Source organism: Mycobacterium sp. IDUB_39 (assembly GCF_055419205.1).
On sequence record NZ_JBVAXF010000001.1, the window covers coordinates 341,887 to 399,312 of the forward strand.

Here is a 57,426-nt window from a genome sequence, read left to right on the forward strand (position 1 = left end):
AGTTGTTAACAATGAAACAGCGAGCCCCGCCAAGACGCCGATTAGTGCCGTAACGGCCACAGTAATCCACCGCGTACGAATTAATCTTGCAAAATCTTGGAGATTCAATGCCGCCCCTTCACCGGTGAATGGCCCGGTCTTGCGCTTTGTTGTCCGACGCCGCAGACCTGCGGAGGTAAAATGGCCGTTAAATCGCCAGCACAAGCGTGAGCGTTAGTCATATTCTCAACATGCTGATCTCGTACCGGGAGCCTGCGGCTCATCCTGAACATTCAGGCACCGCTACCTCAGGAACAACCGCGTCCACTAGAGGTTGAATCGGGACACGGGCTGCACCCGCGGACGTTGGTTCGGAGAGACGGAATACTAACGTGCCTGATTGACCCGGCGGTATTGCAACCTGCACTTCGAAGCTGGGGTGGCCACGTTCCGTCGCAGTAAACACCGGCACCTTTTGATCATTGGCTAATGCACTCACCAATGTCGCATTCCTGGTCACAAGAAGACGAACTGAGGTCAGCATAGTGCCCCTCGGTAGGTCCAGTGGAATCCCCTCGAGAAAGCCCATCTTGCCTGACACGTAATCCGGCGATGATACGTCCTGCACCGTATTGTTCAACCGCACAGTCACGGTCGACATTCGGGTATCGCTGTCGCAGCCATCGGCTACGTACTCGATATCCCTTGTGAGATAATAATCGAGTTTGTTTCCTCCGAGGTTGTTGACTACCACTTCCGCATAGGGCGCAGGATCATCGGGAATCACATGTGCGAGCGGAGTCTCTTCAAGGAGTTCTTGGTCAGCCGGCGACGAACTCCACACCGCAATTCGCCGTTCGCCGACCGCCTTACCTAGCGCCTCCAGCAGCTTCTGGGGCGATTCCAGATGTCCGGTGATCTTTTTGACGACTTCGGTCGCGATCTCTTGGAGATACTTCTTCCTCGCAACCTTGTCATCAGGAAAACGAATGTAGGCGGTCGACTCGGTTAATTCGACGACATTATCCTTCGTTATCGTCTCACCGTCCGGCATTGTTATGGACCCGACTGCACCGAGCATGTAACTCAAAGCGACTGGATCCAACGCGATAACACCATCGACATTCGTGCCCGACTGCTGCGCCCAGAGAGATTTCCAGATCTGAGCCGCGTAGGGAAAATGCGAACTCTGGTTACTGTTACGGAAGTCAGTGGTCGGATTTGTAAATCCGTAATTTTCCGCGTATTCCGGTCCCAGGTCAATGGACGTAAATGGCTTATCGAGTTCGGTATTCGCACCCAATGTGTCGACCGTAGGAACGCCATTGTCGAATCGGAGAATTCCAAATCCGCCCAGCAGTCCCCCGGTCCCGCGGGCTTCGGCGTTGGTTTGGAAGCCCATGAAGTAAGTACGCGGACCATCGGCGCCCATCAACGACGGTGCGAGACGTGCAGCAAGAGCCGTATTTTCCAACAGGTGCGCAACGTCAGAAGTCTGCTGCTGTAATTGCGCGCGTGCGCGATCGAGTACCGAAACGTAACGGGGATCAGCGATGGCCCTCGCGTCGGCGTCGAGTCGCGTCGCATCCGCAGAAATTCTGCTCAGCTCAGGTTCCTGATCGCGAAGTCTTTGAACGTCCAGCCGACCGCCTGCTAACAACTGGTCGGGCGCGAGCGCTGCGCCCGAATCTGCCGCAGGTTGCAGAACTTCGACCGCCAGTCCCAACACAACATTTGAGATTTGTTGGCCGGTTTCGAACGGGCTGCCGAGCCACGGGACAGCCGCCGCGATACTCCATGGCAACGAATGAGTCGCGTTGCGGGCGGCCTGCGCATGGGATTGGGCCTCTCCCACGAATCGCGAGGCGCCCTCGGTATCACCTTGCAACAGTGCATCTTTGGCCTGCTGCGCGCTGTCGCGCGCCTGTTCTAGATTTGTCTTCGCGTCAAACGCGCGAGCGCCCAACCAACATCCGAACGCCACGACCACGACCAGCAATACGAGCCCCACCCATACGCCGCGACGGCCGGCGGAGACCTGCGGCCTCCACCGCGATCGGCGCGCTTCATCGTCCGCTGGCAGATCTGTGTGATCGCCGCTGTTCGACACATCATTAGAACGCCGTCGAGAGAAGATGCTCAAATCAAGGATTCCCGTGTTCGGGTGTGAACTGCCTTAGGAGACGGCTATCCACAGCAGCGCCAGCTCAAAACGACGCGACCCGTCGGCTGACGAGTCGCGTCGCTAGAGACAGCGGGATATCAAGGTCTAGTCGGGAACTACCGTTAGCCGACCTGAGAGTAAGGGCCGACCCGGAAGACGCGGGCGAACTCATTGGCCACCCACTGGAGTCCCTTAATAACAAACTGTGAACCGTTGTAGACCAAAGTAGCGATGGCGTGGACAACGGCTTTAATGGTGCCACCGATGATAACGATCGGATTGAACGCGTTGACACCGACACCGGCTGCGGCGCCGGCTGCGGCACCGGCTACGGCCGACGAGCCGTTGTCCCGCGATGAGAGACCGCCGGGCAGGAGGGTCAGGTCACTGACGCTGTAAGTGTCAGCGTTGCTGACGGGCGCGATGGCCGGCTTTGCTTCGGCAACCGCCGGAGTGATGACTGCAGCGGCAACGAGTGCCACGGCAGCGGTGCCCACCTGAAACTTCGTGCCGACGTTTGAGAACTTGGCCAGTGCTGACACTGTCTTCCCCTTTGTATCGTTCGCCCCTGGGATTTCCCTGAGAATTGACGTAAGCATTGCAGAGTTTGTTGACCGCGTCAATAAGAACGGGCATGTCGGGCAATCTGCCGAACGATCATGATGTCGACGCGGACAAGGCAATTCGACGAGGTACGCAAATCGACAGGGCGACGAGCCTCGGGACGTATTGCAGATGCCGCACCCTTTCGATCGGGCGCACCATTGCGGGCAGGATAGTTGCAAGAGAATCATCAGCCGACTAAAACCGCTGTAAAACAGCGGGTTCAACCCCTCAGACCTTAGTAGCGGAATTTGCTTCGTGCCGTTGATTAGTGGCGCCACACACCGGCCACGAAGGGGCCAGGCGCTGGGGTGCGAGACCACGCGCACGATCCCTCGTCGCCCTTCATCGACCAATACGGCTTCACGCGATACGCCAACGCTCTTGAAATGCATCTGGTAATCGCACGGTGAAAACCCGTAACCAACTGTCCCGGCATCGCGCGCTACATCCCCGTCGTCAACCACCCTGTGCTCATCGCCGCCCTCGCCCGCCGATGGGCGCTGACGGCAGTCGCGGTGGTCGTCACTGTGACGATAGCCGCGGTGGTCGCGTCGTCGTTCGTCGCGGTCGAGACATCGGCCGCCATCCGCGTCATGTCGATGAACATGCAGTTCGGAAAGGCGGACACCTCGGAGATCCTGCGGTTGGCGAAGCGCGACGACGACGTCCTCGCGGTTCAGGAGATGACACCGAAGGCCGCGGCACTCCTGTCGGCGGCCGTTTCGGACGCGGTCCTCCCCCACCGGTTGATCGACCCTCAACCGGCCCGTCGGGAGTCGGGCTATGGAGCAGCTTCCCGCTGACGGAGACCGCCCGCGTCGAGACACACAAGATACCCGCGGTGGTCGCGCCAAATCGCCGGTGTGGCAGTGAGTCCCGTCGTAGCGTCGACACATTTGATGCCGCCGGTCGCCTTTAGTGCCTTACGCACGCGTGAACAATCACATATCGGTGCGGCCCGAAGGCTCAATCGGGGAACTCGTTGCGGTGAGCCCTTGGCGACCTTCGGGGGTTACCGGTCCTTCACTTTCACCACTCGCAGACCCGCCAAGTTTCGGCGCGTCCACGGTCCACATGTGGCACGATCGCCATCTGCGCGAGGAGCGCGGATTTGCATCGGGGGTATGGGTGTATCCAATTAGAAACGACGCGCAGCTCATTGCGGCGCTCAATCAGATGACGCTCGCAGAATTGATGTCTCTGCAGGACGGGCTGAACAGTGCACTTGGATCCGGCCATGTGACCACCACGGCGTGGGCGCAGGCGATCAACGGCCACAGCACTGAAGCGGCGATATGGCTGTATTCCCACCCGTACCGCGACGAAGAAAGCAAACTCGTCATCCTTCTCGCGACTCTCGCTGTCGCCATCGCATGGATGACCTACCGAGAATCCCCGGCGTCGGAGAGCGACCTTCAACAAGCCATGGGCACGGTGCGCGATGGGCACGCCTACATGCTGCCGATACCGCGTGGCGATCCTTGTTTCTGCGGGAGCCGAGCGAAATTCAGGCTCTGCCACGGGATGCCACCGGTAGCTGCGCCGGCTATGTGATTCCCCCGTCAACAATCACATAGAGAAAGCGGTCAACGGGCGAAGTTCCGGGCAACTCACCGCAAAACTCGTACGAGCCCGGTGTCGGATTCGGCAGGTCCCATTCGTCGAATCGGTAGAGAGTGAAACGCAGGGTTCCGCTCACTACCAGGAGGTGTACCGATGCACTACTTCGCGCTTCTGCTCGGCCCTGAGTCGACCGAACAACCCGACGCCGCGACACAGACCGACATCATGGCGGCCTATCAGAACTTCCACGCCGCGGCAGGGGCGTCCATCCGGGCCGGTGACGCACTGACCCCGTCGGCGACGGCGGTACGCATCAGCGGCGGCCCGGCTGCGCCAACCGTCACCGACGGCCCATTCGCCGAGAGCGCCGAGGTGGCCGGTGGCTACTACGTGTTCGAGGCCGAGAACCTCGACGAGGCGCTGGATCTGGCGCGTCAGATTCCCGCCTGCGCGTCGGGCGGCGTTGAGGTGTGGCCCATCGTGGAGTGGAACCAGCCGGAGAAGTCGCTGGAAGGCGACCACTGGTTGGCGCTGCTCCTCGAGCCGGCCGACGAGGCCGTGGCGCCCGGAACGCCGGAATGGGACGCCTGCACAGTCGCCCACACCGAGTTCGGCACCGCGGCGGGCGATCGGGTCAAGGGTGGTGCGGCGCTGCATCCGCCGTCGACGGCGACGACGGTGCGGGTGCGTGACGGCAAGGCGACGTACACCGACGGACCCTACGTCGAGGGCGCCGAGGTCGCCAGCGGCTTCTACCTGTTGAGCGCCGCCGATCGGGACGAGGCCGTCAAGGTCGCGTCCATGATCCCCGCCTCAACGGTGGAGCTGCGGCAGTTGGCCGGAGTATCGAGTCTGTAGCACTCACGAATGACCAACCTGGATGGCGTTTTTCGGCGCGAATGGGGACCCGCCGTGGCGGCACTCTCCCGCTGGTCCGGTGACCTCACCGTCGCCGAGGACGCCGTCCAGGAGGCGTTCACAGAAGCTCTGCGCTCCTGGCCCCGCGACGGCGTGCCCGACAACGTGGGCGGCTGGGTGCTGACCGTCGCACGGAACCGCGCGCTGGACCGCTTGCGTCGCGAATCCAGTCGTCCAGGAAGGGAACTCGCTGCGGTGGTCGATAACAGCTGGCCCCACATCGAGGGCGTTCCGGTGCACCCGGTGCGTGACGACGAGCTGCGGATGATGTTCATGTGCGCGCACCCGGCTTTGGACAGCGCATCGCAGTTGGCGCTCACACTGCGGTTGATCTCCGGACTCACCGTCGCCGAGATCGCCAGGTCGCTGCTGCAGTCCGAGGCCGCGGTCGGGCAGCGAATCACACGGGCCAAGAACAAGATCCGTGGCGCGAACATTCCACTGCGGGTGCCACCGGCAGAGCTGTTGGTGGAACGGACGCCGCACGTCCTGGCATGTATCTACTCCGTGTTCACCGAGGGCTACTGGTCGACGTCGGGGCCGTCGGCCATCCGCGACGAACTGTGCGATGAGGGCGTGCGGTTGGCCGGTGAACTGTGCGCGCTGATTCCCGACGAGACAAACGCCCGCGGGCTGTCGGCCCTCATCCTGCTGCACGATTCGCGACGCGCCACGCGGGTGGACGGCGCGGGCGCTCTGGTACCGCTCGACGAGCAGGACCGGCAGCGGTGGGACCGCGGCCGCATCGCGCGTGGCCTCGACGACCTGCGACGGGCGCGGGGCGCGACAGACAGCTACCTACCCCAGGCGGTGATCGCCGCGGCCCACGCCACCGCACCGTCGTGGGCCGCGACTGACTGGGCGCTCATCTGCCAGGCCTACGACCGGCTGATCGCGATCACAGGATCACCCGTGGCACGGGCCAATCGGGCGTTGGCAATCGGATTTCGGGACGGGTTCGACGCGGGTCTGGCGGCGCTCGACGAGGTGGCCTCCGATCCCCTGCTCGCGCGGTCGAACACCGTGGCCACCATCCGCGCGGATCTCCTGCGCAGAGCGGGCCGCCGCGATGAGGCTGCCGACTGGTACCGCATCGCGCTGGAGCGCGACGGCTCGACGCCGGCGCGGGAATTCCTGCGGCGCCGCCTGTCCGAGGTGACCGGGTGAGTCAGCTCAGCGGGACGTCCAGAATCGGGCGTGGCTCACCCGAACCCGGACCGTCGAAGTGCCACCACTCCCCCGAGTACACCGTCAACCCGCCAGCGCTCATCGCGTCGCGCAGCACCGCGCGGTTGTCTTGTTGTTCGGAGCTGACGCCCTCGGTGGCGCGCGCGAGGCTACGCGGGCTGAAGTCGTCGAAGTCGGTGCCCATGTCCAGCGGCCGGCCGTAGTGGAGGTCTGCCACCGTCACGTCGACGGAGCGCCCGGACTCGTGGCTACGTGCGAACTCCGTCGGCCGGGCCACCCAGTTCGGGTTGGGCACCGCCTCGAACATCCGGACCTGAACCTCGTGTGGCCGATAGCAGTCCCAGAAGACCAGCCGCAGACCCTGCTCCCGCAGTCGCTCGGCCGCCACGGCCAGGCCGGGCGCGAGCGACTCGTGCACCATGCAGCGGGCATCGGCCGGATACAGCGGGATGCCGACGAAGTTGTTGGCTGTGGCGTAGCGCAGATCGATCCGAGCGTCCGGGACCACCGTGCGCACGTCGATCAGCCCCGCAGCCTTCGCCTGGGGTGAGACCGGGGGGACGTCAGCCGACGCCGGTGCAGGTGTCACGAGCGCCATGATCGCAGCGAAACAAACGACCGCAGTGCGGTTTCGTACGCGCCGCGCCGAGGCGAGCGTACGAAACCGCACTGCGGTCGCAGTCAGAGGTCTTAGGCCTCGGTGAAGTTGCGGGTGATCGACGGATCCACCGGGATGCCGGGGCCCGTGGTGGTCGAGACGACGACCTTCTTCAGGTAGCGGCCCTTGGAGGAGGACGGCTTCGCGCGCAGAACCTCGTCGAGCGCGGCGCCGTAGTTCTCGGCCAGCTTCGTCTCGTCGAAGGACGCCTTGCCGATGACGAAGTGCAGGTTGGCCTGCTTGTCGACGCGGAAGTTGATCTTGCCGCCCTTGATGTCGTTCACGGCCTTCGTCACGTCGGGGGTGACGGTGCCGGTCTTCGGGTTCGGCATCAGGCCACGCGGGCCCAGCACGCGGGCGATCTTGCCGACCTTGGCCATCTGATCCGGCGTCGCGATCGCGGCGTCGAAGTCGAGGAACCCGCCCTGGATCTTCTCGATCAGGTCGTCGCTACCCACCTCATCGGCACCTGCGGCGAGGGCTTCCTCGGCCTTCTCGCCGACGGCGAACACGATGACGCGGGCGGTCTTGCCGGTGCCGTGGGGCAGGTTGACGGTGCCGCGCACCATCTGGTCGGCCTTGCGGGGGTCAACGCCCAAGCGGATGGCGACCTCGACGGTGGCGTCCTGCTTCTTCGACGACGTCTCCTTGGCCAGCTTCGCGGCCTCGAGCGGCGTGTAGAGGTTGTCGCGGTCGACCTTCTCGGCGGCTTCGCGGTATGCCTTGCTGTTCCTGCTCATGTGATTTCCAATCAGTTTCGTTGGTTGTGGTTGGTGCGGGCCGAAGCTGGCCCTCCCACGGATCGGCCGGGATGTCCCGACCGATCAGTCCTACTTGGTGCTACTTGGTGCTACTTGACCGTGATGCCCATGGAGCGGGCGGTTCCGGCGATGATCTTGGAAGCGGCCTCGACGTCGTTGGCGTTGAGGTCTTCCTTCTTGGTCTCGGCGATCTCGCGCACCTGGTCCCAGGTCACCGAGGCAACCTTGGTCTTGTGCGGCTCGCCGGAGCCCTTCTGCACGCCTGCGGCCTTGAGCAGCAGCTTGGCGGCGGGCGGCGTCTTCAGCGCGAACGTGAAGCTGCGATCCTCGTAGACAGTGATCTCCACGGGGATGACGTTGCCGCGCTGCGACTCCGTCGCGGCGTTGTACGCCTTGCAGAATTCCATGATGTTGACGCCATGCTGGCCGAGCGCAGGACCGACCGGCGGGGCGGGGTTGGCCTGCCCGGCCTGGATCTGCAGCTTGATCAGCCCGGCGACCTTCTTCTTCTTCGGGGCCATGAGGTGGTTCCTTTACTTTTTTCTAGTACTTAGATCTTGGAGACCTGGGTGAAGGTCAGTTCGACGGGTGTCTCACGACCGAAGATCGACACCAGCACCTTGAGCTTCTGCTGCTCGGCGTTGACCTCGCTGATCGAGGCGGGCAGCGTCGCGAACGGGCCGTCCATGACGGTGACCGACTCGCCGACCTCGAAGTCCACCAGGATCTCGGGACGCTCCAGGCTCGCCTCGGACGACGCGGCGGCCGTCGAGGAGGCCTTGCCGGGCTTCTTCGCCGCAGCGGGCGGCAGCAGGAACTTCACGACGTCATCGAGGGACAACGGCGACGGCTTCGACGTGGCGCCCACGAACCCGGTGACACCCGGGGTGTTGCGCACCGCGCTCCACGACTCGTCGGTGAGCTCCATGCGAACCAGGATGTAGCCGGGCAGCACCTTGCGGTTGACCTGCTTGCGCTGGCCGTTCTTGATCTCGGTGACCTCTTCGGTCGGCACCTCGACCTGGAAGATGTAGTCGCCCACATCCAGGTTCTGCACGCGGGTCTCGAGGTTGGCCTTCACCTTGTTCTCGTAGCCGGCGTAGGAGTGGATCACATACCAGTTGCCGGGGCGCCTGCGCAGATCCTTCTTGAGGGTCTCGGCGGGATCGGCGTCCTCGTCCTCTTCCTCGGGGGCCACCTCGTCGGTCACAGACTCGTCGGACTCGTCGGTCACAGACTCGTCGGACTCGTCGGACTCGGTGGTCTCGTCGATGATCGCCTCGGACGCCTCAGGTGCCTCGTCGGACGTCAGGGTCGACGACTCCGCGGCTCCATCGAGCACGTCGGACTCATCCGAGGGCGTATCGCCTTCGAAGGTCGTCACTGTTGTCAGTCCTCTCTAAGTTTCTTCAGCTCGTCACGCGGCCGGTTCGGTCAGCCGAACACCATCGTGATGAGCTTGGCGAAGCCGAAGTCGACTCCACCGATAAGCGCCACCATGAACGCCAGGAATATCAGCACCACGGTGGTGTAGCTGACCATCTGCTTACGGTTCGGCCAGATCACCTTGCGCAGCTCGGCGACTACCTGCTGCAGGTAGTTGATGACGAAGGTGATCGGGTTACGGGACGGACCCGTCTTTGCCGCCTTGGGCTTCTTGGGTTTCTTTCCGTCACCGTTCTTGGCGGTGTCGGCGACAACAGCGGCGGCCGTACCAGCACCCTCGCGCCGTGATCGCTTTCCCGACGGCCGCTGGGGCCGGGTCACCACGGCGGTCGGGCTGCCGGTGTCACCCTCGTCCGGAGTGTCGGTGCCGTCGCCTGCGGAGACGGCACCGTCGCGCTCGTCGCTCACCGCGTGCTCCCTTGTCCGATCGTGCTTGTCTTCGGTGGTCACCTTCCAGTGTCCACGCCTGTCGAGTATTCAGTTGAGCAGGGGCGACAGGACTTGAACCTGCAACCTGCGGTTTTGGAGACCGCTGCTCTGCCAGTTGAGCTACGCCCCTTCGGGGTTGGCAGGCCAACCCGCGAGGTCGAGGTTCACACAATTCACGCGCTCCCCGATCGGCCGATCATAAACCGACGGACAGCGCGTGACTTGGGGAAACCCCGAGGACCGAGTGTACATCGGCCCAAGTCTGACTTACTAATCCGCAACGGTGGCGGTTCGAACCACCTGACCTGTCTCCGGATCCCACTTGGCCGAGATCGAGTTGTCACCCTCGTGACCCATCAGCGTGGTGAACGCCTCCATCACGATCGTGCCGTCCTCATCGGCGCAGACGTTCCGGGTGGTGACGATATCGGCACCGAACCGTTCGGTGACCGACTCGACGTGCATGGTGCCGGTCAGCGCGTCACCGACCTTGATCGGCCGGTGGAAGAGGAACTTCTGGTCGACCTGGACGATCTGCAGGGTCTCCATGCCGATGTCCACGTTCGCGAAGAAGTGGTTCTGGATCATCACGGCGAAGATCGAGATGAAGGTGAGTGGCGCGACCAGCGAGTCGTGGCCCATCTCCTTGGCGGCCGCCTCGTCGACAGTGGCCGGATCCATCGACTTCACGGCCCTGGCGTATTGACGAACCTGCTCGCGACCCACGACGAACGTGTCGGGGTACTTCCAGATCATCCCGCGGATGTCAGTCTTGAGAGCCATGGGTCAGGCCAGCTTCGCCGTAGCGACGGCGCGGCCGAAGATCTTCTTTCCCCCGGTAGTGGCGGAAAGCGCAATGACCACCGACTTAGTCTCTGGCTCAACAGATTTCACACGTCCGCTGAACACGATTTCAGCGCCGATGCCGTCGTTGGGGACGGGCACGACCGCGGTGAAGCGGACGTTGTACTCGGTGACCGCGGCCGGGTCGCCCACCCATGACGTGACGTAGCCGCCGCCCAGGCCCATCGTCAGCATGCCGTGCGCGATGGCGGTGTCGAGACCGACCTGCTTGGCGATCTCGTCATCCCAGTGGATGGGGTTCAGGTCGCCGGACACCCCGGCGTAGTTCACCAGGTCGCCGCGAGTCAGCGGAATGATCTTCTCCGGAAGCTGGTCGCCCACCTTCACCGAATCGAACTCACGCAGTGGCATCGCTAAAACCCTCTTCTCCCGATTCGCCCGACCGACCCGCGAGGGTCGTGTACGTCTCCTGCACAACATCACCCTTGTCATTGGTGATGATGGTCTTCGTCACGATGATGTCGGTGCCGTGCGCCTGCCGGAGCCCGTGCCCGTACACGTCGCAGTACAGCTTGTCGCCAGCCCTGATCGGCTGTAAGAACTTCAACTCCTGGTCGACCTGGACGATCTGAGCGTCCTTGATGCCGATGTTGGCGTCGGCGAAGAACGCGATCTGCGCCTGGTACCCGAAGACCGAGATGAAGGTCAGCGGTGCCGGCAGCGAGCTGTGCCCGAGTTCTGCGGCTACGGCCTCGTCGAAGTAGACGGCGTCGTCGTTCTTGACGGCGGTTGCGTACTCCCGAAGCTTCTCCCGACCCACGACGTAGTGGTCCGGGTATCGGTAGTGCATACCGATGATGTCCGAGGAGATAGCCACAAAGCTTGAACCTATCCGGTCAACCGTGGGCGACGCCCAGGGATCGACCGTCTAGCGCGATTCCTTGTGCGGCTGGTGGTGTCCGCAGTTCGGGCAGAACTTCTTGATCTCCAACCGATCGGGATCGTTGCGGCGGTTCTTCTTGGTGATGTAGTTGCGGTGCTTGCACACCTCGCAGGCCAAGGTGATCTTGGGCCGTACGTCTGTACTTGAGGCCACGTTCGTCGTCCTTCTTCGGGTGATTCGTTGTCTTGTAGCGGTGGGGGGACTCGATCCCCCGACCTCACGATTATGAGTCGTGCGCTCTAACCAGCTGAGCTACACCGCCATGATGGCGCCGCCGGTCGGGCTTAGCTTCTCCCGTCGCCTCGCTCGCCCGGTGTCCACCGAGCCCCCTAACGGAATCGAACCGTTGACCTTTTCCTTACCATGGAAACGCTCTACCGACTGAGCTAAGGGGGCCTGCCCCACAGCGTTGGACGGTGTCCATGCGGTGGGCCTTAAAGAGGGTACATTCTCGCCGATTGCCTAGCCAAACCGCTGGTGACGGTCGACCCGCCGCGGGGGTCCAGAACTGCCCCTCACGCAGCGAAATCAGGCTCTGTCAGCGCCTCGTGGGAGCCCGGGTGTCGGCGCCAGAGCGCGGCAATAGTCTGGAGGTATGGCGAACCCAGGGGTCGATAACCGTCTGTACTTCCGACAGCTGCTCTCAGGCCGCGACTTCGCTGCCGGCGACGCGATCGCGCAGCAGATGCGGAACTTCTCGTACCTGATCGGCGACCGGGAGACCGGGGACTGCCTCATCGTCGATCCGGCCTACGCCGCGGGTGACCTCGCCGACATCGCGGAGTCCGACGGCATGCGGCTCTCCGGTGTCCTGGTCACCCACCACCACCCCGACCACGTCGGCGGTTCGATGATGGGCTTCGAACTCAAGGGCCTCGCCGAACTGCTGGAGCGGGTCGCGATTCCGGTCCATGTGAACACCTATGAGGCAGAGTGGGTTTCGCGCACGACCGGCATCCCGCTGACCGACCTGACATCGCACGAACACGGCGACAAGGTCAACGTCGGCGATGTCGAGATCGAGTTGCTGCACACCCCCGGACACACCCCGGGCAGCCAGTGCTTCCTGCTTGACGGCCGGCTCGTCGCGGGCGACACGCTGTTCCTGGAGGGATGTGGGCGCACCGACTTCCCCGGCGGCAACTCCGATGACATGTTCCGCAGCCTGCAGGCCCTGGCCAAGCTGCCGGGCGACCCGACGGTGTTCCCCGGGCACTGGTACTCGGCCGAGCCGAGCGAACCGCTGTCCGATGTGCGTCGGCTCAACTACGTCTACCGGGCCAGCTCTCTCGACCAGTGGCGGACGGTTATGGGCGGCTGACGCTGCCCACCTGCGATAGTGTCCGATCTCGCAGCGCCCCTCAAAGGCGCGTGACGGGGAGGACCCTGCGATGACCACACCATCCGTGCCTGCCGGTTGGTACTCAGATCCCGATGACCCGCAAGCCGTGCGCTACTGGGATGGCACCGCCTGGACCGACGGGCCAGTTGCCGAGCAGGCCGCGACGGAGGTCGCCCCTCCCGAACGCCAACCGTCATTGGAGCCCGTCGAACTCGAGCAACCCGTCTTCGAGTCGTTCGAGACACCCTCGTTCGAGTCCATCTCGTCGGGACCGACCGAGACACCCGCCCCGCCGCCCGCCTCCGCCCCGGCACCCGCCTCCGCCCCGGCACCCGAGGCACCCCCGGCGCCCTTCGATGAACCTGGCTTCCCGACCCCGACAGATGCGCCCACCACCGCCGCAGGGCCGCAACCCGGGTTCCAGACGCCGCCGTGGGAGTCGCCGACCACCGCGGTCCCGCTGTTCACACCCCGCTATGACGCGCCACCACCGAATCCACCGGGCGGCACCGACAACCGCAGGTTGATCATCGGCTACCTCAGCGCCGTCGGCGTACTGCTGTTGGCTTTGATTCTGGTTCTGGTTTACGCCTTGGTGATCCGCGATGACGCCGTGCCCGATGTCACGTCGTCTCCCTCATCGGCTTCTGCGGCGCCTTCGGCGGAATCAACGACGTCGGCCGCATCCGAGCCCCCCACCGAGGCCGTGGCCGCGCCGGCGGCCGGTGAGATCGTCGACGGTCCGTTCACCATCTCGGTCACCTCCACCGAGCGAGGTGACACCATCTCCTCGACTGTCAACGAGTCCCTCGAGAAGACCGCCGCCGGCGAGTTCCTCGTTGTGTACCTGAATGTCGGCAACACCAGTGGCGACGTGCAGGAGTTCGTGTCGAGCCTGCAGATACTCAATACCGACGCGGGCACCATCGCACCAGACGACGAGGCGTCCCTCTATCTCGGCGGTGGCGTCGTCATCGTCAGTCCGGGTGAGACGCTCGAGACGGCGGTCGCATTCGACGTGCCCGTCGGCACGGTGGCCAGCGGAATCATCGTGCATGGCGTCCCCGGTATGGCCGGTGGCGAACTGCCGGTCGAATAGAACCCCTCCGATTGCGCATTTCGCAGCAAACGGAACAGCGGTAGCGGTAATCCGTCGCCCGTTGCCGATCCAGATGCGCAAATCAGCTGACACCGGCGCGGGTGGTTGGCACACTGAACAGTAGGCGTCGACAATTCCGCCATCGGGGGTTCAGTCGTGAAGAACGTCGTGCTGTGCTTTGACCAGGTTCGCCATCTGGGGGTCGGGGGCGACACCAATGCCACGGCTCTGTTCGGCCTGCTCGATCAGTCGGGCGGACAAGTCTGCTGGTACCACTCGGGTTCGACGCGCTGGGCCCGGGCTCGCGACCAGCACGCCGAGGCCCGCGCGGCGATCGGCGGCGGTTATGCGTTTCTGCGGCGCTGCTGGGAGCCGGGCGATTCGATCTTCGTCTTCGGGGCGGGTCACGGCGCGTTCTGCGCCCAGGCGCTGATCCGACTGGTGAACACCGTGGGCATCCTGCCGTGGTCGTTGGACGACATGGTCGGCCACGTGGTGGCGGCGTATGCAATGCCGCGCACCCGTCGTACGCCGCGGGAGTGGCAGGCGGTGCGCGCGACATTCGCCGCGTTGGCGGACGGCAACGAGCAGCCGGTCGTCGCCTACCTCGGGTTGTGGGATGCGCTGCGGGACGCCACGCTGCCGATGCCGCCGCCGGAGTTGCTCGCCGTTCGCGGGGGCAGACACGCGATGGCCGCCGATGGCGCATCGGTGCTGGATCGCCCGGTGACGATGATGGGCGACGCGGTGGAGCAGGCCTGGTTCCGCGGCGGACACTGTGATGTCGCGGGCGGCCCGGGCGCCTGCCGCCCCCTCGCGGGTATCGCCCTGAACTGGGTGCTCGACGCCGCCGCCACCGCCGGACTTCGGGTCCGGGACCGCGCGACGACAACACCTCCAGAACACGCGGACGCACTGGCGGGCAGCGCGCGCAGCCTGCCGTTGCGGAAGGTGCCCGACGACGCCGTGGTCCACGCCAGCGTCGAGGCCTACGTTGCGGCGCATCCGCAGTACTGGCGCCGGTTGCCTGCCCAGTTCACCTGGACCGACCGCGACTGGCTGGCGCGCGGCGAACGCCTGGTCCCCGCGCCCGCGCCGACACCCGCCCCCGCCGAGCTGACCGCCATCGCGTCCTGAGCGGCGCAGCGTCCTGAGTGGCGCAGCGTCCTGAGCGGCGCGCTGTCGCTGCGCGCGGACCGATCCCGCGGTAGGTTCCGAGTCGGAACTTCAGCAAACTTCGCTCGGCGCGGTTCCCGATTGCGTCAGCGAAGCGTTAGTGTCCTGAGCAAACCTGATGACCGCGTGAAGGCAGTGGGGATTCGATGACCATCAGTTGGGACGACGTGACAGGCCTCGGCTCAGCGGGATGGTTGGCCATCGCCGTGTGGGGGGCCCTGATACTCGGCGTGATCGTGCTCGTCTACGCAAACCGCCAGATCAAGAAGAATCGGCTGCTCAAGACCGAGCAGATCCGCCCGCAGGTCGCCATGTACATGGAGCCGCACGCCGCGGACTGGCACGTCATCGAACTCGTGGTGCGCAACTACGGCCAGACCGCCGCACACGACATCCGCTTCGACTTCGCCAACCCGCCGACGGTGGCCGCCTACGAGGACCACGGTTACGACGGGCCGCCCGAGGTCGCCGAACTGGATCTCCCCAGCGAACTGCCCCTCCTCGCCCCCGGGCAGGAGTGGCGAACGGTCTGGGACTCGGCGATCAGCCGGGAGGAACTCGGCGGCTCGATCCGGTCCCGCTTCGACGGCACGCTGACCTACTCCGACGAGCCCCGCCCGGTGGGCGGCAAGAAGTCGCGGGCGTGGAGCAGGCGCCAGACATTCGAGTCGAAGGTGTGCCTGGACTGGGCGACACTGCAGCCGGCCCAGCGCCTCGAGCTGTTGACGACACACGACCTGGCCAAGCGGGAGAAACAGAAGCTCGAGTTGCTGCGCAACGTGCTGACCTATTTCCACTACGCATCCAAGGAGACGCGGCCGGACGTGTTCCGGGCCGAGATCGAGCGAATGAAGCGTGCCGTGGCGGAGACTCAAGATCGTTGGCGGACAGCGCAGTTCGACCAGACCACCGAACTCGACTTCCCCTGGATCAAGGACGACGCCGCCGGAAGGCACCACGTCAACAATCGGTGACGGTGCGCTGCGTAACATCGGCCACAACAACCGCACTCGAGGGAGCATCAACGATGAGCAGCCCGGTCAGCTATGCCCAGAACGAACTCGTTGCCACGATCACGCTGGACGACGGCAAGGTCAACGTGCTGTCGCCGGCGATGCAGGAGCACATCAACGCCGCACTCGATCAGGCCGAGGCGGCCGCGGCCAGTGGTGACGTCAAGGCGATCGTGCTCGCCGGCAACTCGAAGGTGCTCAGCGCCGGGTTCGATCTGGGGGTTTTCAACTCCGGTGACGCCGCCGCCGCGCTCGGGATGCTGTCCGGCGGTTTCGAGCTGTCGATCCGCCTGTTGACCTTCCCGGTGCCTGTCGTCATCGCCGCGACGGGGCCTGCCATCGCGATGGGGGCCTTCCTGCTCCTGAGCGGCGACCACCGGGTCGGTTCTCCGAGTTCGCGGTGCCAGGCCAATGAGACCGCCATCGGCATGGTGCTGCCGATCTCCGCGATCGAGATCATGCGGATGCGGTTGACGCGCGCGGCGTTTCAGCGCGCCGTCGCCCTCGCGGCGACGTTCGCCGGTGATGCCGCGGTGTCGGCGGGGTGGGTCGATGAGATCGTCGAGACGGAGAACGTGCTCGCCCGCGCCCACGACGTGGCTGCGGAGTTCGCGACAACCCTGCACGCCAAGGCACACCTCGCCTCCAAGCTGAAGGCCCGCGAGGACGCTCTGGCGGCCATTCGCGCCGGAATCGACGGACTGCCCACCGAGTTCAGCGGCGGTAAGTAACGGCGCCACCGGACGGCCAGTCCCAGGCTTCCACTCCAACCTCTCCAGCCTCTGCGCCGCCCAGCCGCTCCCGAGGCGGGGATGCGTGTGCCCGCAATCATCGTGGTCCTCCCGGCCGGTCCCATGCCGTCAGGGGATGTCGCTGACCTTGCACTCCGCTCGTCGGCGCAAACCCGACGACTTGCGCAACGGTGTCGGACGCGGGCCCTAGGGTAGATCTCAAATGGGCCTTCATCTCCACCGTGCGGAACGCACCGACGTCCTCGCCGACGGGCTCGCAGATCTACTCGCCCAACCGCTCGCCGACCCGTTCGCCCTGGAGTTGGTGCTCGTTCCCGCGCGTGGTGTCGAGCGTTGGCTCTCCCAGCGCCTGTCACACGTGTTGGGTCGCGGCTCGGGTGCCGACGGGGTGTGTGCGGGCATCGAGTTCCGCAACCCGCACTCACTGATCGCCGAGATCACCGGCAGCGGCCGCAACCCCGGCGACGACCCGTGGGCCCCCGACACCATGGTGTGGCCGCTGCTCGAGGTGATCGATGCCAGCCTCGACGAGGGCTGGTGCCGCACGCTGGCCGCCCACCTGGGTCACTTCGAGACGGGCGAGGCCGAGCGCGAGCTGCGGCTGGGGCGGCGCTACGTCGTCGCCCGGCGCATCGCAGGCCTGTTCGCGTCCTACGCCAGACAACGCCCGCAATTGCTCATCGACTGGCTGGCGGCCGTCACCGGTGACCTCCCCAGTGACGTCGCCTGGCAGCCTCCGCTGTGGCGGGCACTCGTGGCGCGGGTGCCCGCCGACCCACCCCACATTCGCCATGCGAACACCCTTGCCCGCCTACAGGATTCGGCGATGGACCTGCCGCAGCGGCTCTCGCTGTTCGGACACACCCGGCTGCCGGTGACCGAGGTGGAGTTGATCACCGCGCTGGCAAGCCATCACGACCTGCACCTGTGGCTGCCCCACCCCAGCGACGCGCTGTGGCAGGCACTGCGCGGCGTGCGAGGCTCGGTGCCCCGTCGCGAGGACAGCAGTCACCGCGTGGTCGGCCATCCGCTGCTGGCCACCCTTGGCCGGGATCTGCGCGAGCTGCAGCGCGGCCTGCCCGACGACATCGGCACCGACGAGCACCTCGAGGCCGGCGACCATCCCGCCACGCTGCTCGGCTGGCTGCAATCCGATATCGCCGCGAATGCCGTTCGCCCACAGGGTCGGACATTCACACCGTCCGACCGCTCGGTGCAGGTGCACGCGTGCCACGGCCCTGCCCGACAGGTCGACGTGCTGCGGGAGGTGCTGCTCGGTCTGCTGGTCGATGACCCGACCCTGGAACCGCGCGACATCCTGGTGATGTGCCCGGACATCGAGACCTACGCGCCGCTGATCAACGCCGACTTCGGGCTCGGTGACATCCTTCCCGGCGTGCACCCGGCTCACCGGCTGCGCATGCGGTTGGCCGATCGCGCGCTCGTCCAGACCAACCCGCTGCTCGGCGTGGCGACCGAGGTGCTCGCCCTGGCTGGCAGCAGGGTCACCGCCAGCGAGGTGCTCAACCTCGCGCAGGCCGCCCCGGTGCGGGCACGCTTCGGATTCACCGACGATAACCTCGAGGACATCACCCGCTGGGTCCGGCAGGCCAACGTGCGCTGGGGTTTCGACCAGGAGCATCGCAAGCCGTACGGCGTCGACTTCGTGCACAACACATGGCGTTTCGGAATCGACCGCGTACTGGCTGGTGTCGCGATGTCCGATGACGCCCACGCCTGGATCGACTCCACGTTGCCCCTGGACGACGTGAGCAGCAACCGCATCGAACTGGCGGGCAAGCTCGCCGAGTTCATCGACCGCCTGCAGCGAACGGTCACCTCACTGACCGGTGCGCGGCCGCTGCGGGACTGGCTGAGCGCTGTGACCGACGGCATCACGATGCTGACCCGCATCAGCGATGCCGATGCGTGGCAGCTCAGTCAGATGCAGCGCGAGTTCGGTGACGTCCTGCGCGACGCGGGCACCCACGCCGACACCGAGATGCGGCTGCCCGATATCAACGCGCTGCTACAACGCCACCTCGCCGGCCGGCCGACGCGGGCCAACTTCCGGACCGGCACGCTGACGGTGTGCACGATGGTGCCGATGCGGTCGGTGCCGCACCGGGTGGTGTGCCTGGTGGGCCTCGACGACGGTGTGTACCCGCGTCGCGGCGCCATCGACGGCGACGACGTGCTGGCGCGGGACCCCATGACCGGTGAGCGCGACATCCGTTCAGAGGACCGGCAACTGCTGCTCGACGCCATTGGCGCGACCACGGAGAAACTGGTCATCACCTACACCGGGGCCAACGCCTACTCGGGCCAGCCGCGTCCGCCCGCCGTACCACTGGCCGAACTCCTGGACGCACTGGAGGCCACCACGCCCGCTCCGGTACGCGACGCGATCGTCGTCCATCATCCGCTGCAGCCCTTCGACATTCGCAATGTCGTGCCCGGCGGCTTGGTGCCGGATGTGCCGTTCACGTTCGACTCGACGGTTCTGCGGGCGGCTCGCACCAGCACCGGCGAGCGGTCTGAGCAGCCGAAGTTCGTCTCCGGACCGCTCCCGCCGCGGCCGACTGACGATGTCGCGCTCGCCGATCTCGTCGGGTTCTTCAAGGATCCGGTCAAGGGTTTCTTCCGCGCGCTGGACTACACGCTGCCGTGGGATGTCGACGGCGTCGCGGACGAGATGCCCGTCGACATCGACGCTCTCGAGGAGTGGTCGGTGGGCGACCGAATGCTCACCGACATGCTGCGCGGCATGGAGGCCAAGGACGCCCGGCAGGCGGAGTGGCGCCGCGGCACCGTGCCTCCTGGCCAGCTCGGCTGGCGCAAGACAACCCAGCTGCTCACCCAGGCCGACCTACTGGCCGAGGCGGCACGCCGCCATCGCACCGCCGAGCCCAGCGCGTACGACGTGGACGTCGAACTCGACGGTGGGCGTCGGCTCACGGGGACGGTGTCGCCGGTCTTCGGCGACCGAATGGTCTCGGTGACCTACTCCAAACTGGGCGGCAAGCACCTACTGGCATCGTGGATTCCGTTGCTGGCGTTGTTCGCCCACCGCCCGAATCGGGATTGGTCGGCCATCTGCATCGGCCGACCACCGCGCGGCACGGATCCACGCGAGCAGACGCTCGGCCGTCCCGAGGAGTCGGCGGTCGACCTGTTGCGGGACCTGGTGGCGATCTACGACGCGGGGCGGCGTGAACCGCTTCCACTGCCGATCAAGACGTCCTACGCCTGGGCCGCTGCCCGGCACAGCGGTGATGACCCGGAGCGGGCCGCGGGGTTCCGGTGGAAGTCGGGCAACTTCCCCGGCGAGGAGGCCGACCCGGCCCAGGTGCGCGCATGGGGGCAGGGTGCATGGCTCAGGGATCTGATGCAACCACTGCGGCCGGGCGAGGAGTACGACGGCGAGACCAATCGCCTCGGCGCCTACGCCGCGCGGCTCTGGTTGCCGATGCTGCGTGCCGAGGGGAGGCGTGGGTGATGGAGCGTTTCGACCTGCAGGGTCCGCTGCCCGCCGCGCCGTCGACCACCGTGCTGGAGGCCAGTGCGGGCACCGGCAAGACGTTCGCCCTGGCCGGGTTGGTGACGCGCTACGTCGCCGAGGGCGAGGCGACGCTGGACCAGATGCTGCTCATCACGTTCGGCCGCGCGGCCAGCCAGGAGCTTCGCGAGCGGGTCCGCTGCCAGATCGCGCAAGCCGCAGCGGCTTTCGATGATGCCTCGCTGGCCGGTGACAACAAGCTGGTCGCCCACCTGTTGGACGCCACCGATGCCGAACGCGTCGCCCGTCAGCAGCGGTTGCGCGACGCACTGGCCAACTTCGACGCCGCGACGATCGCCACCACCCATCAGTTCTGCCAGCTGGTGTTGAAGTCCCTCGGTGTGGCCGGTGACTCCGATTCCGGTGTCACCCTGGTGGAGAGCCTGACCGACCTGGTCACCGAGATCGTCGACGACCTCTACCTCGCACACTTCGGGCATCAGCGTGAGGACCCGGAACTGACCTACCCCGATGCGCTGAGACTCGCGCGGGAAGTGGTGGCCAACCCTGCGACCGAGTTGCGGCCCCGTGACCCCGCACCCGAGTCCCGTGCCGCGGTCTGCATCACGTTCGCCAAACGCGTTCTCGCCGAACTGGAGCTGCGCAAGCGCAGGCTCGGCATCCTGAGCTACGACGATCTTCTGACACGCCTGGCCGACGCGCTGGAGCCGCTGGACTCCCCCGCCAGGGTCCGCATGCACCAACGCTGGCCCATCGTGATGGTCGACGAGTTCCAGGACACCGACCCCGTGCAGTGGGAAGTGATCGACCGCGCATTCAGCGGACGCTCGACGGTGATCCTGATCGGCGACCCGAAGCAGGCGATCTACGCGTTTCGCGGCGGCGATATCGTCACCTACCTGCGTGCCGCCGAGACCGCGGGCGCCAAGAAGACGCTGGGCACCAACTGGCGCAGCGACGCCGCACTGGTCGACCGGCTGCAGGTCGTGCTGCGCGACGCCGAGCTCGGCAACCCGGCGATCGTCGTGCACGACGTGGACGCCGCGCATCAAGGCCACCGGCTGGTCGGGGCGCCACACGGCGATCCGTTCCGGTTGCGCGTGGTGGAGCGACCGACGTTCGGCCGCAGCGGAACCCAGAACGTGGCGATCGCCGATCTGCGTCGGCACATCGGCCAGGATCTGGCCAACGACATCGGCGCGCTGCTCACCAGCGGCGCCACGTTCGACGGTGAGCCCGTCCAGGCAGGCGACGTCGCGATCATCGTCGAGACGCACCGGGATGCGCGGGCATGTCAGCGTTCGTTGACTGCGGCGGGTATCCCCTGCGTCTACACCGGCGACTCGGACATCTTCACCTCCGCCGCGGCCGATGACTGGCTGTCGCTGTTGGAGGCCTTCGACCAGCCGCACCGCACCGGGGTGGTGCGCGCCGCCGCGGCCACGATGTTCTTCGGCCACACCGCGCAGACGCTGGTGGCAGGTGGTGACGCGTTGACCGACCGGATCGCAGAGACGCTGCGGGAGTGGGCAGGCCATGCCCGCGAGCGTGGTGTGGCGGCGATATTCGAGGCCGCGCAGCTAGGCGGTATGAGTGACCGGGTGCTGTCGTGGCGTGACGGCGAGCGGCACATGACCGACCTCGCGCACATGACGCAGCTGCTGCAGGACGTCGCGCACCGCGAGCACTACACGCTGCCCGCGCTGCGCGACTGGTTGCGCGCCGAGCGTGACGACCGGGGCGGAGCCACCGAGCGCAACCGCCGCCTCGACAGTGACGCGGCCGCGGTACAGATCATGACGGTGTGGGTGAGCAAGGGGCTGCAGTACCCGATTGTGTACCTGCCCTTTGCCTTCAACCGCTATGTGCCGGAGCCCGAACTGATCCTCTTCCACGACGGCGACACCCGGTGTCTGCACGTCGGCGGCAAGGACAGCCCCGACTATCACGCCGTTGCGAAGCTGGGGCGCGAGGAGTCCGCGGGTGACGACAGCCGCCTGACGTATGTCGCGCTAACCCGCGCGCAGGCCCAGGTGGTGGCGTGGTGGTCGTCGGGCCGCGATGAACCCAACGGCGGGCTGTCCCGGCTACTGCGTGGTCGGCGACCGGGCGAACGCGTCGTGCCGGAACGCTGTGTGCCCGCCAAGATCAGCGATGACGACGCGCTGGCGCGGCTGCGCGAGTGGGAGGCGCTCGGCGGGCCCGTGCTCGAGCAGTCGGTGCTGGGGCCGGCACCGGCGCTGCCGTCGGTGACGGCACCGACCGATCTCGACGCCCGGCACTTTCACCGCAGCATCGACCTGCGCTGGCGCCGCACCTCCTACTCGGGCCTGATCCGGGTGGCCGAGACACCAGGTGTTGGCAGCGAACCCGAGATCGTCGAACTCGACGACGAGGTGGCCGATATCCCGCTGGTGGCACCGTCGGGGGGACCGTCGGTGCCGTCGCCGATGGCCGATCTGCCGACGGGCGCGCAGTTCGGCACCCTGGTGCACTCGGTGCTGGAGACCGCCGATCCCCTGGCGGCGGATCTGGCCGCGCAGTTGGAGACCCACGTCGGTGAGCATCTGGCGTGGTGGCCCGTCGACGTGTCACCACGTGCGCTGGCGGAGGCGTTGGTGCCGCTGCACGACACCCCACTGGGCCCGCTCGCGGGCGATCTGACGCTGCGTGAGATCGGGCTGCCCGACCGACTGCGCGAGATGAACTTCGAGATCCCCTTGGCCGGCGGCGATCTGGTGACCGAAGCACCCGACATCGCGCTGCGTGACGTCGGCGCGCTGATGGCCCGGCACGTGCGCGCGCCCGATCCGCTCGCGGCCTACGCCGACCGGCTCTCGGGTGACGCGCTGGGGCATCAGTCGTTGCGCGGATACCTCAACGGGTCGATCGATGCGGTGCTGCGGATCCCCGACGCCGAGGGCCCCGCCGACGGCCACCGATATGTGGTGGTGGACTACAAGACCAACTGGCTGGGTGACGGTAACGAGCCGTTGACCGCGGCCGACTACGACCGGCCCCGACTGGTCGAGGCGATGTTGCACTCGGACTACCCGCTGCAGGCGTTGCTCTACAGCGTGGTGCTGCACCGGTTCCTGCGGTGGCGCCAACCGGGGTACGACCCCGACCGTCATCTGGGCGGAATCCTGTATCTGTTCGTGCGCGGCATGTGTGGCCCGCAGACACCGCTGATCGACGGGCACTACGCCGGGGTGTTCGACTGGCGGCCGCCGTCGGCGTTGATCGTCGAGATGTCCGATCTCCTCGATGCGGGCAGGGCTGTCGCGTGAGCACGCTCGAGGTGCCCGACGCCGCGGACTGGCGGCGCGCCGTCGGTGCGTCGGGGCTGTTGGCGGCCTTCAATGAGGCGGGCGTCATCGATTCGTCGGATGTCCTTGTCGCGCAGCGCCTGACCGCACTCGGGGAGGATAACGACGAGCTGGTGGCGTTGGCCGTCGCGTTCGTGGTCCGCGGGTTGCGCAGCGGCTCGGTGTGCGTCGACGTGCGCGCCTTGGAGGCTCAGGTCGACGTGAGCGATCTGCCGTGGCCCGTGCCCGACGAGTGGCTCGCCGCGGTTGCGGCCAGCCCGCTGCTCGGAGCGCCGCACGTCCTGCGCATGCGTGATGAGCTGCTCTACCTCGATCGGTACTGGCGCGAGGAACAGCAGGTCGCCGACGATCTTCTGACGATGGTGTCCGACGGTGTGGGTGTGGCGACCGCCACCGACGCCGGTCGACTGTTCCCGGCGGGTTATGACGAGCAGCGGGTGGCCGCCGAGCTGGCGCTCAACCAGCGCCTGACGGTGCTGACCGGCGGGCCCGGCACCGGGAAGACCACGACGGTCGCGCGTCTGCTCGCGTTGCTCGCCGGGGAGGCGCAGGCCGCCGGGGCGCCGCGGCTGCGGATCGCGTTGGCGGCGCCGACAGGGAAGGCCGCCAACCGGCTGCAGGAGGCCGTGCAGGCGGAGATCGACCTACTCGAGCCCGTTGATCGCCAGCGAATCTCGGGGTTGGCTGCCACCACGCTGCACCGGCTTCTCGGCAGCCTGCCGGACAGCTCGTCGCGGTTCCGGCACCATCGCGGCAATCGACTCCCCCACGATGTCATCGTCGTCGACGAGACCTCGATGGTGTCGCTGACGATGATGGCGCGGCTGCTCGAGGCGGTGCGTCCCGAGGCCCGGCTGCTGCTTGTCGGCGATCCCGACCAGTTGGCCTCGGTGGACGCCGGCGCCGTGCTCGCGGATCTGGTCGACGGGCTCGGGCGCCGGAGCGATGTGCGGGTCGCCGAGCTGAGGACCTCACACCGGTTCGGCGAGACGATCGGGGCGCTGGCCGCCGCGATCCGCGACGGTGCCGCCGACCTCGCCGTGGAGGTGCTGCGCGCCGGCGGGGATCACGTCGAGTGGCTCGAGGTCGATGACCCGGCGCCCGAACTGCGCAAAGTGCTAGTGCCCCAGGCACTTGCCGTGCGAAAGGCGGCGATGCTCGGCGACGGGCCGTCGGCGCTGGCCACGCTCGAGGAGCACCGGCTGCTGTGTGCGCACCGGCGCGGCCCCTACGGTGTGCAGCACTGGAATTACCAGGTGGAGCGGTGGCTGACCGAGGCGACCGGTGAACCGATCTGGTCGGCCTGGTACGTGGGGCGGCCGATCCTGGTCACGGCCAACGACTACGGGCTGGGACTGTTCAACGGCGACACCGGTGTGACGCTGGCCGGCGAGGCCGGACTGCGGGCGGTCGTCGCGGGCACCGATGCGCCGCTGAGCTTCGGAACCGGTCGGCTGTCCGACGTCGAGACCATGCACGCGATGACCATCCACAAGAGCCAGGGCTCGCAGGCGGCCGAGGTCACGGTGTTGATGCCGCCGGTGGACTCCCGGTTGTTGACGCGCGAACTGTTCTACACCGCGGTGACCCGCGCGAAGACGAAGGTGCGCGTCGTCGGGTCGGCCGACGAGGTTCGCGCCGCGATCGACCGCCGCGCGGTGCGCGCGACCGGGTTGGCGTCGCGGTTGAGCGCCTCGTCCTGACCCGGCTTGCGTTCGGTCGTCACAGATATGTCACCGCTTCCACGTGTGTGCGGCGGCAGACTGGCAATCACCGGCATCAACGAGGAGGGGGTGCGTCCATGCTGAGTCGACTGGCATCACTGGCCGTGCAGGTCGTCGAATCGGCACTGATGATCGTCGGGATACGCATCGGCACCGAGGAGCCGTCCCATACCAGCGAACCACTCGCCGATAACGTCGAGTTACGCCGCTACGGCCCGAGGATAGCGGCCGAGACCGTCGTCGCGGCCGACGAGGACGCCGCACGCAGTGAAGGCTTTCGCCGTCTCGCGGGCTACATCTTCGGCAAGAACCACGGCTCGGACGCCATCGCCATGACGGCCCCCGTTGGCCAATCGAAGGCGGGGCAGTCGATCGCGATGACCGCGCCGGTCGCCCAGTCCGCGCAGCCCGGCGGCGCCGACACTGGCTGGGTGATCCGGTTCTTCATGCCGTCCAAGTGGACCATGCAGACGCTCCCCGCACCCGATGACGACCGCGTCCGGCTGATCGAGGTGCCCGCCGAAACGTTCGCCGTCCTGACGTTCACCGGCGACCGCGGTCCCGATGCCGTCGAGGCGCGAACAGCCGAGCTGCGGGAATCGTTGCGCGCCTATGGCATCGAGGCGACGGGCGATCCCACGGTGTGGTTCTACGACCCGCCATGGACGCTGCCGTTTCGTCGCCGCAACGAGATCGCGATACCCGTCTCGGCGTGATCGCCGCCCGCTGGGGCCAGCGCTACGCGTGCAGGTGCCGCTGCCGCTCCGGATGTTCGGCGAGCCAGCGCTGCTCGACACGCTTGACCCGGCGGTGTTCCAGCGTGATCAGGATCGCGCCCGCGGTCACCAGTGCGCCGGCGATGAACCCGAGAGCCAGCTGCACGCCACTGTTGCCATACGCGGTGGCAAAAATGAACCCGGCGATGGTGACGGTGCCGAACATGATGAGGATCAGGCCGGGCAGCCACAGCGTGTCGATGAACGATTCGCCGGCATGCGGCTGAGTGGTGCGGGCGTGGTCCACAGGATCGTGATACGCACCCTTCATCTGCATCTCCCTTCCTCGCGAGATGCCCCCAGCGTACGCCTGCTTGTGAGGTAGGTCACATATTGCCAAAACGCCCTCAGCATGCGTCCGTCATGCTTGCGTAGGAGTCGTGGGACGCGGTTGACCTGCATGTACCTGGTTGGTCGCGGGCAGTACCGGCGGGTTGTCACGCCTGTCGGGGGGTAAACGGGTAACGAAGGGGTACTTAGTCCCGAGAAATCCAGTAGCAGAGGCCTCCGCCCCACCCGCTGCGTGCGGCCGATTACGACCTGTGCGGGTCTTCGACAACAGATGGGCAGTGGGATGACGTTCAGTTTCCGAGGCGCGTGGCGCCGGATTGCGGTGGTCGCCGTGTCAGCGGCGGTGTTGCCTGGCCTGGTCGGTATCGCCGGGGGTTCGGCGACCGCAGGCGCCTACTCCCGGCCGGGCCTTCCGGTCGAGACCCTGATGGTGCCGTCGGCGTCCATGGGCCGCGATATTCCGATCAGGTTCCAGGGCGGTGGCTCACACGCGGTGTACCTGCTCGACGGGCTGCGCGCGCGGGATGACAACAGCGGGTGGGACATCGAGACCAACGCATTCGAGGACTTCTACGAGTCGGGTGTCGCAGTGGTCATGCCGGTCGGCGGAATGTCGAGCTTCTACACCAACTGGAATGCCCCCGCTGTGGGCAATGGACAGACCCAGACCTACAACTGGGAGACCTTCCTGAGCTCGGAACTGCCGGCGTACCTGTCGGCGAACAAGGGGATCTCTCCGTCGGGGAATGCCGTGGTCGGGTTGTCGATGGCCGGCAGCGCCGCGCTGATCCTGGCCGCGTACCACCCCGGCACCTTCTCCTACGCCGGGTCGCTGTCGGGATTCCTCAACCTCTCGCAGGGGATGTGGCCGACGCTGGTCGGTTTCTCGATGCGGGATTCGGGCGGCTTCGACGCGAACGCGATGTGGGGTCCGGGCGGCGGGCCGGAGTGGCAGCGCAACGACCCGACACTGCAGGCGGGCAGGCTGGCGGCCAACGGCACCCGGCTCTGGGTGTACACCGGCAACGGCACGCCCACCGAGCTGGGCGGCGGCGATCTGCCTGCCACCGTGCTTGAGGGGATGACGAAGGACAGCAACATCGCCTTCCAGAACGCGTACACCGCCGCGGGCGGCAACAACGCCACCTTCAACTTCCCGCCCAACGGCACGCACAACTGGGCCTACTGGGGCGCGCAGCTCGAGGCCATGAAGCCCGACATCGTGCGTTCGCTGGGGTAGTTCACTCTCAGCCCGAACGTGAAGAAGATGGCCATGTTTCGCGAGAACCTCGCCATCTTCTTCACGTTCGGCGAACCGTGGCAGGGTGGAGGGAAACTCACGGGTGTTTCCGCACACCGAGGTCGACGACGCCTTCGAGGGTCGCGGCCTGGCCACCGTCCTTATCAGCGAGGCACTGGCACAGACCAGGTCCGAGGGGCTGCGGATCGTGCCGGAGTGCCCGGCGGTGATCGCCTACCTCGAGAAGCATCCTGAGTACGCGGACATCGTCGACCGCCCCTAGCCCACTCTCAGCCCGCTCAGAGTGAGGCTCATTCGTTGTCGCCTCCGGTCGACGCGGTCTTGTCGAGATCTGTCACCTCGACCGCTGCACGCGCCGCCGGCCACACCCAGTCCCGCACCTCGGGGATATCGTCGCCGTGCTCACGGGTGTACTCGCGTGCGGCGAGCCGCTTGTCGCTCAACCGTTGCCGCAGCGGCGCCGCCTTGGACTGCAGGAATGGCACGCGGTCGATGACGTCCATCGCCAGGTGGTAGCGATCCAGGTCGTTGAGCATCACCATGTCGAACGGCGTGGTGGTGGTGCCCTCCTCCTTGTAGCCGCGCACGTGCAGGTTGGGATGCCCGACCCGTCGGTAGGTCAACCGATGGATCAGCCAGGGGTAGCCGTGATAGGCGAAGATGATCGGCTTGTCGACGGTGAATATCGCGTCGAAGTGCTTGTCGGACAACCCGTGCGGGTGCTCGCTGTCGGACTGCAGTCTCATCAGGTCCACCACGTTGACGAACCGGATCAACAGGTCGGGCAGGTCCCGCTTGAGCAGGTCGACCGCCGCGAGCGCCTCCAGTGTGGGGACGTCGCCGGCGCAGGCGATGACGACATCGGGATCCTCGCCCAGCATCTCGGTGCCCGCCCACTCCCAGATGCCCAACCCGCGCGTGCAGTGCGCGATGGCCTGCTCCATGTTCAGGAAGTTCGGGCTGGGCTGCTTGCCCGCCACCACGACGTTGACGTACTGTCGCGACCGCAGGCAGTGGTCGTAGGTCGACAGCAGCGTGTTGGCGTCCGGCGGCAGATACACCCGGACGACTTCCGCCTTCTTGTTGACGACGTGGTCGATGAACCCGGGGTCCTGGTGGGAGAACCCGTTGTGATCCTGGCGCCAGACATGGCTTGACAGAAGGTAGTTCAGGCTCGCGATCGGCCGACGCCAGGCAATGTGGTTGGTCACCTTGAGCCATTTGGCGTGCTGATTGAACATCGAGTCGATGATGTGGATGAACGCCTCGTAGCAGTTGAACAGCCCGTGCCGGCCGGTCAGCAGATACCCCTCCAGCCAGCCCTGACACTGATGCTCCGACAGCATCTCCATGACGCGCCCGGCGCGGGCCAGGTGGTCGTCGACCTCGGGTCCGAAGAACTCGGCGTTCCACTGTTTGTCGGTGGCCTCGTACACCGACTGCAGGCGGTTGGACGCGGTCTCGTCGGGTCCGAAGATGCGGAAGTTGTCCGGATTGAGCCGGACGACGTCGGTCAGCCACTGGCCCAGCACCTTGGTGGACTCGGCGATGGGCGCGCCGGGGGTGACGACGTCGACACCGTAGTCACGGAAGTCGGGCAGCCGAAGGTCCTTGAGCAGTAGACCGCCGTTGGCGTGCGGGTTGGCGCTCATGCGCAGGTCGCCCGCGGGGGCCAGGGCGGCGATGTCGGGGTCCAGGGCGCCGTTCTCGTCGAACAGTTCCTCCGCGCGATAGGACGTCAACCAGTCGTTGAGCACCTGGAGGTGTTCGGGGGTGTCGCGGGCGTTGGCGAGTGGAACCTGGTGCGCCCGCCAGGATCCCGTGGTCTTCTTGCCGTCGATGGTGGCCGGGCCGGTCCATCCCTTCGGGGTGCGGAACACGATCATCGGCCACTTCGGCCGCTGCTCATCGCCGTCGGCGGCCTTGGCCTTGAGGTCGGCGATCTCGTCGAGGACCTCGTCGAGCAGCTGCGCGAATCGGCGGTGGGCGTCGGCGTGGTCGGCCGCGGTGGCGTCGTCGGGCACCTCGAAGAAGTACGGTCGATGCCCGTAGCCCTCCATCAGGCTGCGCAGTTCGTCGGTCGGGATTCTCGCCAGCACAGTCGGATTGGCGATCTTGTAGCCGTTCAGATGCAGGATCGGCAGCACGACGCCGTCCTTGACCGGGTTGACGAACTTGTTGGAGTGCCAGCTGGTGGCCAGCGCGCCGGTCTCGGCCTCGCCGTCACCGATCACCGTGGCGACGAGCAGGTCGGGGTTGTCGAACGCGGCCCCGTATGCGTGCGACAGGGCGTAGCCGAGTTCACCGCCCTCGTGGATCGACCCCGGCGTCTCGGGCGCCACGTGCGATGGGATTCCGCCGGGGAAGGAGAACTGCCGGAACAGACGACGGATGCCCTCGGTGTCGGGCGTGATGTCGGAGTAGACCTCCGAGTACGTGCCGTCGAGATAGGCGTTGGCCACCAGCCCGGGGCCGCCGTGGCCCGGGCCGGTGACGTAGATGGTCGACTGCGCGCGCTCGGCGATCGCGCGATTGAGATGTGCGTAAAGGAAGTTCAATCCGGGCGTGGTGCCCCAGTGCCCGAGCAGCCGGGGCTTGACGTCCTCGCGTGTCAGCGGCGTGCGCAGCAGTGGATTGTCCAGCAGATAGATCTGTCCGACCGACAGGTAGTTGGCGGCTCGCCACCAGCGGTCGATTCTGGCGAGGGTGTCATCACCGACGTCGGCGCCGCGACCGGTGGGCCAGGCTGCGGGTATCGGCGTTGTCGCGGACTCGGAAATCACGGATTCGACCACCTTGATCATCGTAGGCTTCGTGCTCGCGCAGCACCGGACCGTTGGGGAGACGTTCATGTTCGAGACGCTCGGCCTGCAACTGGGCTGATGGATGCCCATCCCGCGCGCTTCGAAACCGTGTGTGCGAGTGCCCGCCTCTGAGCGACTTATGCCGGTCGATGCCGCGGCTTGCCGGTGATCGACCAGACTGAACCCATGACTGACACCGCTGCCACCCGCGTCGCGGTCTACCTCGACTTCGACAACATCGTGATCTCGCGGTATGACCAGGTCAACGGGCGTAGCTCGTTCCAGAGAGACAAGACGAAGGGGCTGGAGCAGGATCGGTTGGACCGGGCGACCGTCGACGTCGGCGCCATCATCGACTTCGCCTCGTCGTTCGGCACGCTGGTCTTGACACGCGCCTATGCGGACTGGTCGGCCGACGTCAACGCCGGATATCGCGGTCAGCTGGTCGGCCGCGCCGTCGACCTGGTCCAGCTGTTCCCGGCGGCCGCCTACGGCAAGAACGGCGCCGACATCAGGCTGGCGGTCGACGCCGTCGAGGACATGTTCCGGCTGCCCGACCTCACCCACGTGGTGATCGTGGCGGGCGACTCCGACTACATCGCGTTGGCGCAGCGCTGCAAACGGCTCGGCCGCTACGTGGTCGGGATCGGTGTCGCCGGTTCATCGAGCCGCTCACTGGCCGCGGCGTGCGACGACTTCGTCATCTATGACGCGCTCCCGGGCGTCCCGGTGTTCGAACCGGATCCGGAACCCGATGTCGTCGAGGAGGCCCCGAAGAAGCGGACGGCGCGCCGCAGCACCAAGGCCGCCGGACCGCCGGCGGAGCCGGAGCCACCGGACCCGCAGACCGCGGCCACCGCACTGCTGACGCGCGCGCTGCAGATCGGGCTGGAGAAGGACGATGTCGAGTGGCTGCACAACTCGGCGGTCAAGGCACAGATGAAGCGGATGGATCCGTCGTTCAGCGAGAAGTCGTTGGGCTTCAAGTCGTTCAGCGACTTCCTGCGCTCGCGCACCGATGTCGTGGAGTTGGACGAGAGTTCGACGACGCGGATGGTGAAGTTGAAGTAGCGGGCAGGCGGGCCCAGAAGACACGTTGCGAGTGCCCGCCTCTGAGCGACAATGCGGGTCTCGCCCGGCTCCCACTGCGTTGAGATAGCGCTCATGGCGAAGAAGTGTGGGTAGTCACCACCACCAGCGCTATCTCAACGACGGTGGCAAGACCGCTGAAGGGACGCGTCGCCCAACGCGAAGTCGCTCAGAGGTGGGCACTTCGACTTCACTTTCGGGCGGTCACGCGACCGGGTCGCCCCGGCGCGACCGCACGATCTCACGCACCCGTGCCGCGGCCTCGACCGGATCCTCGTGCTCCCAGACCCGCACGCTCACCCAGCCGGCCTGCGCCAACCGCTCGTCGGTGTCCCGGTCGCGTGTCCGGTTGCCCTCGACCTTGTCGGCCCAGAACTTCGCATTGGCCGACGCGACGGTGTGATGCTGCGGGCAGCCGTGCCAGAAGCAGCCGTCGAGGAACACCGCCACCTTCGCGGTGGGGAACACCATGTCAGCGGTGCGCCGCAGCCCGGCCAGCGGTTTGGCCGACACCCGATAGCGCAGGCCCAGCGCGTGGACCGCCGACCGCAGCGCCTTCTCGGGCTTGGTGTCGCGGCTCTTGTTGGACTGCATCACCCGCCGCACCGCTGGCGAGGAGGCCCATGACTCCGCCATGTCTCCAGAGTATTGGCGGCGCGCCGCCCCACCTGCCCGAATAGCGGGCTTGGCTGCCTACCATTACGGGGATGCTTGAGCCTTCCCTTGTAGCCGGTGGGCATCGGCCCAGCGCCGAGGCCGGCTTCGAGCGGTTCCGCACCCGCAACGGCTCCTACGAACGCGTCCTGCACCTGCGGGACGGCAGGCGGGTCGCCAGTGCGCTGGCCCGCTATCCCGGTAGCGACGCCCGACCCACCTGCGCCGACGAGGCCGAGCGCGCCTGGCTACAGAACCCGATCGCTCCGCCGTGCGCCGCCACCCGCTCCTCGGTCCGGGTGGTCGACCTGTTCTCGGGCTGCGGCGGGCTCTCGATCGGGCTGGCCGAGGCGGCCCGCGCGCTCAACCGTCCCTTCGAACCGGTCCTGGCCGTCGACCTCGACGACGTCGCCGCGCAGACCTACGCCGACAACTTCCCCACCGCCACCACGATCTGCGATGACGTCGCCACGCTGCTGCCCGGCCAGGTGGGCGCGCGGTGCACCCCGGCCGAGCGCCAACTGGCCAAGCGGTACGGCAGCGTCGACATCATGGTCGGTGGCCCACCGTGCCAGGGCCACAGCGACTTCAACAACCGGACGCGGCACCGCGACGAGAAGAACGAGCTGTACCAGACGATGGTGCGCGCCGCCGAAGTGCTTGAGCCGCAGCACATCCTGATCGAGAACGTGCCTGGCGCACTGAATGATCGGCGGTCGGTGGTGCAGCGGACCGCCGACGCGCTGCACGACCTCGGCTACCACGTGTCGATCGGCGTCGTCGCGCTGCACGAGATCGGCGTTCCGCAGACCCGTCGACGCCTGGTGCTGATGGCCAGCCTGTCGCACACCGTCACCCCCGCCGAGGTCGTCGACCGCCACCGCCGCAACCCCAGGACCGCGGGCTGGGCGTTCCAGGACCTCGAGACGATGCCCGACGCGCACCGCATCGACGCGGTGGACGTGGTCGCACGCTCGGCGCCGACGACCCGCCAACGCATCGACTACCTCTTCGAGAACGCGGCGTTCGACCTGCCCGACAGCCAGCGGCCCGACTGCCACGCCGACGGCGGCCACAGCTACAAGTCGATCTACGGCAGGCTCGCCTGGGACCGACCGTCACAGACCGTCACCACCGGCTTCTACAGCATGTGCATGGGCCGCTACGTGCACCCGAGTCGACGACGCACCATCACCGCCCACGAGGCCGCCCGGCTGCAGTACATCCCGGACTGGTTCAGCTTCTCACGCGTCGCCCACCGCACGGCGCTGGCGCGAATGATCGGGAACGCCGTGCCATCGCGACTGAGCTATGCCGTTGCCCTGGAATGGCTTCGGTGACCTTCACGGTCGCAGGACTGTTCGCCGGAATCGGCGGCCTCGAACTCGGGATAGCCGAGGGCGGTCACCACACCGGATTGCTCGTCGAGAACGCGCCGGCCGCCATGCACGTGCTGCGGCGCCGCTTTCCCGACACCAAGCTCGAGGCCGACGTCCGCGACGTCAAGCGCCTGCCGACCGGCACCGACGTCGTCGTCGCGGGCTTTCCGTGCCAGGATCTGTCCAGCGTCGGGCGCAAGGTTGGAATCGACGGTGCCCGAAGCGGTCTCGTCGGCGAGGTGATGCGTCTGCTCGAGACCTCCGACGTGCCGTGGGTGGTGCTGGAGAACGTGCCGTTCCTGATGTCCCTGGGCCAGGGGGCGGCGCTGCGAATGGTCACGCGGTCGTTGACCGACCTCGGCTACCGGTGGGCGTATCGCGTCGTCGACACCAACGCGTTCGGTCTGCCGCAGCGACGCAACCGGTGGTATCTGGTGGGCAGCCGCGTCGGCGATCCCCGCGACGTCCTGCTGGCCGACGACCACGAGAGACCTGCCGTCGGTGACGGTTATCCCGATGTCGCCTGCGGGTTCTACTGGACCGAGGGCATGCGGTCGTTCGGCTGGGCCGTCGATGGTGTGCCGCCGATCAAGTGCGGATCATCGGTGGGGGTCGCCTCTCCCCCGGCGATCCGGCTGCCGTCCGGCGAGTACGTCACGCCCGACGTGCGAGACACGGAGCGATTGCAGGGTTTTCCCGACGACTGGACCTCCCCCGCCGACGAGGTGGCCAAGCGGGGTGAGCGGTGGCGGATGGTGGGCAACTCCGTCAGCGTGCCCGTCGCGGCGTGGATCGGGACGCGCCTCGCCAAACCCGGTCGCTACCACGGCGCCGACGACCTGCCGTGGGAGGGCGCGAAGTGGCCGCGCCGGGCCGCGTGGGCGGACCTCGACGGCCAGGTGCACGCGTCGAGCGTCGGGCCGTGGCCGGTGTGGCATCCGCGACCGTCGTTGGCGGACTTCCTGCGGTATCCGGGAAAGCCGCTATCGGCGCGGGCGGCGTCGGGCTTCCTGGGACGAACGCAGAAGGGCACGTTGCGCTTTCCGCCGGGGTTCATCGACGAACTGACGGCGTATGCGCAACGTGTCGGGTGATACCGGGGCTCAGCGCCAGAAACGGCGCTTCTGGTGCTTGCGCTCGTCGCCATGCACCTCGGTCCAGCCATTGGCTGGATAGCTGAACGGCGTCTTGGCGCCAGTGCGAATCACGTCGAGCGATCCGTCGCCATGTTCGAAGTAGGTGTCCCCGAACCGCATGTATTGATCGGTTTCGCCGTCAGGCAGCGTCACTGTGACCGTCATGGCCGAGACTCCTCACGTCGAGAACATTGCCCGAAACCGAGCTACTCGACACCTCCCACGGTACGCCTCTTCCGTTGAGAGTTACCGCTATTCGGCGTGCGGTACCTCGGCGGCGCGGCCCTGGAACGCGGTGATGTCGGGATTCATGATCTTGCCGTCCAGAATCTCGATGGCCGCCTGCACCGTCGGGTCGTCCTGCCACGCATCGCGTCCGGTGAGCACCGTCCGCAGATACGGCATGAGCGCCTCGCCGATCTCCCAGCTCGCCGCGTTCCACAGGTAGGACGGGCTGTGGTCGACGGCGTAGTAGGTGATGTTGGGGCCGACCGTGAACGACGGCTCATCGAACGTCGTCGGACGCGCCCAGCTGAAACCCATTGCCTCATCACAGGATACGTCGATGATCAGACCACCTTCGCGGAACGATGCCAGGTCGTCCTCGTCCAGGAAGGTCAGGGGCGCATTGGTGTCCTGCAGAACGCAGTTGACGATGATGTCGTGCTCGGCCAGGTATCCGGCCAACGGCACTTTGCCGTCTGGCGTCATCGCGTAGTTCGTCGGCTCGCCGGGGCCGGCGTCCGGGTCGTTTCCGAAGTTCAGGATCTGTGCCGAGTGGATGGGTGAGGCCACCTCGGTGACGCTGCGGTTGGTCAGGATGTTGACGTCGTGAATCCCGAGCGCCGCCAGCGCCGTCACAGCGCCACGGGCGGTGGCACCGAATCCGATGACGGCGGCGTTGAGCCGGGGACCGTAGGTGCCGGTCAGGCCGACGATCTGCAGGCCGTGCAGCACCGAGCAGTACCCGGCCATCTCGTTGTTCTTGTGGAAGACGTGCAGTTTGAAGGACCCGTCGGAACCCCACACGTTCATCGCCTCGAACGCGATGACCGTCTGTCGGCGTTCGACGGCCTGATCGGTCAGTGCCCGGTCCTGGACGCAGTGCGGCCAGCCCCACAGCACCTGACCCTCGCGAAGGGCGGCCAGATCGGCGGCGCACGGCTTGAGCAGCAGGATGACGTCGCACTCGGCGATCAACTGCTCGCGAGTGCGCACGCCTGCGACGAGACCCGACAGATGCTCGTCGGAGACACCGAAGTCGGCGCCGTAGTTCGTCTCGAGGTAGATGTTCGCGCGCAGATCGGCGTCGATCCGCTCCACGTGGTGTGGGTGGATCGGCAGCCGGCGTTCGTTCTCCTTGCTGGTCCGACCGATGACGCCGAGGCTCAGGGCCGGCGTCGGCGCGGTCACGCCATCGACCGTCGCTCGAGGACGAGGCGTTGCGCGAGAATCAGATACGACTTGCTGACGGCGGGCCACAGCATGGTCGGGGCCAGACGCCTGCCCTCGGCGGCCATGGCACCCGATGAGCGTGGGTCGGACAACACCTGGCGCAGAGCGGCGGTCAGCGCGTCGAGATCGTCGTGCCCGACCACTATGCCCGCGCCGCTGCCGAGGACGTCGACGGCGTGCGGGAAGGCCGTCGCGATGACGGGACGCCCGTTCGCGACGGACTCGACGAGCACCCCGGAGGTGACCTGGTCGGTCACGTCGTACGGCAGCACGACGGCCGCGCAGGACTGGATCAGCGCCGCGATCGAGGCGCGCCCACGGTAGTCCGGCGCGAAGAGCACCGTTCCGGTCAGCCCGCTGTCGATGACCTGTTGCTTGAGCGCTTCGCGGTAGGCCTCGCCCTCGGCCGCGAGCGTTTTGGGGTGCGTCGGGCCCGCGATGACGTAGCGCGGCTGTCCGCGCAGGTCCTTCAGCGCCACCATGGCCTCGATGACCCGCTCGACACCCTTGCCGGGGCGAAGCAGGCCCCACGTCAGCAGGGTCGGCCTGCCGCCACGCTTCACCTGGGCGGCGGCGGGGATGGTCGTGCCGTGCGCGATGGTGGTGACCTTGCGGCGGTGCACGACGTACTCCGCCTGCAGACGCTCGCCTGCCGTGTCGGATATGACGACCACCTGGTCGGCCAGGTCCAGAACGGTCTCGAAGACGGCGCGCTGCTCGGGTGTCGGATTGCGCGGGACGGCGTGCGCCACGACGATGGCGGGCACGCGCAGAGCGCGCATCACCTCCACGAGGTCGGCGCCGTCGGTGCCGCCGTAGATGCCGACGTCGTGCTGGATGATGGCGACGTCGCAGCGGTTGAGAGTGTCCGCGCACGCCGCGATGGACGAACTTGACCCGGCGGTGAGTTCACCGACGACGCGGGGATCCTCCGAGGGCTCTCCGTCGGCGATCCGCACGACCTGGACCTGGGCGCCACTGGCCTCCAGCCCATCGCACAGCGACGCGCTGAAGCTCGACAATCCGCAGATCGTGGGCGCGTAGGTCGTCAGTACGCCCACACTTGAAGACGAGGAATCGCCCTGGTACGCAATGCTATTGATCGATGTTCGACCAAGTGATAATGCTGTCAAAGTGATCCCGACGCGCGGTTGTCGCGAGGTGCCCGGCTTGAGCGGTTGCTCGTGGATGTCAGCGGTGAACTGCTGATTCATTCCGGGCTGGTCGGTTTCCCAACACCCCTGACATTACACCCTCCGGCCAAGCCGTCAGGCCCTGCCAAACGTCCAGCAACCGCTGCTCAGCAGGCTCGCGTGGGCCGCGACGTGGGCCCGACCAGGCATTTCTGCGCGGCCTGCTGTCGACTGCGGGCACAGAAGGCACGGCCGTGAGCGTAGGGTCCAGGTATCGGGACCAGCCAGGCCCCCTTATCAAAGGGCCGACATTGTCTGACAAGTCCCCGCGCCAGGGCATGACCAAGAAGACCGGCAAGTCGTTGAAGGAAAAACGCGCCGACAAGCGCTCCAAGTCCGACACCTCCTCGCAGACCGACAACCTGCTGCACGGCAAGAAGCGCTAGCCGCTCCAGTGGCGGACCGCGGTCCGCACACCCAGTAAGCCGCCCTCGGAGTCCCACCTCGAGTGCGCCGTGGCCATCTCCTCCATATCGCGCACCGAGAGTTCCCGGGCAGCCGGGACAACTTCGAGCACGATGCTGGTGCCCCCGATGCTGTACGCGTAGAGCTTGTCGAACAGCTCGAACTGATAGGCCTCCAGCGTGACCGTCGTGTCACCTACGACCGTCTGACGGGGCACTGACGGCGCCCACCCGGCCGGGTTGTAGACAACCCGCTCGACGCGACCCAGTCGCTCCGCGAGCGCGGCGAGAAGGTCGGGAAGCTCGGCCAGCAGATCTCGCGATCGCGGCCACCAGGTTCCGCCGGTTTCCCCGACACAGTCGGTGAGCGGCTTCAGACTCAGTTGCAGCGGTTGCGTGGCCCGCCCGGAAGGGGCTTGTGCCTCAACTGACGTCATGAGAGACGCTGCGTGCCCTCGGCCTGCACCGTGCCGCTCGGATGGCGGATGGTCTTGTCCCGAAGCCGGCGGTTGTGCATGGGCTCGCGCATCGACTTCTGGTGTTCGAGCTGACGGATCAGCTCGCGCTTCGCGTCGTTGAGCGCGCGGGTGAGGTCCATATCGTCTGCGACCGCCACGACCGGATTGAGCCCCGGCAGCGTCGTGCGCAGGGTGACGCGCTGCTCCTTCTCGCCGCGGTTCTGCACGGAGACCTCCACGCGGACACCGCTGGGGTCCCAGCGTCCCAAATGCGGGCCGAGAGTCGACAACTCCGCCATCACATGTGGGCGCTCCTTCGCCAAGAATCCCGCGCCGATGTGTACGGCCCTCTCGCTGAGTGTGTTTCGTTGCGAATCATCGGTCTTGCTCATGGTGTCTCCTCTACAGGGCCTCTCAGGTTTCGCGGATGAGTGCGGCCAGCAACTCGGGAAGCGGCACGGTGGCGATGCCGATGGCGCTGTCACAGATCCCGTACGGGATCACCAGCGTGTCGGCATGAACGAGCGCGCCGCAGGAGTAGACGACGTTGGGCACGTAGCCGTTCTGCTCATCCGGCACGGGGCTCAGCAGTGGTCGCCGCAGCCGGCCGAGCACCCGGGTCGGGTCGTGCAGATCGAGCAGAATCGCGCCGATGCTGTACGTCCGCATCGGTCCGACACCGTGGGTCAGCACCAGCCAGCCCGCATCGGTTTCGATTGGCGGACCGCAGTTTCCGAGTTGCAACGTCTCCCACGACTCCGTCGGCGTCTGGCATGGGGACGCACTCGTCCAGACCGACAGGTGATCGGTGAAGGCCAGAGAGTTGGTCTCCCGATCCGATCGCGACATCGCGGCATAGCGACCGCCGACACGACGGGGGAACAGCGCCAGGCCTTTGTTGGCGGCGGCACGCCCGACGAGCGGAACGGAGGTGAAGGACCTGAAGTCCGTGGTCTGCAACAGCTGCTGGCTGATGAGGGATCCACTGTAGGCCGTGTAGGTGGCGTAGTAGGTGACCGAGCCGTCGTCGTCGACGAAGCGCACGAAGCGCGCGTCCTCCATGCCGGCCTGCTCGGCCTCCATCGACGGCCACAGCACACGCTCGGACAGCGAGACGTCATCGGGGAACTCGATGGCATAGAAGCGCTCGGCGATACCGCGGATCGCGGCGATGGTGCCCTCGGCGTGTCCGCGGGTGCGCAGGTGGCTCCGCAGGTCATCGAGTCGCTCGTTCAGGTCGGCTCGGGTGAACAGTACGTCGAGCCCGTTGAAGACGTAGTCCGCGGCCTCACCGGCGTGTTCCTGGCGGCTGAGTTCGACGCGGAAGGCGGCCGCGTCGAGGAGTGTGCGCCCGACACGTCCTGTGGCGGCGAACGGGGCGGGCTCGTCCACCGTGGCGTTACCCGCCGAGTCGATGACACCGGTGCGGAATCCGATCGAGGAGCGGTGCCCCTCCCCGATCCCCCGGACACTCATCACAAACCGCAGGCTGCCCGCGGCGGTGTCGGTCTGATCGGGATGCGCCACCATGCTCGGGTTGCATAGCGCGGCGCCTTCGATGGCGTACTCGCTGGTGAATGCCGCTCCCAGCAACATCTTTCGTGAATCGGAGAGGGCGCGATCGGGATCGAGACGGTCGGCGAGTTCACTGGCGTGACGGCGAAAGGTTCCATCGAGGTCCCGGTGACGCCAGCCGAAGCGGGTGACAACGTCCTCGAGCGACGCCGCGACGTCATCGTCGGACAGGGCAAGGATGCGCGACAGAACGGCGCCGGTGCGTGACTCCTGGCGTTCGAAACCCTCCTGGCCCGGCACGAAGAGTCGCGTGATCACGCGGCCGGGGTCCGCCGCGATTCGGAGTGGGCTGCGGGTGGCCAGTGTGGTCCGCATGGCCGTCATTGCGGTGCCGCCGCGAACTGCCGGGCGTGCTGCATCGTCGAGATCACCGCGAGCGTCGACTCCGCGCCCTGGTTCTGGTTCACCCGGTCGGCGTGCATCCCGTCGAAGCCGCCGCCGGTCTCCGGGTCCCACATAAGCAGTCCGACGTCATTGGCCCCCTGGAACCAGGCGGCGGCGGATCGGACGCCCTCGGCCCACAGCGACCGCGGATCTGCGGCGGCCGCACGTGCGCACGCGTCGGCCAGCGTGGCCACCTCGATGGGCTGCTGGTCGAACGCGGGCCGGTCGTCCTGCGGTCCCCGCCCACCCACCGGGGTGGGCGAGAGGTGACCGTCCGTCGTCTCGTAGTCGAGTAGCCACTCCAGACAATCCAGGCCGCGCTGCAGCAGCGTCGAGTCATCCAGGGCCACGCCCGCCGCGATCATGGCCTCGGCCAATACGGCGTTGGCGTAGGTGAGTCGCGTTTCGGGCCAAGGCCATTCGGTGCCATCGTCGGTTTCGGTGACGGTGGCGACGTAATCGCCGAGCAGCTTCGACGCTGCCGGATGCCCGGGCACGAAGGTCAGCAGTTCAGCGGCGCCAAGAGCGGCGAAGGCCATCGCCCGCGGCGCCCGCGACCTGGCCTTGGCCGCACGCTCGAACTGGATAACCGCCAACCGGCGAACCAGGCTCACATCACTGTGAGCGGCGGCGGTGCCGAGACCCCAGATCATCCGCCCCCAGTGATCGTCGGTGGTCGGCTGGTCGGTCCAGTGACCCCCGACGTCCATCCGGTTGCGGCAGGCACCGTTGAAGGACTGCGCGTCATTGAGGAACGTCAGGGCCTTACCGGCCAGCCCCTTCACCTCGCCCGGCGCGTCGGGCTCGCGGGTGGCGACCACCAGAACCCTGGCCATGTCGTCGGTGCAGTAGCCGTGCTCGCGACGGGGCTCGGTCAGGCAGGCGTGTTCGAAGGTGGCGCGGTGATCCGTCAGGCGCAGCAGGTGCCCGAAATGCGAGGCGGACGTCGGGTCGGCCTCTGTACCGGCCACCTCAGCGCCGGTCACGTCAGCGCCAGCCGTGCTGCGACGAGCCGCCGCGCATGTTCGAGATAGGCGTCGGCGACCACCGGCCAGGCCATTGCCGGCGCAAGCCCGCGTGCCTGCGAGGCCATGGAGCCCGCGACGCGCTGGTCGGTCAGCAGCCGGCGTAGTGCGTCAACCAGGGCCTCGGGGTCGTCGTGTCCGACGACGGTGCCCGCGCCGCTGCCGAGCAGCTCGACGGCGTGGGGGAAGGCCGTGGCGATGACCGGTCGGCCGCTAGCGATGGAGTCCACCAGCACGCCGGAGGTGACCTGCTCCCTGGAGTCATACGGCAGGACTACGACGTCAGCGGTCTGGATGAACGCGGTCAGCTCTGCAGGGTCGCGGTAGACAGCGTCGAAGTCGACCGAGTCGGCGACGCCGACGCGCTGTGCCTTCTCGATGAGCGCCGCGCGATACGCCTCCCCCTGGGCGGCGAGCACCTTCGGGTGGGTCCGGCCTGCGATCAGGTACCGCGGCGGGTTGGGGAGATGCCGCAGGGCCCCCATCGCCTCGATCATCCGCTCGATGCCCTTGCCCGGGCCCAACAGACCCCACGTCAGGATGGTCGGTCTGCCCGAGCGCTGCACGTGTTCGGCAGTACTGGGCAGCGCCGCGCCGTGCGGGATGGTGGCAATTTTGTCGTGGTCGACGGCATAGCCGGCGCACAGCCGAACACGTGCGGCCTCCGACATCACGACCACCTGATCGGCGAGCGCCACAACCTCTTCGAGGACCGAACGTTGGTGCGGTGTCGGATCTTTGAGCACCGTATGGGCGATGACGATCGACGGGATCCGCAGGCCCTTCATGACCTGAACCACTTCGTCTCCGTCAGGACCGCCGTACACGCCGTACTCGTGCTGAATGAGCGCGACGTCGCTTCTGTTCAGCAGCTCCGCGCTGTCCGCGACCGATGACGATGAGCCGTTGACGAGTTCACCGACGATGTTGGGGCGCGCGGAGTCCGAGCCGTCGGCGATGCGGACAACGCTGACAGCGGCGCCCTTGGCGGACAATCCGTCGGCCAGCGCCGCACTGAAGGTCGCTAGCCCGCAGGGCGTCGGCGGATGGGTGCTGAGAACCCCGAACCGCGGCATGTACGCAAAGCTCTGCATCCCGAAGGGAGCAATCAAATGATGAACTGTCGATGGAGCGTTCAAGGTTATCCCGACTGGCGGTTGCCACCGGAGATTCCGGCGTGTGCGGCTGTCGGGGGGAATCAGCGTCGAAAGCTGACCCATTCACCGACTAGCTGGGTTTACCACCAACACCGACGGTACACCTCATTGGACCCGAACGGGCCCTGATGCGACGAACATGACGCTGCCGGCCCCTACCGCCACCGACCCGATACCGTCAGCTCGGCAATGAATACCGCTGCAGGACAGCCGGTTCGGCGGTCGTCAGCTGCCGGTTCGCACGGGGCGGCGGTCGAGGCGACGCAGTCGATGGACTACGCGTTGCGGCACGGTCTGCGCCTCGCCGTTCGTCGCGGTCCAGAATCCGTCCGGGAAGGCCAGCTCGTGGATGACTCGCAGCGTCGAGAGGTACTGACGCGGTAGTGACCCGCTGGTGTAGGGGATGTCGTACTTCTCGCACAGCTGCCGGACCCGCGCGGCGATCTCCGCAAGGCGGTTGCTGGGCAGTTCGGGGAACAGATGGTGCTCGATCTGGTAGCAGAGGCTTCCGGTCGAGAACGCCAGGAGCGGTCCTGCGTTGAAATTCGCGGCACCCAGCATCTGGCGGAGGTACCACTCGCCGCGGGTCTCGTTTTCGAGCACCGCCGGATCGAACTTCTCGGCGCCCTCGGGAAAGTGCCCGCACAGGATCACCACGTTGGTCCACACGTTGCGCAGGAGGTTGGCGGTCACGTTGGCGCCCAGGGTGCGACGCCAACGCCGTCCGCTCAACGCCGGGAACAACACGTAGTCCTTGGCTGTCTGACGGCCGATCTTCCGGAGCAGCAGCTTGCGCTCAGCGGCCTTCTTGTCGGGTGTCTCGACGCGGTCGCGCTCCGAGTAGAAGTCGTGCAGTGCGATGCCCCACTCGAAGGTGGCCGCCAGCAACAGGTTTCGTAGCGGCTGGAACAGATTCTCGCGCTTCCACGGTTGGTCGCGGGTCACGCGGATGACGCCGAAACCGAGGTCGTCGTCAACACCGACGATGTTGCTGTGCACGTGATGGCGATAGTTGTGCGAGTACCGCCACTGAGACGACGGGCCGACCATGTCCCACTCCCAGGTGGTGGAGTGGATCTCCGGGTCGTTCATCCAGTCCCACTGGCCGTGGCCGATGTTGTGACCGAGTTCCATGTTCTCGATGCACTTGGCGTAGGCCAGCGACAGCGTGCCGGTCCACCACCCGGACCTCGACCGACTACCGGCGATGAGCAGCCGCGACGCCAGGTCGAGTGTCCGCTGGAAGGCGATGGTGCGCCGGATGTAGGTGGCGTCGCGCTCGCCGAGTGATTCCTCGATGTCGCGGCGGATGCCGTCCAGGTCTCGCCCGAGACCCTCGATGTCAGCCGCGCTCAGATGCGCGTACTCGGCGATGTCGGCGATGGCCATGTGCTGTCCTCGGTAGATCCAGGCGGGCGGATCTGGACCCTGGAACCGACGTGTTGTTGCCAACCGGTCATGCGAGGTGGCGGCAGCTCGTCGGAGCGTGGTTCCCAGGCTAGTGATGCAACTGGCGTGCGGCAACACGACCGATTGCGACCTGGGGGTGTCGGCCGCCAGGTGTTTCGCAAGGCTTACGAAATGATCGGATTGCGTGATGTCATGGCGCGACGAGTGAGTTAAGTTCCGTCCCGTCGTCAGATAACTGGACGAGCGTTGTGTTGATCCGCCAAATGCGAGCAAGCGAACCGGGCGTGGAAGGGATCGACCACACCTTTTCGCAGGAGATTCGATCCCTGGCCGTGGCGAGCAGACCTGCATCGTGGTTGGTGACCTCGAAGACGAAGATCGACCCGTCCGTTCCGATGTAGTTCTGCATCGGGAAATCGCAAGCCGAACCCTCGTCGCCGGTCTTGAGGTCGTACTGCCGCCACATCGGAAATGACTGGCTTCCAGTGTCGTTGACCAGCAATGTGTTTCCAACAAGTTCACTTGCACCCCAGGGCGCGTCGAAGATCCGGCGGCCTTGAGGCGAGTACACCGCTTGCGACTTATCCTCGCCTTGCGAAATGATCGGCAGGTCGACCAGGTCGTCAGTCAGCGCACCGTCCACGTTCTGTTCACCGACTCGTCTACCCGTTTCATCGAAGAAGCTGATACCCGATGGCCTGCCGTCGGGTGTATAGATCTCGGAGGCGAATCCACCTGGGTAGACGGCGGTTGTAGCAAGTTCAGTGCCGGCCTCTACGCCCGGCTTGATAACCACGCCGTCACTCACCGAGAAGACTGTTGTATCGAGCTTCCTAGGGTTCGTCCCGTATTGCGCGGCGAGCGACTGAGATACCGGGCTGTACGCACCCGGTGGCGGTGTCTGCGCGCGGCCATCCCCCGGGACGAACCACGTCGTTTCGGCACGGGGACCGATTCCGTACACGCCTTGGTCTTGGGTCTCTGCCACCGCATGGATCCCGATCTGCTTGACCGCCAGAGTATCGAAGCCCAATCGAAGCTTGGTGGGCCCGGCGTACTGAACAGAGCCGGACCGTCCGTCGACCACCCACGCGGAACTCGACGGAAGCTGATCAAGACATAGGACGTCGGTGGGTCCGTTGAGAAAGCACTGGGGCGGCCGCAAGGTCACGCCGAGTGGAACCGCGTCGAAGAGCCGCCTGCCATCTCTGGCGTCCATTCCGGCCAGCCACCACTGTCGCCCGTTGGATGCAGCACTGCTGGCCAGCATGTAGACGTTGTCACCGAGACTCTTGATCCATGCGCGAGGCCCAGTGGGCACGTTGCTCACGACGATGCGGCTGTCATTGGCCTCTGGGAGTCCGAGGTCGAAAACGCTTGTGCGCCAACCGACGATGGGCTGCTCGCGCATCGATGACGACAGCACCGGTTCCGTTGGCGGCTGCCACGCCGCGCGCGCGGAGTTCAGCGTGTACCGCGGCCACCACACGAGGACGAGCGCAAGGACCACGGCCGTAACGAGGACCAGCGCGCCGCCCGCGAGTAGCCACCGACGACGCCGATGGGGAATGGTCGACATTCGCGCCTACTCGGCCCGCAGCGGGTATCTAGCCGCAAACAACTCCGCCATACGCGCACTCGAGACGTCGGGTGCAGGCAGTCCGATCGCATGTTGGAGGTAGCCACTGGTGCCGGCCCGGTCGTGACCTAGCCCACGCATGAGTTCGACCGTCACCGCGTGCTGGGCGGCCAGTGCCTTTTCCTTGGCCAAGTCCGCCAGTACGACGATCTCGTCGGCCAGCTGAGACTCGGTGAAGCTCGATGCGTCGAGGATGTCGACGTCACGGATGCGTCCGCCGATCATCGCCGTCGCTGACACCGTTCCCGGCGGATTGGATACCGTGAAGAACGCCACGGGCGCCATTTCAGTTTCGTCGCTGATTACTAGTGAATCGGCCGTCCACTCAGCGCCCTCGTCTGACACGGTGGGCGCGTAGTCGTCGAAGGAGGCAAGGCCAGAAGCAGCATGCGGGTCATCAAGGAGGTCCATCTCGACTTCGTCGTCGTCCCACGAATCGCTACCGGCCATCGACTGCCTCAATCCGCCGGCTGATCATCGTCACAGTCCGCAAGAGTCAATGTCCTTTCTCGCGATCCAGTCGGCGTTGTTGTAGTTCGCCGACGCGACGCCCAGCCGTTCTGAAAGATCGTGGGACATCCGCCACAGCTTTGCGTCTGCGGCATCGCGTGCGGATTCGATGGCGTTGACCGCCATGTTGCTCAGGGCACACACCACCCCGTGCGTAGACGAGACGCTGGACGCAAGGTCGTTGACCGTCTCCCCCGCGATCTTGAGGCAGCCTGCGGCAGTGGTCTGCTTAGCCGCGAGGTCGTCGATGTGCTCGGTCAGTACTCGAAGATTGTCGGTTTGACTAGACATGAGTCTGCTCCTTCCAAGAGGGGGACGGCCGTCAGCGTGGTGCAGGTGTCTCGTACGGCGTCGCGGGTGGGTAGAGCACCGGCGGCCCGTCGATCTTGGGCGGGACGTACGGAGTAGTCGAATCGGTGCGAGTCGGAAGCTGCCCATTGGTGCGCTCATCTCCGAAGGGTTCGCCGCACGGAAATTCTGCCCTGGGGTCGATTTCCTTCTGTCCTGCCGCTGACTCGTACCTTCCCTGCGGCGTGCGCATCTCGTTCGCTACGAGCGCCGACTCGGCGACGAGCCTTGCAATTGAGAACTCAGCGAATCCGAGTTGCGTGGCTGCGACACCCAAGTCGGCCGCAGCCTTGACGGCGGCGCCGCCGGGTATCGCGTTCATCCACGATGTCGTGGTGTCGTAGTCCGAGAGGAAGTCGATGGCATCTTGCAGATCCTTCCGGGTCGCGTTGACCTGGGCGGCCAGACGACCGAGTGATTTCCACACTTCCCAATCGGCTGCCGCGACGTCCATCGTCTTGCGACGGTGCTCGGCGTTGATCTCTCCATAGGCGTTCGCTGCGGTGCCGTCCCACTGATCTTCCTTGACCGCCGCATCGATGAGGAGGTTGCCGGCTTCTTCATATAGATCCGCGGACTTCTCGAACGCTTCACCCGCCTGGGGCTCACCAGAACCCGTCGTCGCCTTCATCCCCTGGATCGTGACCTGCGCAGCAGCAAGAATTGGCGAACTCGCAAGGTTGACAATGCCCAAGTTCGGGAGACGATCGAGCGGCCCGGGCGCCTTGTCCCATTTGACGCCTATGACGTCGCCGTAGCGGCGAAGAATGTCTAGCGCTTCTCCCAATAGGCTCAACGAACGCACCCCCTCGTGCGTCCAGCATAAAACGACCAACCCGCTGTCAACTGCACTAATCGCCGGACAGTCGTTGCCGGCAGTTGAGCGCGGTCAGGCGCCTACTTCTGCAGCGCGGTGCTGGCCGACCCCAGATCGAGGAACACGGTCTCACCGTTGGCGTCGTCGAGCCCGTCGTTGTCGGTGACGACGTACAGCTTCCCGTTGCCTGCGACGGCGAAGCCCTCCACCTTCTCCTGCACGAAGCCGTTGGTGGCCCGCAGATCCGGCAGGAGGTCACGGGCGAGCTTCTTGGGCAACACCTTCGGGTCCTGACCGGCCTCGGTCAACACGCCGTCCTCGGGGATCTCGACGCGGTAGATGGCCTTGACGCGGGCATCGGGTCCGTTGAGCTTGTCGCGTTCGAGCACCAGCAGCGCGCCGTCGTGAACGGCGATCTCGGACAACCCGATCCAGTCGCCCTCGACGCCGGTGCTGTCCAGCTGGTAGCCGAACCACACCCACTTCCCGTCGGCCGGGGTGTAGCGACCGATGCGGGCCACACCCTTGGGGTCGGTCTTGAGTTCGCGCTGCAGCGCCACCCAGACGGTGTTGTCATCTGCGGCCACCCCCTCCAGGCCCTGGCCACCCAGTCCGTCGGCGATGGCGGCGGGCAGCGAGACCCGATTCTCGATGGCTCCGTCGGCGGCGACGAACACCAGTTGGTTGTCGGGGCCCTTCTCGCCCTCGACGGCCAGCACGAACCCACCATCCGGGCGGGCCGTGACGCCCTCGACGTCGAGCGTGACGGGCTGGCCGTTCTCGGTGATCGGCAGCGCCGTGTCGATCAACGCCGGCGTCTGGGACACGTCGACGCCGAGAATGCGCGACGGTCCGTACGCGTTGTCGGTTGACGTGTAGAGCCGGTTCTCGTTCGTTGGGTCGGCCGACAGCGCACCGAGTGCGCCCCAGCCGATCGGCGCACCGTCGACGTCGCCGGACACTATGGACGGGAACGCGGGCTTGCCGCCGGCCGCGGCGTACTGGTCGCCGTAGCCGTAGACGCTGACCGAGGCCCGTACCCCGTTGTCGGCCTCGTCAGCCTCCGAGGAGATCACCAGCAGGTTGCGCGACGGGATCGGCAGGACACCCTCGGGGCCCGGTGTGGTCGGCAGGATCTGGCGGAACTGCGGTGCGGCGGGGTCGCTGACGTCGTAGACCGCGACGAAATTGCTGCGCTCGGAGGCGATCAATGCGGTTGGGCGGCCGCCGATCTCGGTGATCGCGAGGCCTTCGGGCTCGGGCCCCTTCGACTCGGCGCGGCCCTCGATGTGCAGGCCGGTGCGCACGGCGAGCTGCTCGACGGTGTTGCCTGCGTCCCAGGCCACCTCTCCGGTGGTGGCGTCGAAGACGGTCCAGCCGCGGGTGCCGCCCTTCCAGTCGCCCTCGTTGGCGGTGGCCAGGTGGTCGTCGCCGATCCAGCCGATCGCGTCGGGTTCGCGGGGCGTCTCGGGGATGGAGCCGGTCTGGTCGATCTTGCCGTCCTCGGCGGTGTCGATACCGGTGACGGATGCGGTCCCGGCGCTGAAGATCTTCTGCACCGCGCCGGACTTGCCGTCGATGATCGCGATGCCGTTGTTCTCCTGCAGGGTCACCGCGACCTGGCCGCGGGAGTTGATGCTGACGTACTCGGGCTCCAGATCCTCGGGGGTGTCCAGGCCCGCCTGGCGCGCGGCGTCGACGTCGAAGTCGACCTTGCGGTTGCGCCACGTGGTCGGCGCGCCCGCGAGGTCGACGAGTTGCACGAATCCCGTTGGGGGCTGGGGCAGGTCGCCCTCCTCCTTACCGGCCGGGGTGAACTCCTCGTCGCGCTGGTTCTCCATCGCGATCGCGGCGAACGTGCCGTCGGGGCTGATGGCGATCGAGTCGGGCTGGCCGCCGAGGTCGATGCTGTGCACGCGGGTGCGGTCACTGACGCGCACGACGTCGACGCGTCCCGACGGGTGCGCGAAGTCGCCACCCGTGGTGTCGACGACCACCAGGACGAACTCGCCGACGGCGGCCACCGAGGTGGGCTGGTCATCGGCGTGACCGAGTTCTTTGAGCGAGAGCGTGCCCAGGCCAACGGGTTTCGCGGGATCGCGGACGTCGATAAAGCCGATCCGCTTGGCGGCAGCGTCGGTGTAGATGACGGTGTTGCCGTCGGGGGTCACGGTGGAGATCTCGGCGACGGTCTCCGCATTGACGGGGTCCTCGGCCGGCTTGTTGAGGTACACCGGGTAGGTGGCCTGCCGGTGGTAGCGCTGCGCAGCGGGCAGGTTCCAGTCGATGGGCGAGGTGGCCTTCGGCGTCTCCGGCGGGGTCTCGGTGGTCTCCTCGGTGGTGGAGCAGGCCGCCAGCAGCAGTGCGGCGATGGTGGCCGCCGCCGCTCGACTCAGGTGCGAGGTGGTCACGAGTCCCCTGTTCAGTTCGGCTGTGAAGTCGCAGTGAGCCTGTCGTGGGCAGGTGACGCATTGGGGATGTGCGGGTGAACACTCGGCGATGGGGAGGTGTCCGGAGGTTGTCAGTCGTCCTCGTCGTCGTCCCAGTACTTCGGGTTGTCGAGCACCTCTTGCTTGAATCCTGGGCCCAGCTCGTCGATCACGGCGAGCGCCTCCGCGGTGAGTTCCTCCCGAATACCGCTCTGCGCGTGGGCGAACGGCACGTAGGCCCGCAGGAGTTCGGGAACAGCGAGCACGAGATGCGCCGAATCGTGTCCGCTGTACGCCCCCGAGTCGAGCGCCTGTTCGACCCGCGCCGCACTCCACCGCAGCGGGTCGCCCGTGCCGGCGTCCAGGATCTCCAGTAGCAGCCCCCGGTAGTCGGGATCGCCGAACGGCGCACCCGCCGGGGAGGCGAGAAACTGGTCGCGCCACTCCTCGTCGGTCGGCTCCGAATCCCAGGTCGGCGATCGGTGCCTGTGGCCGCCTTCGGGCAGGTGTCCGGTCAACCACTGCACCAGTGGCCGACAGCCCGGCCACGTGTCGGAGCCCACGGTGAATATCGGGGGCAGGCCGAGCCCATGCTGGATCCACGCTCGGGCATCGGCCCCGCTCATGTCGACGAAGTTGGTGTCCGGGTCTGTGTTCTGCTCTGCCGCAACGGCGATCACATGCTCGATCGGAGCCGGCACGAGGAAGGCGTCCTTGACCACCGACAGCATGAGGTGATTGATGTGCACAGCGCAGGTCAGTTCGTGACCGCCCGCAAGCCTGGCACCGATCAGCAGTTCGTCGCCGTCGCCCAGCACGTGCGTCATCCGCACCACCCGGTACACGTCGACCCGCGGCAGGTCGGAGATCCACGTCGGTGGGGCGTCGTGCCGCGCGGCGACCTCCGCTCGGCATCGCAGTGCCAGGTCCGTGTCGTCGATCAGCAGTTCGGCGAGCACCGCCAGCAGCGCCGTCGTCTCTGGAATCGGTACGCCGACGAAGCCGGTGATGAGGTCGTCGAGATTGACTCGCTCCGGCTGCGGGCCAGTCTTCAGAGATGCCAGCGGGTCGGGTTTCGTGGCCTCGATCAGCAGGCTGACCATCCCGAGAAGATCCAGCGGATGCCCCGTGGCCAGCGCCTGACGCACCTCCTCGACCAGCGGCGTTTCGTCAGGGGATTCCTGGTCAGGAGGGGTTTCCTGGTCGCGGGTCTGCATCCGCCGCACGTCGCGTCGCGCCTGCTTGGCTTTACGCCGCCTGCGTCCGTCGTTCATGGCACCGACGCTACTTGCGGGCATGGACACCGCCTTGCACTCGGTGCCAGAAAAACCCGGGACGTGGCCATTGTTCAGCCCGGCCTCGTAACGTACCGTCAACTTAGTTGATATGATTCCGTCCGCCGAAGTTGTACCTCACCACCGGTAAATCATGTCACCGCTCGTCGAAAGGCCACGAATGCAGCGGTTTTCGCCCAGTCGCTTTCTGATGCGACGGTGGATGATTGTGGTGGCAGTGCTGGTGGTCGGGGTGGCGGGGTTCGCGGTGTATCGCCTCAACGGCATCTTCGGCTCCGAGGACGTGGTGTCCACCCCTGACAACAGCGCCAACGACACCAAGCCGTTCAACCCCAAACGCGTGCTCATCGAGGTGTTCGGTGCCCCCGGCTCCACCGCGACCATCACCTACCTGGACATATACGCCCAGCCCCAGCGCGCCGACGCCGTCGCACTGCCGTGGGCATATGACACCACCACGACCCAGCCGACCGTGTTCGTCAACGTTCAGGCCCAGGGCGACGGCGAATCGATCGGCTGCCGCATCACCATCGACGACGCCGTCAAGGACGAGAGATCGGTCAACGCCTTGAACCCCTTCACCTACTGCCTGGACAAGTCCGGATGAGCGGGCGTCACGGCTCGACCGACGAGGCGCCCACCGCCCCGATCGACATGCCGCACGACGAGACGCGCAGCCGCATCGCCCACACGATCCGGGTGCTCTGCGTCCCCATCGTGCTGTTCTGGGTGCTCGTCGCCGGGCTCAGCAACGCACTCGTCCCGCAGCTCGAGGTGGTCGGCGCGCAGCACAACGTCGCGCTGAGTTCGCCGGACTCGCCGTCGCTGCAGGCGTTCAAGCAGATCGGCGAGAAGTTCGAGGAGTTCAACACCGACAGCGCGGCGATGATCGTGCTGGAGGGCGACGAGCCGCTGGGCGCCGAGGCGCACCAGTACTACGACGAGATCGTCAAACGGGTCGGCGCCGACACCAAGCACGTTCAGCACATCCAGGACTTCTGGGGCGACCCGCTCACCGCGGCCGGTTCGCAGAGTCCCGACGGCAAGGCCGCCTACGTCCAGGTGTTCCTGTCCGGCAATCAGGGCGAGGCCCTGTCGCTGGAGTCCGTTGACGCCGTCCGCGAGATCGTCGACGGCACGCCCGCCCCGCCCGGGGTCAAGGCCTACGTCACCGGGGCCGCCGCCCAGATCGCCGACCAGTTCGAGGTGGGCAACGAGAGCACCGAGCTCGTCACGGCGCTGACGGTCGGCGTCATCGCGGTGATGCTCCTGATCGTCTACCGCTCCTTCGTCACGATGCTGCTGGGCCTGGCCACGGTGCTCATCCAGATGGCCGCCGCCCGAGGCATCGTCTCGTTCCTGGCGAACGAGAACCTCATCGGCCTGTCGACGTACTCGACCAACATCCTGACGCTGCTCGTCATCGCGGCGGGCACCGACTACATCATCTTCCTGCTCGGCCGTTACCACGAAGCGCGCGGCCTGGGCGAGGATCGCGAATCCGCCTGGTACAACATGTATCACGGCACGACGCACGTCATTCTCGGCTCGGGACTGACGATCGCCGGCGCGGTGGCCTGTCTGCACTTCACCCGGCTGCCGTACTTCCAGAGTCTCGGCATCCCGGCCGCGATCGGCGTGCTGGTTGCGCTGGCCGCCTCGCTGACACTGGCGCCCGCGGTGATCGTCATCGGCGGCCGGTTCGGGCTGCTGGATCCCAAGCGCCCCACCCAGAAGTACCGCTGGCGGCGGATCGGGACGGCGATCGTGCGCTGGCCCGGACCCATCCTCATCGCCACCATGGCCGTCGCGCTCATCGGCCTGCTCGCGCTGCCGGGGTACAAGACCAACTACGACGACAGCGTCTACATGCCGGACAGCGCACCGTCGAACGTCGGCTACGCGGCCGCCGAACGCCACTTCTCCAAGGCCCGGCTGAATCCCGAACTGCTGATGATCGAGACCGATCACGATCTGCGCAATCCCACCGACATGATCCTGTTGGAGCGGGTGGCCAAGGCCGTGTTCCACACCGACGGTGTCGCGCAGGTGCAGTCGATCACCCGGCCGCTGGGCACGCCGCTGGACCACACGTCGATCCCGTTCCAGATCAGCGCGGGAAGCGCGTCGCAGATCAACAACCTGCCGTTCCAGCAGGCCCGCGCCGACGATCTGCTGAAGCAGGTCGGGGTGATCGACGACAGCATCACCACGCTGCGCCAGCAGATGCAGCTGCAGCTTCAGTCGAGCGACATCACCCACGAGCAGAGCGAGGCGTTCAAGCAGACCGTCGCCACGGCGGCCGACCTACGCGACAAGATCGCCACGTTCGACGACTTCTTCCGGCCGATGCGCAACTACTTCTACTGGGAGCCACACTGTTACGACATTCCCGCGTGCTCGGCGTTCCGGTCGCTGTTCGACGCGCTGGACGGGATCAACGAGCTGACCGATCAGTTGGCCAACGTGTCGGGGAGCATCGCCAAGCTCGATGAGCTTCAGCCGAAGCTGGTGGCGCTCATCCCGCCACAGATCGCGAATCAGGAGACCAATCGCGATCTGACGATGACCAATCACTCGACCACGTCGGGCATCTACGACCTGAGCGCGGCGGCGCTGGAGAACTCCACCGCCCTGGGCCAGGCGTACGACGCGTCGAAGACCGACGACTCGTTCTACCTACCGCCGGAGGCGTTCGACAACCCCGAGTTCAAGCGCGGGCTGAAGCTGTTCCTGTCGCCCGACGGCAAGGCCGCCCGCATGATCATCACCCACGACGTGGATCCCGCGACCGCCGAGGGCATCTCGCACATCGAGGAGATCCGGCACGCGGCCGCCGAGGCGGTGAAGGGCACGCCGCTGGCGGGCTCGAAGATCTACATCGGCGGTGTGGCGGCCACCTACAAGGACATCTCGGAGATGGCGCACTACGACCTGTTCATCGCCGGCATCGCCGCGATGAGCCTCATCCTGCTGATCATGATGTTCATCACCCGCAGCCTGGTGGCCGCACTCGTCATCGTCGGCACCGTGGCGCTGTCGTTGGGCGCCGCGTTCGGCATATCGGTTCTGGTGTGGCAGTACCTCTTTGGCATACCGCTGTACTGGGTGATCCTGCCGTTGTCGGTGATCCTGCTGCTCGCCGTGGGGTCGGACTACAACCTGCTACTGGTCTCCCGATTCAAGGAGGAGATCCACGCCGGGCTCAACACGGGCATCATCCGCGCGATGGCGGGCAGTGGCTCCGTGGTCACCGCCGCCGGCTTGGTGTTCGCGTTCACCATGGCGTCGTTCATCATCAGCGACTTGAAGGTGCTCGGTCAGATCGGGACGACGATCGCGCTCGGCCTGATGTTCGACACGTTGATCGTGCGCTCGTTCATGACGCCGTCGATCGCGGCGTTGATGGGTCGGTGGTTCTGGTGGCCGCTGCGGGTACGACAGCGGCCGGTGCCTGCGAAGTTCGGGGCGGACCGTCGGGACGACGAACAGCTGGCGTTGTTCTAGTTCGCCGGCGCTACAGGCCCGAGGCGATGAGGTTGACCACCGAGGCCACGATCACCGACCCGAACAGGTAGGACAGCAGGCCGTGCTTGAGGGCGGTGGCGCGCATCCGCGATGAGGTCAGGTTGGTGTCCGAGATGGCGAAGCTCATGCCGACGGCGTAGGCCACGTAGGCGAAGTCGCTGTAGCGCGGCGGTTGTTTGGTGTTGAAATCGATTCCGCCGACGGGCTTTTCCTGAAAGTAGATCTTGGCGTAGGTGAGTGCGTACAGCGTGTGCACGGCGAACCACGAGATCACCACGCTGACGACGGACACGGCCGGGGCGACGGCCTCGTAGTTGTCCGGCAACTCGTTGGCCAGCAGCAACCCGACGCCGACGAGACTGGCCAGCGCACCACCGAGGATCAGGATAAAGACGGTCCGACGGCCGGGCTCCTCGTCCTCGGCGTGCGACGCCGTCTGCGCAGGATTAAAGGGCCAGATCACCCGCCAGGTCCAGGCCATGAACGTCACGGCGAGAAAGTCCCAGCCGATCAGCAGGGAGAACCACCGGAACCCGACCCAGGCCGCCACGGCGGTGGCGATGAGACCGACGACGGCGCCACCCAGCACGCGCACGGCGGGACTGTGCATCCGGTGGCCTGTGCGCATGGGGCACAGTCAACCAGGTGGGGCTGTGAGTTCCGAGCTGGTCAGAGGATTCCGGGCCGACGCTTGGGGCCTACCGGCCGCTCTGCTGCATGGCGAGGCACGTGCCGTAATGCTCCGGCGTGCACGGGACGCCGTTCACCGATGGAAGCTCACCTGGCCGTGACACGACATTGGCGCCGCCGCCAGGGGTGGATCCCGGCGGGAGGAACGCGGGTGCGTTGGAGCCGCTCTTGGTGCACACGCCCGGCCACTTGGTTTGCGATGTGCCGGAGGGGCAGGGCTTGGCCGACGCCGGCGACGCGAAGATCACCGGTGCCGACAGCAGTGCCATCGCACTTCCGAGGGCCAGGATTCCGAGCTTCACGACGTAATCACGCTCCAAACGACTCAATGTTTCTCTGAAGCCTAGCTTCTGCTGCGCCGGAGCCCGGCGCTGGCCGCAAGTGCCGAGGTGACAGCATTGGACACCCAGGGGTGGTGTTGCGATTGCCCGCCTCTGAGCGACTATCGCGCGGAGGCGGGCAACGCCATTCGCCCGGCCCGTGGCAACTGGCGTTCGATCAGGCCGGCCTGCCCTGACTCACGGAGCGCGCTATCGGGCATTGGATTCGACTCGTGCACCCTAGGGTGAGTAGACGGTCATACACGGGAGCGGCGGATGACATCGGCGAGGACATCGACACCGTCCACTTCGACATGGGCACCGCTGCGATCGCCGGTCTACCGCTCGCTGTGGATCGCGCAGCTGGTCTCCAACCTCGGCACCTGGATGCAGACCGTCGGGGCGCAGTGGATGCTCGTCGGCGACCCTCGCGCCGCTGTCCTGGTGCCGCTGGTGCAGACCGCGACGACGCTGCCGGTGATGCTGCTGGCGCTGCCGTCGGGTGTCCTCGCCGATCTGATCGACCGGCGCCGGCTGCTCATCGCCACGCAGGGCGCGATGGCCGCGGGTGTGGGCCTGCTCGCCACGTTGACGGGCGCCGGGTTGACCACGCCGGCGGTGCTGCTAACCCTGTTGTTCGTCATCGGCTGCGGGCAGGCACTCACGGCGCCGGCGTGGCAGGCGATTCAACCGGATCTCGTTCCCGCTGAGCAGATTCCGGCGGCGGCCGCGCTAGGCAGCATGAGCATCAACGGTGCGCGGGCGATCGGGCCGGCGATCGCCGGCGTGCTGGTGGCCGTGTCCGGCCCGACCCTGGTGTTCGCGCTCAACGCGGTGTCCTTCGTCGGGATCGTGTTCGTGCTCATCGCGTGGCGCCGCCCCGCCGTCACGAGCGGCTATCCGCCCGAGCGGGCGCTGGCGGCGTTGACCGCGGGCGGGCGGTTCATCCGCAGCTCGCCCGTGGTGCGGCGCATCCTGCTGCGGGCGGCGCTGTTCATCGCGCCCGGCAGTGCGATCTGGGGACTGCTGCCGGTGATCGCGAAGGATCGGCTGGGGTTGTCGTCGTCGGGGTACGGGTTGCTGCTGGGTGCGCTCGGCGCGGGTGCCGTGCTCGGGGCGTTCCTGTTGTCACGGCTGCGGGCGCGGTTCAGCCAGAACGCGCTGCTGACGGTCGGTGCGGCGGGCTTCGCGGTGGCCACCGTGGTGCTGGCTTTGGTGCCGATCTTCACCGTCGTGTTCGCGGCCCTGGTGATCGGCGGCGCGGCGTGGCTGCTGTCGCTGTCGACGCTCAACGCGTCGATGCAGTTGAGCCTGCCCGCGTGGGTGCGCGCCCGCGGACTGTCGGTGTATCAGCTGGTGTTCATGGGTGGGCAGGCGATTGGCTCGGTGGTGTGGGGCGTGCTCGCCGGAGCCACCTCCAGTTCCACCAGCCTGCTGGTGAGCGCGGCACTGCTGGTGGTGTGCGGACTGTCGTCGCTGTGGTGGCCGCTGCACGCGAAGACCAACGACCTGGACCTGACGCCGTCCTCGCACTGGCCCGAGCCGACGCTGATCTTCGAGCCCGAACCCTTGGACGGTCCCGTGTTGGTGCTGACCTCCTACCGCGTCGCGGCAGCGGACGAGAAGGCCTTCCTGGCGGCGATGGCGGTGCAGGGCCGGTCCCGGCAGCGCACCGGGGCCGCGGAGTGGCGGCTGTTCCGCAGCATCGAGCACGAGGCGACGTTCGTGGAGTCGTTCATCGTGCGGTCCTGGGGCGAGCACATGCACCAGCACTACACCCGGCTCACCGGTCAGGATCTGCTGATCGAGCAGGCCGTCGAGCGCTACACCGACGGCGTGCCGATCTCCGAGCACTACCTGGCGGTGCGGGACGTGCGGTGAGGTGGTGCGGTCCGCGGACGGGTCGGCTACTCGGCCGCAACGACGTCCGTATGCCCAAAATCATCGCCCTTGAACAACAATGGCTGACCGCTGACCTTCGCGAG

54 protein-coding genes, 3 tRNA genes and 1 pseudogene (2 of these 58 cut by a window edge) are annotated in these 57,426 nt (G+C 66.6%); 22 read left to right on the forward strand and 36 right to left on the reverse strand.

From position 1 onward, the window contains the following. The 3 genes from ACZY0X_RS01660 to ACZY0X_RS01670 all read right to left on the reverse strand — a co-directional run. Positions 1–108: the start of a tyrosine-protein kinase domain-containing protein gene (locus ACZY0X_RS01660; RefSeq protein ID WP_463767863.1), read on the reverse strand. It extends 1,386 nt beyond the left edge of the window; 108 of the gene's 1,494 nt are visible here — the first part of the coding sequence; its start codon is at positions 106–108; its stop codon lies off the left edge, out of view. Positions 109–259: 151 nt separating this feature from the next. Continuing rightward, positions 260–2,122: a DUF4012 domain-containing protein gene (locus ACZY0X_RS01665; protein WP_463767864.1), complete on the reverse strand. Its 1,863-nt coding sequence runs from the start codon at positions 2,120–2,122 to the stop codon at positions 260–262. Positions 2,123–2,265: 143 nt separating this feature from the next. Next, positions 2,266–2,685, reverse strand: coding sequence for a hypothetical protein (locus tag ACZY0X_RS01670; protein ID WP_463767865.1), 420 nt, complete (start codon positions 2,683–2,685; stop codon positions 2,266–2,268). 531 nt (positions 2,686–3,216) lie between these two features. Here ACZY0X_RS01670 and ACZY0X_RS01675 point away from each other — a divergent pair. The 4 genes from ACZY0X_RS01675 to ACZY0X_RS01690 all read left to right on the forward strand — a co-directional run bounded on the left by ACZY0X_RS01675 (position 3,217) and on the right by ACZY0X_RS01690 (position 6,397). Then, entirely contained in the window at positions 3,217–3,552 is a 336-nt protein-coding gene (locus ACZY0X_RS01675) for a hypothetical protein (protein ID WP_463767866.1), read from the forward strand. Between the two features lie 271 nt (positions 3,553–3,823). Continuing rightward, positions 3,824–4,303 carry a YecA family protein gene (locus tag ACZY0X_RS01680; protein WP_463767867.1) on the forward strand — a complete coding sequence of 160 codons (480 nt, stop codon included), beginning with the start codon at positions 3,824–3,826 and terminating at the stop codon, positions 4,301–4,303. Positions 4,304–4,465: 162 nt separating this feature from the next. Continuing rightward, positions 4,466–5,170 (forward strand): YciI family protein, encoded by a 705-nt coding sequence (locus tag ACZY0X_RS01685; protein WP_463767868.1) that lies wholly within the window; start codon positions 4,466–4,468, stop codon positions 5,168–5,170. A 9-nt stretch (positions 5,171–5,179) separates the two neighbouring features. Further along, a complete protein-coding gene (locus ACZY0X_RS01690; protein WP_463767869.1) occupies positions 5,180–6,397 on the forward strand; it encodes an RNA polymerase sigma factor in 1,218 nt (405 codons plus the stop codon). Between the two features lies 1 nt (position 6,398). On the opposite strand, the gene ACZY0X_RS01695 is transcribed toward ACZY0X_RS01690, so the two are convergent. The 12 genes from ACZY0X_RS01695 to ACZY0X_RS01750 all read right to left on the reverse strand — a co-directional run bounded on the left by ACZY0X_RS01695 (position 6,399) and on the right by ACZY0X_RS01750 (position 11,855). Beyond that, positions 6,399–7,016 (reverse strand): M15 family metallopeptidase, encoded by a 618-nt coding sequence (locus ACZY0X_RS01695; RefSeq protein WP_463767870.1) that lies wholly within the window; start codon positions 7,014–7,016, stop codon positions 6,399–6,401. A 92-nt stretch (positions 7,017–7,108) separates the two neighbouring features. Continuing rightward, positions 7,109–7,816, reverse strand: coding sequence for a 50S ribosomal protein L1 (gene rplA, locus ACZY0X_RS01700; RefSeq protein WP_463767871.1), 708 nt, complete (start codon positions 7,814–7,816; stop codon positions 7,109–7,111). A gap of 110 nt (positions 7,817–7,926) precedes the next feature. After that, positions 7,927–8,358: a 50S ribosomal protein L11 gene (gene rplK, locus ACZY0X_RS01705; RefSeq protein WP_463767872.1), complete on the reverse strand. Its 432-nt coding sequence runs from the start codon at positions 8,356–8,358 to the stop codon at positions 7,927–7,929. Between the two features lie 29 nt (positions 8,359–8,387). Next, positions 8,388–9,071 carry a transcription termination/antitermination protein NusG gene (gene nusG / locus ACZY0X_RS01710; protein ID WP_463768726.1) on the reverse strand — a complete coding sequence of 228 codons (684 nt, stop codon included), beginning with the start codon at positions 9,069–9,071 and terminating at the stop codon, positions 8,388–8,390. Between the two features lie 200 nt (positions 9,072–9,271). Then, positions 9,272–9,691 carry a preprotein translocase subunit SecE gene (gene secE, locus ACZY0X_RS01715; RefSeq protein ID WP_354524696.1) on the reverse strand — a complete coding sequence of 140 codons (420 nt, stop codon included), beginning with the start codon at positions 9,689–9,691 and terminating at the stop codon, positions 9,272–9,274. A gap of 78 nt (positions 9,692–9,769) precedes the next feature. Then, positions 9,770–9,842 (reverse strand) — tRNA-Trp (locus ACZY0X_RS01720). A gap of 140 nt (positions 9,843–9,982) precedes the next feature. Further along, positions 9,983–10,495, reverse strand: a complete 513-nt coding sequence (gene hadC, locus ACZY0X_RS01725) for a (3R)-hydroxyacyl-ACP dehydratase subunit HadC (protein WP_463767873.1) — start codon at positions 10,493–10,495, stop codon at positions 9,983–9,985. A gap of 3 nt (positions 10,496–10,498) precedes the next feature. Then, the gene (gene hadB / locus ACZY0X_RS01730) at positions 10,499–10,927 is read right to left on the reverse strand and encodes a (3R)-hydroxyacyl-ACP dehydratase subunit HadB (protein ID WP_241400902.1); all 429 of its coding nucleotides are present in this window, start codon (positions 10,925–10,927) and stop codon (positions 10,499–10,501) included. Beyond that, a complete protein-coding gene (hadA, locus tag ACZY0X_RS01735; protein WP_463768727.1) occupies positions 10,914–11,366 on the reverse strand; it encodes a (3R)-hydroxyacyl-ACP dehydratase subunit HadA in 453 nt (150 codons plus the stop codon). The genes hadB and hadA overlap by 14 nt, the downstream gene beginning before the upstream one ends. Before the next feature lie 78 nt (positions 11,367–11,444). Continuing rightward, positions 11,445–11,612 (reverse strand): 50S ribosomal protein L33, encoded by a 168-nt coding sequence (gene rpmG / locus ACZY0X_RS01740; protein ID WP_023985310.1) that lies wholly within the window; start codon positions 11,610–11,612, stop codon positions 11,445–11,447. Between the two features lie 35 nt (positions 11,613–11,647). Then, a tRNA-Met gene (locus ACZY0X_RS01745) sits at positions 11,648–11,721 on the reverse strand. A gap of 61 nt (positions 11,722–11,782) precedes the next feature. Further along, a tRNA-Thr gene (locus ACZY0X_RS01750) sits at positions 11,783–11,855 on the reverse strand. A 199-nt stretch (positions 11,856–12,054) separates the two neighbouring features. On the opposite strand from ACZY0X_RS01750, the gene ACZY0X_RS01755 reads away from it, so the two are divergent. The 9 genes from ACZY0X_RS01755 (at position 12,055) to ACZY0X_RS01795 (ending at position 26,130) form a co-directional block, all read left to right on the forward strand. Then, a complete protein-coding gene (locus ACZY0X_RS01755) occupies positions 12,055–12,780 on the forward strand; it encodes an MBL fold metallo-hydrolase (RefSeq protein WP_463767874.1) in 726 nt (241 codons plus the stop codon). 70 nt (positions 12,781–12,850) lie between these two features. Continuing rightward, positions 12,851–13,900, forward strand: coding sequence for a DUF2510 domain-containing protein (locus tag ACZY0X_RS01760; RefSeq protein WP_463767875.1), 1,050 nt, complete (start codon positions 12,851–12,853; stop codon positions 13,898–13,900). Positions 13,901–14,056: 156 nt separating this feature from the next. Then, a complete protein-coding gene (locus ACZY0X_RS01765) occupies positions 14,057–15,037 on the forward strand; it encodes a phospholipase effector Tle1 domain-containing protein (protein ID WP_463767877.1) in 981 nt (326 codons plus the stop codon). 185 nt (positions 15,038–15,222) lie between these two features. Then, entirely contained in the window at positions 15,223–16,050 is an 828-nt protein-coding gene (locus tag ACZY0X_RS01770; protein WP_463767878.1) for a hypothetical protein, read from the forward strand. A 53-nt stretch (positions 16,051–16,103) separates the two neighbouring features. Beyond that, entirely contained in the window at positions 16,104–16,820 is a 717-nt protein-coding gene (locus tag ACZY0X_RS01775; protein ID WP_463767879.1) for a crotonase/enoyl-CoA hydratase family protein, read from the forward strand. Between the two features lie 223 nt (positions 16,821–17,043). Beyond that, positions 17,044–20,340, forward strand: a complete 3,297-nt coding sequence (recC, locus tag ACZY0X_RS01780; RefSeq protein WP_463767880.1) for an exodeoxyribonuclease V subunit gamma — start codon at positions 17,044–17,046, stop codon at positions 20,338–20,340. After that, a complete protein-coding gene (locus ACZY0X_RS01785) occupies positions 20,340–23,651 on the forward strand; it encodes a UvrD-helicase domain-containing protein (protein ID WP_463767881.1) in 3,312 nt (1,103 codons plus the stop codon). Before recC ends, ACZY0X_RS01785 begins: the two co-directional genes overlap by 1 nt. Next, complete coding sequence (gene recD / locus ACZY0X_RS01790; RefSeq protein WP_463767882.1) at positions 23,648–25,393, forward strand: exodeoxyribonuclease V subunit alpha; 1,746 nt, start codon at positions 23,648–23,650, stop codon at positions 25,391–25,393. Before ACZY0X_RS01785 ends, recD begins: the two co-directional genes overlap by 4 nt. 98 nt (positions 25,394–25,491) lie before the next feature. Next, positions 25,492–26,130 (forward strand): SOUL family heme-binding protein, encoded by a 639-nt coding sequence (locus ACZY0X_RS01795; protein ID WP_463767883.1) that lies wholly within the window; start codon positions 25,492–25,494, stop codon positions 26,128–26,130. Between the two features lie 22 nt (positions 26,131–26,152). Here the strand turns inward: ACZY0X_RS01795 and usfY are convergent, their stop codons facing one another. After that, entirely contained in the window at positions 26,153–26,467 is a 315-nt protein-coding gene (gene usfY / locus ACZY0X_RS01800; RefSeq protein ID WP_463767884.1) for a protein UsfY, read from the reverse strand. A gap of 297 nt (positions 26,468–26,764) precedes the next feature. On the opposite strand from usfY, the gene ACZY0X_RS01805 reads away from it, so the two are divergent. Further along, positions 26,765–27,721, forward strand: a complete 957-nt coding sequence (locus ACZY0X_RS01805) for an esterase family protein (protein WP_463767885.1) — start codon at positions 26,765–26,767, stop codon at positions 27,719–27,721. A gap of 100 nt (positions 27,722–27,821) precedes the next feature. Beyond that, positions 27,822–28,004, forward strand: a pseudogene (locus ACZY0X_RS01810) (GNAT family N-acetyltransferase); the annotation flags it as partial. Positions 28,005–28,032: 28 nt separating this feature from the next. Here the strand turns inward: ACZY0X_RS01810 and ACZY0X_RS01815 are convergent. Continuing rightward, entirely contained in the window at positions 28,033–30,498 is a 2,466-nt protein-coding gene (locus ACZY0X_RS01815; RefSeq protein ID WP_463768728.1) for a phosphoketolase family protein, read from the reverse strand. A 234-nt stretch (positions 30,499–30,732) separates the two neighbouring features. Between ACZY0X_RS01815 and ACZY0X_RS01820 the strand changes: the two genes are divergently transcribed. Further along, positions 30,733–31,617, forward strand: coding sequence for an NYN domain-containing protein (locus ACZY0X_RS01820; RefSeq protein ID WP_241400924.1), 885 nt, complete (start codon positions 30,733–30,735; stop codon positions 31,615–31,617). 222 nt (positions 31,618–31,839) lie between these two features. On the opposite strand, the gene ACZY0X_RS01825 is transcribed toward ACZY0X_RS01820, so the two are convergent. Next, positions 31,840–32,271, reverse strand: coding sequence for a very short patch repair endonuclease (locus ACZY0X_RS01825; protein WP_463767886.1), 432 nt, complete (start codon positions 32,269–32,271; stop codon positions 31,840–31,842). Positions 32,272–32,342: 71 nt separating this feature from the next. Between ACZY0X_RS01825 and ACZY0X_RS01830 the strand changes: the two genes are divergently transcribed. Both ACZY0X_RS01830 and ACZY0X_RS01835 read left to right on the forward strand, forming a co-directional pair. Then, entirely contained in the window at positions 32,343–33,629 is a 1,287-nt protein-coding gene (locus ACZY0X_RS01830) for a DNA cytosine methyltransferase (protein WP_463767888.1), read from the forward strand. Further along, a complete protein-coding gene (locus ACZY0X_RS01835) occupies positions 33,617–34,762 on the forward strand; it encodes a DNA cytosine methyltransferase (protein ID WP_463767889.1) in 1,146 nt (381 codons plus the stop codon). The genes ACZY0X_RS01830 and ACZY0X_RS01835 overlap by 13 nt, the downstream gene beginning before the upstream one ends. 9 nt (positions 34,763–34,771) lie before the next feature. Here the strand turns inward: ACZY0X_RS01835 and ACZY0X_RS01840 are convergent, their stop codons facing one another. The 3 genes from ACZY0X_RS01840 to ACZY0X_RS01850 form a co-directional block, all read right to left on the reverse strand. Next, the gene (locus ACZY0X_RS01840) at positions 34,772–34,969 is read right to left on the reverse strand and encodes a hypothetical protein (RefSeq protein WP_463767890.1); all 198 of its coding nucleotides are present in this window, start codon (positions 34,967–34,969) and stop codon (positions 34,772–34,774) included. A gap of 87 nt (positions 34,970–35,056) precedes the next feature. Next, positions 35,057–36,217 carry a N(5)-(carboxyethyl)ornithine synthase gene (locus ACZY0X_RS01845; RefSeq protein WP_463767892.1) on the reverse strand — a complete coding sequence of 387 codons (1,161 nt, stop codon included), beginning with the start codon at positions 36,215–36,217 and terminating at the stop codon, positions 35,057–35,059. Then, positions 36,214–37,320, reverse strand: coding sequence for a glycosyltransferase (locus ACZY0X_RS01850; protein ID WP_463767893.1), 1,107 nt, complete (start codon positions 37,318–37,320; stop codon positions 36,214–36,216). Before ACZY0X_RS01850 ends, ACZY0X_RS01845 begins: the two co-directional genes overlap by 4 nt. A 383-nt stretch (positions 37,321–37,703) precedes the next feature. Between ACZY0X_RS01850 and ACZY0X_RS01855 the strand changes: the two genes are divergently transcribed. Next, entirely contained in the window at positions 37,704–37,838 is a 135-nt protein-coding gene (locus ACZY0X_RS01855) for a hypothetical protein (protein WP_463767895.1), read from the forward strand. Here ACZY0X_RS01855 and ACZY0X_RS01860 read toward each other — a convergent pair. The 12 genes from ACZY0X_RS01860 to ACZY0X_RS01915 all read right to left on the reverse strand — a co-directional run bounded on the left by ACZY0X_RS01860 (position 37,835) and on the right by ACZY0X_RS01915 (position 50,906). After that, on the reverse strand, positions 37,835–38,293 hold the full coding sequence (locus ACZY0X_RS01860; protein WP_463767896.1) for a DUF5994 family protein: 459 nt from the start codon (positions 38,291–38,293) through the stop codon (positions 37,835–37,837). The two genes, ACZY0X_RS01855 and ACZY0X_RS01860, sit on opposite strands and share 4 nt — an antisense overlap. Further along, positions 38,290–38,706, reverse strand: a complete 417-nt coding sequence (locus tag ACZY0X_RS01865) for a hypothetical protein (RefSeq protein WP_463767897.1) — start codon at positions 38,704–38,706, stop codon at positions 38,290–38,292. Before ACZY0X_RS01865 ends, ACZY0X_RS01860 begins: the two co-directional genes overlap by 4 nt. Before the next feature lie 22 nt (positions 38,707–38,728). Beyond that, positions 38,729–40,213 (reverse strand): glycoside hydrolase family 130 protein, encoded by a 1,485-nt coding sequence (locus ACZY0X_RS01870; protein ID WP_463767898.1) that lies wholly within the window; start codon positions 40,211–40,213, stop codon positions 38,729–38,731. After that, positions 40,210–41,259, reverse strand: coding sequence for a glycosyltransferase (locus ACZY0X_RS01875; protein ID WP_463767899.1), 1,050 nt, complete (start codon positions 41,257–41,259; stop codon positions 40,210–40,212). Before ACZY0X_RS01875 ends, ACZY0X_RS01870 begins: the two co-directional genes overlap by 4 nt. Further along, complete coding sequence (locus ACZY0X_RS01880; protein WP_463768729.1) at positions 41,256–42,392, reverse strand: glycosyltransferase; 1,137 nt, start codon at positions 42,390–42,392, stop codon at positions 41,256–41,258. Before ACZY0X_RS01880 ends, ACZY0X_RS01875 begins: the two co-directional genes overlap by 4 nt. Before the next feature lie 288 nt (positions 42,393–42,680). Continuing rightward, the gene (locus tag ACZY0X_RS01885; protein WP_463767900.1) at positions 42,681–43,844 is read right to left on the reverse strand and encodes a fatty acid desaturase family protein; all 1,164 of its coding nucleotides are present in this window, start codon (positions 43,842–43,844) and stop codon (positions 42,681–42,683) included. Positions 43,845–44,055: 211 nt separating this feature from the next. Further along, a complete protein-coding gene (locus ACZY0X_RS01890) occupies positions 44,056–45,276 on the reverse strand; it encodes a hypothetical protein (RefSeq protein WP_463767901.1) in 1,221 nt (406 codons plus the stop codon). Between the two features lie 174 nt (positions 45,277–45,450). After that, positions 45,451–45,954: a YbaB/EbfC family DNA-binding protein gene (locus tag ACZY0X_RS01895; protein WP_463767902.1), complete on the reverse strand. Its 504-nt coding sequence runs from the start codon at positions 45,952–45,954 to the stop codon at positions 45,451–45,453. A 30-nt stretch (positions 45,955–45,984) separates the two neighbouring features. Further along, positions 45,985–46,305, reverse strand: a complete 321-nt coding sequence (locus ACZY0X_RS01900) for an ESX-1 secretion-associated protein (protein WP_463767903.1) — start codon at positions 46,303–46,305, stop codon at positions 45,985–45,987. A gap of 31 nt (positions 46,306–46,336) precedes the next feature. Next, a complete protein-coding gene (locus tag ACZY0X_RS01905; protein WP_463767904.1) occupies positions 46,337–47,158 on the reverse strand; it encodes an EspA/EspE family type VII secretion system effector in 822 nt (273 codons plus the stop codon). Between the two features lie 101 nt (positions 47,159–47,259). Then, on the reverse strand, positions 47,260–49,590 hold the full coding sequence (locus ACZY0X_RS01910; RefSeq protein WP_463767905.1) for an esterase-like activity of phytase family protein: 2,331 nt from the start codon (positions 49,588–49,590) through the stop codon (positions 47,260–47,262). Between the two features lie 110 nt (positions 49,591–49,700). Continuing rightward, entirely contained in the window at positions 49,701–50,906 is a 1,206-nt protein-coding gene (locus ACZY0X_RS01915) for a hypothetical protein (RefSeq protein ID WP_463767906.1), read from the reverse strand. A gap of 157 nt (positions 50,907–51,063) precedes the next feature. Between ACZY0X_RS01915 and ACZY0X_RS01920 the strand changes: the two genes are divergently transcribed. Continuing rightward, positions 51,064–51,510 carry an MmpS family transport accessory protein gene (locus tag ACZY0X_RS01920; RefSeq protein ID WP_463767907.1) on the forward strand — a complete coding sequence of 149 codons (447 nt, stop codon included), beginning with the start codon at positions 51,064–51,066 and terminating at the stop codon, positions 51,508–51,510. 47 nt (positions 51,511–51,557) lie between these two features. Then, positions 51,558–54,410 (forward strand): MMPL/RND family transporter, encoded by a 2,853-nt coding sequence (locus ACZY0X_RS01925; RefSeq protein WP_463768730.1) that lies wholly within the window; start codon positions 51,558–51,560, stop codon positions 54,408–54,410. A gap of 10 nt (positions 54,411–54,420) precedes the next feature. Here ACZY0X_RS01925 and ACZY0X_RS01930 read toward each other — a convergent pair whose 3' ends face one another. Next, on the reverse strand, positions 54,421–55,059 hold the full coding sequence (locus ACZY0X_RS01930) for a DUF1345 domain-containing protein (protein WP_463767908.1): 639 nt from the start codon (positions 55,057–55,059) through the stop codon (positions 54,421–54,423). Positions 55,060–55,129: 70 nt separating this feature from the next. Next, positions 55,130–55,423 (reverse strand): hypothetical protein, encoded by a 294-nt coding sequence (locus tag ACZY0X_RS01935; RefSeq protein WP_241400942.1) that lies wholly within the window; start codon positions 55,421–55,423, stop codon positions 55,130–55,132. A gap of 294 nt (positions 55,424–55,717) precedes the next feature. Between ACZY0X_RS01935 and ACZY0X_RS01940 the strand changes: the two genes are divergently transcribed. Beyond that, complete coding sequence (locus ACZY0X_RS01940; protein ID WP_463767909.1) at positions 55,718–57,322, forward strand: MFS transporter; 1,605 nt, start codon at positions 55,718–55,720, stop codon at positions 57,320–57,322. A 26-nt stretch (positions 57,323–57,348) separates the two neighbouring features. Here the strand turns inward: ACZY0X_RS01940 and ACZY0X_RS01945 are convergent, their stop codons facing one another. After that, a protein-coding gene (locus ACZY0X_RS01945; RefSeq protein WP_463767910.1) for a type II toxin-antitoxin system VapC family toxin crosses the window boundary here: on the reverse strand, positions 57,349–57,426 show its 3' portion. It continues 312 nt past the right edge of the window; only the last 78 of its 390 coding nucleotides appear in the window; its start codon lies off the right edge, out of view; its stop codon occupies positions 57,349–57,351.

Coding starts and splice junctions, on each gene's coding strand:
- ACZY0X_RS01680 (WP_463767867.1), top strand. CDS start 3,824: ATGTGGCACGATCGCCATCTGCGCGAGGAGCGCGGATTTGCATCGGGG.
- ACZY0X_RS01685 (WP_463767868.1), top strand. CDS start 4,466: ATGCACTACTTCGCGCTTCTGCTCGGCCCTGAGTCGACCGAACAACCC.
- ACZY0X_RS01690 (WP_463767869.1), top strand. CDS start 5,180: ATGACCAACCTGGATGGCGTTTTTCGGCGCGAATGGGGACCCGCCGTG.
- ACZY0X_RS01695 (WP_463767870.1), bottom strand. CDS start 7,016: ATGGCGCTCGTGACACCTGCACCGGCGTCGGCTGACGTCCCCCCGGTC.
- rplA (WP_463767871.1), bottom strand. CDS start 7,816: ATGAGCAGGAACAGCAAGGCATACCGCGAAGCCGCCGAGAAGGTCGAC.
- rplK (WP_463767872.1), bottom strand. CDS start 8,358: ATGGCCCCGAAGAAGAAGAAGGTCGCCGGGCTGATCAAGCTGCAGATC.
- hadC (WP_463767873.1), bottom strand. CDS start 10,495: ATGGCTCTCAAGACTGACATCCGCGGGATGATCTGGAAGTACCCCGAC.
- hadB (WP_241400902.1), bottom strand. CDS start 10,927: ATGCCACTGCGTGAGTTCGATTCGGTGAAGGTGGGCGACCAGCTTCCG.
- hadA (WP_463768727.1), bottom strand. CDS start 11,366: ATGCACTACCGATACCCGGACCACTACGTCGTGGGTCGGGAGAAGCTT.
- ACZY0X_RS01755 (WP_463767874.1), top strand. CDS start 12,055: ATGGCGAACCCAGGGGTCGATAACCGTCTGTACTTCCGACAGCTGCTC.
- ACZY0X_RS01760 (WP_463767875.1), top strand. CDS start 12,851: ATGACCACACCATCCGTGCCTGCCGGTTGGTACTCAGATCCCGATGAC.
- ACZY0X_RS01770 (WP_463767878.1), top strand. CDS start 15,223: ATGACCATCAGTTGGGACGACGTGACAGGCCTCGGCTCAGCGGGATGG.
- ACZY0X_RS01775 (WP_463767879.1), top strand. CDS start 16,104: ATGAGCAGCCCGGTCAGCTATGCCCAGAACGAACTCGTTGCCACGATC.
- recC (WP_463767880.1), top strand. CDS start 17,044: ATGGGCCTTCATCTCCACCGTGCGGAACGCACCGACGTCCTCGCCGAC.
- ACZY0X_RS01785 (WP_463767881.1), top strand. CDS start 20,340: ATGGAGCGTTTCGACCTGCAGGGTCCGCTGCCCGCCGCGCCGTCGACC.
- ACZY0X_RS01795 (WP_463767883.1), top strand. CDS start 25,492: ATGCTGAGTCGACTGGCATCACTGGCCGTGCAGGTCGTCGAATCGGCA.
- usfY (WP_463767884.1), bottom strand. CDS start 26,467: ATGCAGATGAAGGGTGCGTATCACGATCCTGTGGACCACGCCCGCACC.
- ACZY0X_RS01805 (WP_463767885.1), top strand. CDS start 26,765: ATGACGTTCAGTTTCCGAGGCGCGTGGCGCCGGATTGCGGTGGTCGCC.
- ACZY0X_RS01820 (WP_241400924.1), top strand. CDS start 30,733: ATGACTGACACCGCTGCCACCCGCGTCGCGGTCTACCTCGACTTCGAC.
- ACZY0X_RS01825 (WP_463767886.1), bottom strand. CDS start 32,271: ATGGCGGAGTCATGGGCCTCCTCGCCAGCGGTGCGGCGGGTGATGCAG.
- ACZY0X_RS01830 (WP_463767888.1), top strand. CDS start 32,343: ATGCTTGAGCCTTCCCTTGTAGCCGGTGGGCATCGGCCCAGCGCCGAG.
- ACZY0X_RS01835 (WP_463767889.1), top strand. CDS start 33,617: ATGGCTTCGGTGACCTTCACGGTCGCAGGACTGTTCGCCGGAATCGGC.
- ACZY0X_RS01840 (WP_463767890.1), bottom strand. CDS start 34,969: ATGACGGTCACAGTGACGCTGCCTGACGGCGAAACCGATCAATACATG.
- ACZY0X_RS01860 (WP_463767896.1), bottom strand. CDS start 38,293: ATGACGTCAGTTGAGGCACAAGCCCCTTCCGGGCGGGCCACGCAACCG.
- ACZY0X_RS01865 (WP_463767897.1), bottom strand. CDS start 38,706: ATGAGCAAGACCGATGATTCGCAACGAAACACACTCAGCGAGAGGGCC.
- ACZY0X_RS01870 (WP_463767898.1), bottom strand. CDS start 40,213: ATGACGGCCATGCGGACCACACTGGCCACCCGCAGCCCACTCCGAATC.
- ACZY0X_RS01880 (WP_463768729.1), bottom strand. CDS start 42,392: ATGCAGAGCTTTGCGTACATGCCGCGGTTCGGGGTTCTCAGCACCCAT.
- ACZY0X_RS01885 (WP_463767900.1), bottom strand. CDS start 43,844: ATGGCCATCGCCGACATCGCCGAGTACGCGCATCTGAGCGCGGCTGAC.
- ACZY0X_RS01890 (WP_463767901.1), bottom strand. CDS start 45,276: ATGCGCGAGCAGCCCATCGTCGGTTGGCGCACAAGCGTTTTCGACCTC.
- ACZY0X_RS01895 (WP_463767902.1), bottom strand. CDS start 45,954: ATGGCCGGTAGCGATTCGTGGGACGACGACGAAGTCGAGATGGACCTC.
- ACZY0X_RS01900 (WP_463767903.1), bottom strand. CDS start 46,305: ATGTCTAGTCAAACCGACAATCTTCGAGTACTGACCGAGCACATCGAC.
- ACZY0X_RS01915 (WP_463767906.1), bottom strand. CDS start 50,906: ATGCCCGCAAGTAGCGTCGGTGCCATGAACGACGGACGCAGGCGGCGT.
- ACZY0X_RS01920 (WP_463767907.1), top strand. CDS start 51,064: ATGCAGCGGTTTTCGCCCAGTCGCTTTCTGATGCGACGGTGGATGATT.
- ACZY0X_RS01925 (WP_463768730.1), top strand. CDS start 51,558: ATGCCGCACGACGAGACGCGCAGCCGCATCGCCCACACGATCCGGGTG.
- ACZY0X_RS01930 (WP_463767908.1), bottom strand. CDS start 55,059: ATGCGCACAGGCCACCGGATGCACAGTCCCGCCGTGCGCGTGCTGGGT.
- ACZY0X_RS01940 (WP_463767909.1), top strand. CDS start 55,718: ATGACATCGGCGAGGACATCGACACCGTCCACTTCGACATGGGCACCG.